Origin of the sequence: Vibrio breoganii (genome assembly GCF_024346795.1) — a bacterium.
In the GTDB taxonomy this organism is placed as follows: Bacteria; Pseudomonadota; Gammaproteobacteria; order Enterobacterales; family Vibrionaceae; genus Vibrio; species Vibrio breoganii.
The window spans coordinates 576714-634384 of record NZ_AP024865.1; the positions used below are offsets into that span (position 1 = coordinate 576714).

Annotated in this window: 53 protein-coding genes and 1 riboswitch (2 of these 54 cut by a window edge); of the genes, 18 read left to right on the forward strand and 35 right to left on the reverse strand. The window is 44.9% G+C overall.

Going from position 1 to position 57671, the window contains the following annotated elements:
• Positions 1 to 322: the 3' end of a histone deacetylase family protein gene (locus tag OCU35_RS15675; protein ID WP_102457188.1), read on the forward strand. The gene continues 596 nt to the left of window position 1, outside the view; only the last 322 of its 918 coding nucleotides appear in the window; its start codon lies off the left edge, out of view; the stop codon is at positions 320 to 322.
• A gap of 16 nt (positions 323 to 338) precedes the next feature.
• Here OCU35_RS15675 and OCU35_RS15680 read toward each other — a convergent pair whose 3' ends face one another.
• Both OCU35_RS15680 and OCU35_RS15685 read right to left on the reverse strand, forming a co-directional pair.
• Positions 339 to 1064, reverse strand: coding sequence for a phosphatase PAP2 family protein (locus OCU35_RS15680; protein WP_261826500.1), 726 nt, complete (start codon positions 1062 to 1064; stop codon positions 339 to 341).
• Between the two features lie 126 nt (positions 1065 to 1190).
• Complete coding sequence (locus OCU35_RS15685; RefSeq protein ID WP_261826501.1) at positions 1191 to 2006, reverse strand: thioesterase family protein; 816 nt, start codon at positions 2004 to 2006, stop codon at positions 1191 to 1193.
• Between the two features lie 245 nt (positions 2007 to 2251).
• Here OCU35_RS15685 and OCU35_RS15690 point away from each other — a divergent pair, with 245 nt between their 5' ends.
• Positions 2252 to 2809 carry a DUF1439 domain-containing protein gene (locus OCU35_RS15690; protein WP_017032282.1) on the forward strand — a complete coding sequence of 186 codons (558 nt, stop codon included), beginning with the start codon at positions 2252 to 2254 and terminating at the stop codon, positions 2807 to 2809.
• Between the two features lie 80 nt (positions 2810 to 2889).
• Here the strand turns inward: OCU35_RS15690 and OCU35_RS15695 are convergent, their stop codons facing one another.
• Positions 2890 to 4272, reverse strand: coding sequence for an MATE family efflux transporter (locus tag OCU35_RS15695; protein WP_017032281.1), 1383 nt, complete (start codon positions 4270 to 4272; stop codon positions 2890 to 2892).
• 53 nt (positions 4273 to 4325) lie between these two features.
• Here OCU35_RS15695 and OCU35_RS15700 point away from each other — a divergent pair, with 53 nt between their 5' ends.
• The 3 genes from OCU35_RS15700 to OCU35_RS15710 are packed head-to-tail and all read left to right on the forward strand — an operon-like array spanning position 4326 to position 7136.
• Complete coding sequence (locus OCU35_RS15700; RefSeq protein WP_065599430.1) at positions 4326 to 5237, forward strand: AraC family transcriptional regulator; 912 nt, start codon at positions 4326 to 4328, stop codon at positions 5235 to 5237.
• A 3-nt stretch (positions 5238 to 5240) separates the two neighbouring features.
• Positions 5241 to 5825: an acyl carrier protein phosphodiesterase gene (locus OCU35_RS15705; RefSeq protein WP_261826502.1), complete on the forward strand. Its 585-nt coding sequence runs from the start codon at positions 5241 to 5243 to the stop codon at positions 5823 to 5825.
• 39 nt (positions 5826 to 5864) lie between these two features.
• Entirely contained in the window at positions 5865 to 7136 is a 1272-nt protein-coding gene (locus OCU35_RS15710; protein ID WP_261826503.1) for a DEAD/DEAH box helicase, read from the forward strand.
• 1058 nt (positions 7137 to 8194) lie between these two features.
• On the opposite strand, the gene ltaE is transcribed toward OCU35_RS15710, so the two are convergent.
• Complete coding sequence (ltaE, locus tag OCU35_RS15715; RefSeq protein ID WP_261826504.1) at positions 8195 to 9202, reverse strand: low-specificity L-threonine aldolase; 1008 nt, start codon at positions 9200 to 9202, stop codon at positions 8195 to 8197.
• Positions 9203 to 9214: 12 nt separating this feature from the next.
• On the reverse strand, positions 9215 to 9733 hold the full coding sequence (locus OCU35_RS15720) for an NUDIX hydrolase (protein ID WP_261826505.1): 519 nt from the start codon (positions 9731 to 9733) through the stop codon (positions 9215 to 9217).
• 259 nt (positions 9734 to 9992) lie between these two features.
• On the opposite strand from OCU35_RS15720, the gene OCU35_RS15725 reads away from it, so the two are divergent.
• Together OCU35_RS15725 and viaA are read left to right on the forward strand one after the other, a co-directional pair.
• Positions 9993 to 11663, forward strand: coding sequence for an ATPase RavA domain-containing protein (locus OCU35_RS15725; RefSeq protein WP_390209014.1), 1671 nt, complete (start codon positions 9993 to 9995; stop codon positions 11661 to 11663).
• 9 nt (positions 11664 to 11672) lie between these two features.
• Positions 11673 to 13118, forward strand: coding sequence for an ATPase RavA stimulator ViaA (gene viaA / locus OCU35_RS15730; RefSeq protein ID WP_017032274.1), 1446 nt, complete (start codon positions 11673 to 11675; stop codon positions 13116 to 13118).
• 421 nt (positions 13119 to 13539) lie between these two features.
• Here the strand turns inward: viaA and OCU35_RS15735 are convergent, their stop codons facing one another.
• The 4 genes from OCU35_RS15735 to OCU35_RS15750 all read right to left on the reverse strand — a co-directional run bounded on the left by OCU35_RS15735 (position 13540) and on the right by OCU35_RS15750 (position 19205).
• Positions 13540 to 15198, reverse strand: a complete 1659-nt coding sequence (locus OCU35_RS15735) for an ABC-ATPase domain-containing protein (protein WP_261826507.1) — start codon at positions 15196 to 15198, stop codon at positions 13540 to 13542.
• 82 nt (positions 15199 to 15280) lie between these two features.
• Positions 15281 to 17185, reverse strand: coding sequence for a sensor domain-containing diguanylate cyclase (locus OCU35_RS15740; protein ID WP_261826508.1), 1905 nt, complete (start codon positions 17183 to 17185; stop codon positions 15281 to 15283).
• A 171-nt stretch (positions 17186 to 17356) separates the two neighbouring features.
• The gene (gene fabV / locus OCU35_RS15745; protein ID WP_261826509.1) at positions 17357 to 18550 is read right to left on the reverse strand and encodes an enoyl-ACP reductase FabV; all 1194 of its coding nucleotides are present in this window, start codon (positions 18548 to 18550) and stop codon (positions 17357 to 17359) included.
• A 58-nt stretch (positions 18551 to 18608) separates the two neighbouring features.
• Positions 18609 to 19205, reverse strand: a complete 597-nt coding sequence (locus tag OCU35_RS15750) for an arylesterase (protein ID WP_261826510.1) — start codon at positions 19203 to 19205, stop codon at positions 18609 to 18611.
• Here OCU35_RS15750 and OCU35_RS15755 point away from each other — a divergent pair.
• Positions 19204 to 19917 carry an ABC transporter ATP-binding protein gene (locus OCU35_RS15755; RefSeq protein ID WP_261826511.1) on the forward strand — a complete coding sequence of 238 codons (714 nt, stop codon included), beginning with the start codon at positions 19204 to 19206 and terminating at the stop codon, positions 19915 to 19917. The genes OCU35_RS15750 and OCU35_RS15755 overlap by 2 nt on opposite strands.
• Positions 19918 to 19925: 8 nt before the next feature.
• Positions 19926 to 22382 (forward strand): ABC transporter permease, encoded by a 2457-nt coding sequence (locus OCU35_RS15760; RefSeq protein WP_261826512.1) that lies wholly within the window; start codon positions 19926 to 19928, stop codon positions 22380 to 22382.
• Positions 22383 to 22744: 362 nt separating this feature from the next.
• Here OCU35_RS15760 and OCU35_RS15765 read toward each other — a convergent pair whose 3' ends face one another.
• From OCU35_RS15765 to OCU35_RS15775, 3 genes are read right to left on the reverse strand one after another with little or no spacing between them, the layout of a single operon-like run.
• The gene (locus tag OCU35_RS15765) at positions 22745 to 23692 is read right to left on the reverse strand and encodes a 5-oxoprolinase subunit C family protein (RefSeq protein ID WP_261826513.1); all 948 of its coding nucleotides are present in this window, start codon (positions 23690 to 23692) and stop codon (positions 22745 to 22747) included.
• A complete protein-coding gene (gene pxpB / locus OCU35_RS15770; RefSeq protein WP_261826514.1) occupies positions 23689 to 24393 on the reverse strand; it encodes a 5-oxoprolinase subunit PxpB in 705 nt (234 codons plus the stop codon). The genes OCU35_RS15765 and pxpB overlap by 4 nt, the downstream gene beginning before the upstream one ends.
• A complete protein-coding gene (locus OCU35_RS15775) occupies positions 24390 to 25121 on the reverse strand; it encodes a 5-oxoprolinase subunit PxpA (protein ID WP_261826515.1) in 732 nt (243 codons plus the stop codon). The genes pxpB and OCU35_RS15775 overlap by 4 nt, the downstream gene beginning before the upstream one ends.
• A gap of 228 nt (positions 25122 to 25349) precedes the next feature.
• On the opposite strand from OCU35_RS15775, the gene galE reads away from it, so the two are divergent.
• Positions 25350 to 26363 carry a UDP-glucose 4-epimerase GalE gene (gene galE, locus OCU35_RS15780; protein ID WP_102322381.1) on the forward strand — a complete coding sequence of 338 codons (1014 nt, stop codon included), beginning with the start codon at positions 25350 to 25352 and terminating at the stop codon, positions 26361 to 26363.
• A 434-nt stretch (positions 26364 to 26797) separates the two neighbouring features.
• Positions 26798 to 27685 carry a LysR family transcriptional regulator gene (locus OCU35_RS15785; RefSeq protein WP_102427520.1) on the forward strand — a complete coding sequence of 296 codons (888 nt, stop codon included), beginning with the start codon at positions 26798 to 26800 and terminating at the stop codon, positions 27683 to 27685.
• A 49-nt stretch (positions 27686 to 27734) separates the two neighbouring features.
• Here the strand turns inward: OCU35_RS15785 and OCU35_RS15790 are convergent, their stop codons facing one another.
• Entirely contained in the window at positions 27735 to 30101 is a 2367-nt protein-coding gene (locus OCU35_RS15790) for a bifunctional acetate--CoA ligase family protein/GNAT family N-acetyltransferase (protein ID WP_261826516.1), read from the reverse strand.
• Positions 30102 to 30303: 202 nt separating this feature from the next.
• Here OCU35_RS15790 and OCU35_RS15795 point away from each other — a divergent pair, with 202 nt between their 5' ends.
• Together OCU35_RS15795 and OCU35_RS15800 are read left to right on the forward strand one after the other, a co-directional pair.
• Positions 30304 to 30840 carry an SPOR domain-containing protein gene (locus OCU35_RS15795; RefSeq protein WP_102329746.1) on the forward strand — a complete coding sequence of 179 codons (537 nt, stop codon included), beginning with the start codon at positions 30304 to 30306 and terminating at the stop codon, positions 30838 to 30840.
• Positions 30841 to 30870: 30 nt separating this feature from the next.
• Entirely contained in the window at positions 30871 to 31863 is a 993-nt protein-coding gene (locus OCU35_RS15800) for a D-alanine--D-alanine ligase (RefSeq protein ID WP_102367066.1), read from the forward strand.
• An 18-nt stretch (positions 31864 to 31881) separates the two neighbouring features.
• Here OCU35_RS15800 and OCU35_RS15805 read toward each other — a convergent pair whose 3' ends face one another.
• Positions 31882 to 32847 carry a site-specific integrase gene (locus OCU35_RS15805; RefSeq protein WP_102329744.1) on the reverse strand — a complete coding sequence of 322 codons (966 nt, stop codon included), beginning with the start codon at positions 32845 to 32847 and terminating at the stop codon, positions 31882 to 31884.
• 166 nt (positions 32848 to 33013) lie between these two features.
• On the opposite strand from OCU35_RS15805, the gene yciH reads away from it, so the two are divergent.
• Positions 33014 to 33325, forward strand: a complete 312-nt coding sequence (gene yciH, locus OCU35_RS15810) for a stress response translation initiation inhibitor YciH (protein WP_017029934.1) — start codon at positions 33014 to 33016, stop codon at positions 33323 to 33325.
• Between the two features lie 98 nt (positions 33326 to 33423).
• On the opposite strand, the gene OCU35_RS15815 is transcribed toward yciH, so the two are convergent.
• The 3 genes from OCU35_RS15815 to OCU35_RS15825 form a co-directional block, all read right to left on the reverse strand.
• Positions 33424 to 34797 (reverse strand): NCS2 family permease, encoded by a 1374-nt coding sequence (locus OCU35_RS15815; RefSeq protein ID WP_261826517.1) that lies wholly within the window; start codon positions 34795 to 34797, stop codon positions 33424 to 33426.
• Positions 34798 to 34897: 100 nt separating this feature from the next.
• A riboswitch (purine riboswitch) is annotated at positions 34898 to 34997 on the reverse strand.
• A gap of 176 nt (positions 34998 to 35173) precedes the next feature.
• Positions 35174 to 35746 (reverse strand): NAD(P)H-dependent oxidoreductase, encoded by a 573-nt coding sequence (locus OCU35_RS15820; protein ID WP_261826518.1) that lies wholly within the window; start codon positions 35744 to 35746, stop codon positions 35174 to 35176.
• 137 nt (positions 35747 to 35883) lie between these two features.
• On the reverse strand, positions 35884 to 36777 hold the full coding sequence (locus OCU35_RS15825) for a LysR substrate-binding domain-containing protein (protein ID WP_261826519.1): 894 nt from the start codon (positions 36775 to 36777) through the stop codon (positions 35884 to 35886).
• Positions 36778 to 36950: 173 nt separating this feature from the next.
• Between OCU35_RS15825 and OCU35_RS15830 the strand changes: the two genes are divergently transcribed.
• Positions 36951 to 37646: a pirin family protein gene (locus OCU35_RS15830; RefSeq protein WP_261826520.1), complete on the forward strand. Its 696-nt coding sequence runs from the start codon at positions 36951 to 36953 to the stop codon at positions 37644 to 37646.
• A gap of 299 nt (positions 37647 to 37945) precedes the next feature.
• Positions 37946 to 38536 carry an alpha/beta family hydrolase gene (locus tag OCU35_RS15835; RefSeq protein WP_261826521.1) on the forward strand — a complete coding sequence of 197 codons (591 nt, stop codon included), beginning with the start codon at positions 37946 to 37948 and terminating at the stop codon, positions 38534 to 38536.
• Between the two features lie 484 nt (positions 38537 to 39020).
• Here OCU35_RS15835 and OCU35_RS15840 read toward each other — a convergent pair whose 3' ends face one another.
• The 9 genes from OCU35_RS15840 to OCU35_RS15880 all read right to left on the reverse strand — a co-directional run bounded on the left by OCU35_RS15840 (position 39021) and on the right by OCU35_RS15880 (position 47874).
• A complete protein-coding gene (locus OCU35_RS15840; RefSeq protein ID WP_102376524.1) occupies positions 39021 to 39431 on the reverse strand; it encodes a bleomycin resistance protein in 411 nt (136 codons plus the stop codon).
• A 564-nt stretch (positions 39432 to 39995) separates the two neighbouring features.
• Positions 39996 to 40151 (reverse strand): YoaH family protein, encoded by a 156-nt coding sequence (locus OCU35_RS15845; RefSeq protein WP_017029941.1) that lies wholly within the window; start codon positions 40149 to 40151, stop codon positions 39996 to 39998.
• Between the two features lie 22 nt (positions 40152 to 40173).
• Entirely contained in the window at positions 40174 to 41055 is an 882-nt protein-coding gene (locus OCU35_RS15850) for a DUF2861 family protein (RefSeq protein WP_017032251.1), read from the reverse strand.
• Positions 41055 to 41717, reverse strand: a complete 663-nt coding sequence (vxrB, locus tag OCU35_RS15855; protein ID WP_017032250.1) for a response regulator transcription factor VxrB — start codon at positions 41715 to 41717, stop codon at positions 41055 to 41057. The genes OCU35_RS15850 and vxrB overlap by 1 nt, the downstream gene beginning before the upstream one ends.
• The gene (gene vxrA, locus OCU35_RS15860) at positions 41692 to 43146 is read right to left on the reverse strand and encodes a sensor histidine kinase VxrA (RefSeq protein WP_170963464.1); all 1455 of its coding nucleotides are present in this window, start codon (positions 43144 to 43146) and stop codon (positions 41692 to 41694) included. The genes vxrB and vxrA overlap by 26 nt, the downstream gene beginning before the upstream one ends.
• A gap of 148 nt (positions 43147 to 43294) precedes the next feature.
• The gene (gene pntB, locus OCU35_RS15865) at positions 43295 to 44674 is read right to left on the reverse strand and encodes a Re/Si-specific NAD(P)(+) transhydrogenase subunit beta (RefSeq protein WP_065210713.1); all 1380 of its coding nucleotides are present in this window, start codon (positions 44672 to 44674) and stop codon (positions 43295 to 43297) included.
• Between the two features lie 10 nt (positions 44675 to 44684).
• Positions 44685 to 46223: a Re/Si-specific NAD(P)(+) transhydrogenase subunit alpha gene (gene pntA / locus OCU35_RS15870; RefSeq protein ID WP_102451950.1), complete on the reverse strand. Its 1539-nt coding sequence runs from the start codon at positions 46221 to 46223 to the stop codon at positions 44685 to 44687.
• Between the two features lie 180 nt (positions 46224 to 46403).
• Positions 46404 to 46685: an HlyU family transcriptional regulator gene (locus tag OCU35_RS15875; RefSeq protein ID WP_017243278.1), complete on the reverse strand. Its 282-nt coding sequence runs from the start codon at positions 46683 to 46685 to the stop codon at positions 46404 to 46406.
• Positions 46686 to 46896: 211 nt separating this feature from the next.
• Positions 46897 to 47874, reverse strand: coding sequence for a Solitary outer membrane autotransporter beta-barrel domain (locus OCU35_RS15880; RefSeq protein ID WP_017243279.1), 978 nt, complete (start codon positions 47872 to 47874; stop codon positions 46897 to 46899).
• 298 nt (positions 47875 to 48172) lie between these two features.
• Here OCU35_RS15880 and OCU35_RS15885 point away from each other — a divergent pair, with 298 nt between their 5' ends.
• Positions 48173 to 48607 carry a DUF3069 domain-containing protein gene (locus OCU35_RS15885; RefSeq protein ID WP_017029949.1) on the forward strand — a complete coding sequence of 145 codons (435 nt, stop codon included), beginning with the start codon at positions 48173 to 48175 and terminating at the stop codon, positions 48605 to 48607.
• Positions 48608 to 48698: 91 nt separating this feature from the next.
• Here the strand turns inward: OCU35_RS15885 and modC are convergent, their stop codons facing one another.
• The 7 genes from modC to nrdD form a co-directional block, all read right to left on the reverse strand.
• On the reverse strand, positions 48699 to 49784 hold the full coding sequence (gene modC / locus OCU35_RS15890; protein WP_261826522.1) for a molybdenum ABC transporter ATP-binding protein: 1086 nt from the start codon (positions 49782 to 49784) through the stop codon (positions 48699 to 48701).
• 8 nt (positions 49785 to 49792) lie between these two features.
• Positions 49793 to 50485, reverse strand: a complete 693-nt coding sequence (gene modB / locus OCU35_RS15895; RefSeq protein ID WP_026012797.1) for a molybdate ABC transporter permease subunit — start codon at positions 50483 to 50485, stop codon at positions 49793 to 49795.
• A 7-nt stretch (positions 50486 to 50492) separates the two neighbouring features.
• Entirely contained in the window at positions 50493 to 51242 is a 750-nt protein-coding gene (modA, locus tag OCU35_RS15900) for a molybdate ABC transporter substrate-binding protein (protein WP_065599804.1), read from the reverse strand.
• Positions 51243 to 51292: 50 nt separating this feature from the next.
• Positions 51293 to 51940, reverse strand: coding sequence for an ATP-dependent zinc protease family protein (locus OCU35_RS15905; RefSeq protein WP_017243283.1), 648 nt, complete (start codon positions 51938 to 51940; stop codon positions 51293 to 51295).
• Positions 51941 to 51973: 33 nt separating this feature from the next.
• On the reverse strand, positions 51974 to 53155 hold the full coding sequence (locus tag OCU35_RS15910; RefSeq protein WP_261826523.1) for an amino acid aminotransferase: 1182 nt from the start codon (positions 53153 to 53155) through the stop codon (positions 51974 to 51976).
• Between the two features lie 156 nt (positions 53156 to 53311).
• Positions 53312 to 53782: an anaerobic ribonucleoside-triphosphate reductase-activating protein gene (gene nrdG, locus OCU35_RS15915; RefSeq protein ID WP_017032243.1), complete on the reverse strand. Its 471-nt coding sequence runs from the start codon at positions 53780 to 53782 to the stop codon at positions 53312 to 53314.
• A gap of 35 nt (positions 53783 to 53817) precedes the next feature.
• A complete protein-coding gene (nrdD, locus tag OCU35_RS15920; protein WP_261826524.1) occupies positions 53818 to 55938 on the reverse strand; it encodes an anaerobic ribonucleoside-triphosphate reductase in 2121 nt (706 codons plus the stop codon).
• 276 nt (positions 55939 to 56214) lie between these two features.
• On the opposite strand from nrdD, the gene OCU35_RS15925 reads away from it, so the two are divergent.
• On the forward strand, positions 56215 to 57120 hold the full coding sequence (locus OCU35_RS15925; protein ID WP_261826525.1) for an endonuclease/exonuclease/phosphatase family protein: 906 nt from the start codon (positions 56215 to 56217) through the stop codon (positions 57118 to 57120).
• Between the two features lie 57 nt (positions 57121 to 57177).
• Here OCU35_RS15925 and OCU35_RS15930 read toward each other — a convergent pair whose 3' ends face one another.
• A complete protein-coding gene (locus OCU35_RS15930; protein WP_261826526.1) occupies positions 57178 to 57603 on the reverse strand; it encodes a YeeE/YedE family protein in 426 nt (141 codons plus the stop codon).
• A gap of 4 nt (positions 57604 to 57607) precedes the next feature.
• Positions 57608 to 57671, reverse strand: the final stretch of a protein-coding gene (locus OCU35_RS15935; RefSeq protein ID WP_261826527.1) for a YeeE/YedE family protein. The gene runs 359 nt beyond the window's last position; the window shows 64 of its 423 coding nt (coding positions 360-423); the start codon falls outside the window, past its right edge; its stop codon occupies positions 57608 to 57610.

Here is a 57671-nt window from a genome sequence, read left to right on the forward strand (position 1 = left end):
TATTGATGTTCCTTTGGCAAGGGGAACCACAGACAGGGAATTTCTCGCCTCATTTACGTCAGTGGTTGAAATGGCGGTGAACCTTTATCGGCCTGATCTCATTTTATATGACGCAGGTGTGGATATTCACGAGGGGGATGAGCTCGGTTTTCTTGAAGTCAGCACTGAGGCTATTTACCAAAGAGATCGATTTATGCTTGAGGTTGCAACCGAGCGCAATATTCCCATTGCTGCGGTAGTCGGTGGGGGCTACCGCAGTGATCATTGCGACCTTGTGCCTATCCATATGCAGCTTTTTAAGGCTGCATTGGATCTCATCTAGATAAAATGTGATGACTCTAGTTTGAGTGAGAAGGTGCCGCTTGATTAGGCGCAGGTATCAATGCGGCGATAACAGCAACGACTACGCTAGAGCCGATCAGGTCTTCTGGACGATGCATGCCAAGCCACAATCGGCTATAGGCGACCGCTAGACCCCAAGCGAAAACAATGCCTAGCATTAGGTACTGTTTTCGTTTTACGAATAAACCGCCAAAGAAGAACACACACAGAGCCACGAATACAGTGTGACCCGATGGAAACGAATAATCCGTTTCTCCCTGCCAGTGAATGGTTCGCCAGTGAGATACCTTTTCGGATGCGACTTCTATGATGCTATTTTGGGTAGCAAAATCGAGCGTGTAAAAGCGACTTGGAGAATCAACCAGGTCCAACTGCATCAATGCTTCGGTATACGGGCGAGGGCTTTGTGTGATCTCTTTCATTGCCGATTTTGCTGCAAAAGAGAGCACCAGTAGAACACCTAGTTGGATCAACAGTAGTAAGAGTTGCTTCTTGTTAGCGGTGCCGAGCGCAGTTATGGCAACAAAGAACGCCAAAGTAATAAGAAACCCTTGTGAGCCGGCAGAGTAGGTGAGATAGGTAAGGATAGCGCCAACGTAGTTTGATTCAGGGGTGAGTAAGTCGATGTTAGGGATTACGCTTGATAGCAGTCCAACCGCGAGCAAAAAACCGCCTAAAATGAGCAGCCCAGTTCTATTATTTTTCCAGTATTGCAATTGCATCGTCTAGCTTCGCTCCTTATCAATGGGTCGGTATTGTAGCGCGCTTAACCTAGACGTCATAAAACTGAAACTTATATTGCGCTTACTTGCTTGATACTTGAACAAAACTATGTGCAAACGTTAAATTTAACTCGCTAAATCAACACTTTGGCGACTAATTGCGACGAGTCGATTGTCTTCACTCCAGATATTCGCCTCAACGTGTGCATAACCTCCTGCCATCTTTCTTATGTCTGATTGGTAGGCAAACCACTGCGTTCCTAAATCTTCATGATTGGCTGCAGGAAATTCTAAATTCCACATCATGATAGTCCCGGATTTTTGGTCCTTCATTTCTGAGCACGAGTACGTCGGCCATGCGTCAATGAGGCAGATAAGATGAGCCCCAGTAGTTCGTATTGGCGAGGTTTTTAGCTTCATCCACCCATGATTATGAGAGACATCTTGTGTGGCATCGGGTTGAGGTGATTTTGCTATAGCGAAGTCAACTTGCTCCGTGTATGTAAGAAGGTTACTTGCAGTTAGTTCTGTCGCTTGACCATTAGGGAGTTGTTCCACACGCGGTAGCGCTGGTGTTTGCTGAGGGGGATTCGATAAAGAAGTATTTGCCATTGCTTCTTGACCAAAACAAGAGTGTTGAACCACGACTACCTCATCATTTTGCACTATACGCCCTGTCACTTTAGAGTGCCTGCTGTCTTCATTTAACAACTCTATTTCAAAGGTAAAGGGCTGGTCGATAAGCAGTGAGCTAATAAAATTGGTTTTAACTGAATAAAGGGGTCTACCCAGAGTGGCAAGGGGCGAGGTTACGTGAAACAACAGCGCGGCGGTTAGTCCGCCAAATACACTATCTCCCTGAGACCAATGCTGTGACACGACCATGCTCGTGTTGCCGGAAACGCACCGCTCGGCCATTTTTAAAAGCTTGTCTATGTGCATACATAACACCTATATGTTGCATGGTTGTAACGAACAATATACTGGTCTAATCAGGTGGATCAATACATACTCTTGTGGAGTGTGACTCAGGTTACGCAAATGTTAACGGTTTGTCCTATTTCCTAATCGTCAAAGGGTGAGGGTTTAGGACGTTGCAAAATTGAGAAGTGAAAGAAAACTTGACTCAAATGAGGTTTCACTCTTAGCTCTAGTTAGGTTTAATTACTCAATGAGAGCTCAAGTTCATGATCAAAAAATGGCTACAAGGATGTGTTGTTTGTTTAGGGCTGCTTGTGAGTGGTTGTGCTAGTTACAGCATTACCGAAAAAGAAATGACCAACTATTTGCAGGACAACGTGAGTTTCGAGCAGTCAGTGGGCGTTGAGAATCTGCTTTATGCCCAAGTGTCGGTGGATGATCTCGAGGTAAGAATCGGGCGTGCAGATGTAGATCGTGTGTCTGTATTTGCCAGTACACTGGCAAAAATTCAAATGTGGGGAAATCAAAACCAAACCCTAGACCTGGATTTAGAATTTAGCGCTGTCCCTGAGTATGACGCGCAGAGCGGTGAGGTATTTTTAAAGTCGATACGATTAGAGCAGTTTAACGAGAAGGGCGATCAGCGCTTAGCCCCAGAGATCAAGCAGCTGTTAAAACCTGCGGTGTCGATGATTGGCTATGGTTTATCACAGCAACCCGTTTACAAGCTTGATAGTAATGTCGTTCAAGAGGCTCTAATTAAATCTGCTGAGCCCAGTATGGCTATCAAGGACAACAAGTTGGTGATTGAACTGTTTAACTAGCGGTCTCTTGTTACTACGAGTCTATGCTAAATGGCTTAATACAACGCCCATCGTAAAGATGGGCGTTAGTATTTCTAAAGCTAGGCTGGTGACAGTGTCAGATTCTTAATCCATATGCGTTTCAAGAATCGGTGGAAACACAGGGCAAGCTTGACGATTTCTTCAGTGAGCATTAATGCGTAAACGTATTCAAAGCTCCATCCTGCGATGAATGCTCCCCATGCAAGGCATGGAATACCCACCATCCACATTGCAATAAAGTCCATCCTCAAACAGAACGAGTTCTCTCCGCCAGCTTTCAAGATACCGACAATGATCACCATGTTAAGCATGCGAATACCGAGCAATACGGTGAATACCATGATAGCTGGGGATGCCAGTTCATAAAGCTCTGGTTGGTTTAGGTTAAGGCCGACCAAAATAGACTCTCTGAACAAAAAGACCATTAACGCAAGCACGACTGAACAACCAAAAATCGTTTTGATAAACCAATTTGCCATGTTTCGAGCTTCATCGAATTCGTCATTGCCTAAAGACTGACCAATGAGAACCGCACACGCAATTGCTACTCCAAAGAACGCTGAATAACATAAGCCTTCAAAGGGGCCGAGCATACTGAATACAGCGAGCTCTGTAGTGCCCATATGCCCAAATATCACCTGATAGGATAGGGTACCCATACCCCAAATGATGGTGTTAGCGGTTGATGGAATCGCCAATTTACGAAATGACGTTGCTAACCTTTGTGGGTTTGGCAGTACCTCTGATTTTATTAACCAGTGGTTTATCTTGAACAGGGCATAAAGGATAGCGACGACTTGGAAGACCCGTGCAATCGAGGTCGCTAATGCCGCGCCTGCAACGCCCATAGGTTCTAAACCCATTCCGCCTTTAATTAGCCAAAAATTCAGGCCAATATTCAAGAAGACCGTAGCTCCGCCCAAATACAGAGGCAGCATTGCATTACCTGAACTGCGAAGGCTAGACTCAGCAACAATGATCCAGTGTGTTAGCACTAGAACAGGTATGCTGTACCACAAATAGGTTGAACCTAGGCTTATCACATCAGGATCACTGGTTTGCAGTAGCATGATGTAACCAGAGAAAACCGTAATAATAAAGGTGAGCGGAACCATCAGCCAGGTGCCATACTTCAGCGCCAGCATGTTGACCGTTTTGGCAGAGCTCGCGTCTCGGCGTCCCCAATATTGCGCAACAAGGATGCCGTTGGCAGTGGCGATACCGGCAGAGACCATAATTATGACAAAGTGCCATTTAGTGGCGATCCCTACAGCGGCGGGTGCTTCTTTACCTAAATCACTCACCATCAGAACGTCTGCAAGCTGCAACATAGCCACTAGAGCACTTTGCAAAGCGACAGGTACGGCGAGGCGTGCAACCTTAGAGAAAAAACCATTTGGCATGGAATTCACACTTGCAACATTTTGCTTTTGACTTGACATAATAACCTCCCCGAAAATCAGGGTAACTATAGCCACACTGAATGGATAAAGGCATGTTCAAAGAAAGCCAAAACCTGTGCAAATCTGTCATGCAACTATTTTCACCTAAAAGTGAGTGGTCAGACAAAGTCTATTTAAGCGATGAGTGTAAAGAACGGTTTCTAACCAACACAGATATTCCCGAACTCGGCGAAAGTGGTTACTTTATGGCTGGTTTAGCTGAGCTAGAGGCAGGCTATGAAATCGAGCGTGAAGGTATTGGCATTCATACCCTGCTAGTGACCTTAGAAGGCAGTGGCGTGCTAATCACGCCGGAGTTTGTCAAAGAACTCAAACCGTACAGTTTAACCGTGTTACCTGCAGGCTTACCTTATCGTTTTGAACTGCACCCAGATTTCACGCACTGGAAGATGGTTTGGATATTACTAGAGAAGCTCCCTAAATGGGATGACCTGATCTCTGGGGGGCAAGCAGTGATGCCGTTTGAATCTAGCGAGCAGGTATGGTCGCTAATGAACCTACTTCACTTGGAGATCAATGGCAGACCTGCATATCGACGCTTGCTAATTAGCGAGGTAAGCCGAATCTTGGCTCGGTTTGAAGCAAAGCCGTATAGCTCTGCGATTCGAGTGCAAACCACATTTAACGATATAGAAGCCCAGTTGCACCATGATTGGACGGTTAAGTCGATTGCGGAGAGGTGCTTTATTAGTCAGGAACAGCTCAATCGTGTGTGCAAATCCCTATATGGGATGTCCCCAAGAAGTAAGCTTATTCAGCTACGTATGGATAAAGCGACGGATCTTCTGCGCTATGAAGATTGGGCAATCGCCCTGATAGCTCAGCGACTGGGCTACAATGATCCCTATAATTTTACACATAGGTTTAGAAAATATTTTGGATGCTCACCACGAGAATATCGGAAACGCTTTAGAGAGTCAGACCCAAAGACTTCTGCGGGTTAATGAATGAATTTCTTAGGCCACCTGCATCTTGCTGATGCGAGTAATAGCAGTCTTCTAGGCAATCTCCTTGGAGATTTTGTACGTGGAAACCCAGAAGGGCGTTACCCTCAAGAGATAACGCGAGGCATTCGCATGCACCGATTTGTTGATAGCTTTACTGACAGTCACCCTTTAATTGCTGAGATAAAGCCATTATTTGGGGCAACGAGACGTTTTTCGCCCATAGCTTTGGATGTGTTCTGGGATCATTGTCTAGCCAATCATTGGGACAAGTTTCATCCCATCTCCCTAGAAAGCTTTTGCGATCAAGCCAAGCAAGCTACTCATCCTCAGTGTGTCGAAGCGTCTTTGCCTGAACAATACCAACGCGTCATAAGCTCAATGTGGGATAACCGCTGGATAGACTCCTACCGAGATCTGGATAACATCGGTTATGCATTGGCACGGATGTCAAACCGAAGCCCGCGCATGGGGCCGCTAGCCGATTGCTTTGAAACGTTAGAGAAACACTATAAAGAGTTAGATCAGGTGTTTATGGATTTCTATCCAGACGTAATAGAGGCTGTAACTGAGACTAAATTCGAGTAGACTCACGCCCTAAAATGACCAAACAGTACGGAATTACCTATGTCTTCATCACAATTTGCTGCACTTGGCCTTGATGCTATTCTCGTTGAGCAGCTGGATAAGCTGAACTTTGTCACTCCTACACCCGTTCAACTTGACGGAATTCCTCATGTTCTTGAGGGGAGAGACGTACTCGCAGCAGCGCAGACAGGCACAGGTAAAACCGCGGCATTTGGTCTACCTATTATTCAAAGTTTGATGGGGCAAGTGAGCGTTCATAACACTCAATCGCCCTGCAAGGTAAAGGCATTGGTTCTCGTGCCAACACGAGAGCTAGCTCAACAGGTGTTTGACGCTATTACGCAATACGCTGAGCCAACCGAAGTGAAGACGGTGGTTGTGTATGGCGGTACAAGTTTTAACGTACAGGCGAGTAACCTAAACAAGGGATGTGACATATTAATCGCCACGCCCGGCCGTTTACTGGATCATCTGTTTAATAAGACACTCACTCTACAACATACGAAATATCTAGTGCTTGATGAAGCTGATCGCATGCTAGACATGGGCTTTATGCCAGATATTAAGCGTATCTTGCAAAAACTTAGCCCTGATCGCCAAACGCTATTCTTCTCCGCGACGTTCAAAAAAGGCGTAAAAAATCTAGCCTATAAGATCCTTGATAACCCTGTTGAAGTGGAAGTCAGTCCAGCAAACTCAACTGCTGATGCGGTGGAACAAATTGTTTACCCTGTCGATAAGAAGCGTAAACGAGAGCTGCTTTCGTACCTGATAGGCTCAAGAAACTGGCAACAGGTGCTAGTTTTTACGCGCACTAAAGAAGGCGCAGAGTCTGTTGCAAAAGAGCTTAAATTGGACGGAATCCGAGCGGCGTCTTTGCATGGGGATAAAAGCCAAGGAGCAAGGCAGCGCGCACTCGATGACTTTAAAATAGGTAAGGTGAGGGCGCTGGTGGCAACAGACGTAGCGGCACGTGGCATTGACGTGAAAGAGCTTGAGCATGTGATTAACTTTGACATGCCGTATAAAGCCGAAGACTACATACATCGAATTGGCCGTAGTGGACGCGCTGGAAACAAAGGTCACGCCGTATCATTAATGAGCCACAACGAGCAGTACTTACTTGAAGCGATTGAAAGATTGCTTGATGCCAAGTTACCTCAAGAGTGGCTAGAAGGCTTTGAACCAAGCCCAGAGTCTGAGATCCTTGAAGAAACAGGCGGTCACCGCCGCAGTCGCAGCGCCGAAAAGCGCAAAATGAAAGCGAAAATGGGCGTACATAAGAACCGAGGTAAGAGCCGCGGAAGGTAAGTTGATTTGATAGGAGTTCGGTAGTTTCTAAGATACTGGATAGCCACGGTGTGGCTTCCAGTATGACTAGGTTTGCTGACCTATCGGCACCATCACGTCATACTGGCGAAGGCCAGTATCTTAGAGCGCACAAATCGAACTAATTAGGTAATTAGCTTTCAAAACGATGAGTTGGGTTGTACCTAAGATACTGGATAGCCACGGTGTGGCTTCCAGTATGACGAATGTCTGCGAATTATCGACTGATACGTCATACTGGCGAAGGCTAGTATCTTAGAGCGCACACATCAGGTTAATTTCGCAATTAGCTTTCAAAACGATGAGTTGGGCTGTACCTAAGATACTGGATAGCCACGGTGTGGCTTCCAGTATGACGAGGTTTACTGAGATATCGCCAACATCACGTCATACTGGCGAAGGCCAGTATCTTAGAGCGCACAAATCAGGCTAATTTCGCAATTAGCTTTTAAAACGATGGGCTGGGTTGTACCTAAGATACTGGATAGCCACGGTGTGGCTTCGAGTATGACGAGGTTTACTGAGCTATCGCCACCCTCACGTCATACTGGCGAAGGCCAGTATCTTAGAACGCACAAATCGAACTAATTAGGTAATTAGTTTTTAAAACGATGAGTTGGGTTGTACCTAAGATACTGGATAACCACGTTGTGGCTTCCAGTATGACGAGGTGCACTGAGCTATCGCCACCCTCACGTCATACTGGCGAAGGCCAGTATCTTAGAACGCACAAATCAGGCTAATTTCGTAATTAGTTTTTAAACGGTGAGTTGGGTTGTGCCTAAGATACTGGATAACCACGGTGTGGCTTCCAGTATGACGAGGTTTACTGAGCTATCGCCACCCTCACGTCATACTGGCGAAGGCCAGTATCTTAGGGCGCACAAATCAGATTAAGTTCGCGATTAGCTTTCAAACGATAGGTTAGGTTGTACCTAAGATACTGGATAGCCACGGTGTGGCTTCCAGTATGACGAATGTCTGCGAATTATCGACTGATACGTCATACTGGCGAAGGCCAGTATCTTAGAGCGCACAGACTAACTTAGCTTTTCAGCCAACTTCTCTAGCAACACATCAATATCATCCGTACTCACATCCTTATGCGTTACAAAACGAATAGGGTTGCTAGGGGTGATAGTGATGCCTTCTTTTTCTAGCTCCGCAGCGATCTTGTCGATATCAACACTTTGGCCGAGCTTAGCAAACACAACATTGGTTTGTACTAGCTCAGGTTTTACTGAGAAACCAGGCAGTTTAGCTAAACCGTGAACTAGTTTCTGCGCGTTGTCATGATCCACTTTTAGCTGCGCTACCTGCTCTGTTAGGGCGAGCTTACCAGCAGCGGCAAGTAAACCCACTTGGCGCATACCACCGCCGAGCATCTTACGAATGCGGCGTGCCTTATTAATCGTGACAGCGTCACCTAATAGTAGTGAGCCGATAGGCGCTGATAGGCCCTTTGATAAGCAAATGGTCATGGTATCAAAGTGCTGAGCAATTTCGTTAATATCAACATCTAACGCAACGGCTGCGTTGTAGACTCTCGCGCCATCTAAGTGAAGTTTAAGGCCGTGCTTATTGACGAACTCTCGTGCTTCCGCGAGATAAGATAAAGGCAGAACCTTACCATTGATGGTATTTTCTAGGCTCAGCAGTTTGGTGCGTGCAAAGTGGAAATCTTCTGGCTTAATGACCGCTTCTAGCTTCTTGAAGCAAAGCGTGCCGTCCGGTTCATTCATTACCGGTTGTGGCTGAATCGACCCTAGTACTGCCGCGCCACCCGCTTCATATTTGTAGTTGTGAGCTTGTTGACCACATAGATATTCATCACCCCGCTCACAGTGCGCCATAAGCCCTAACAGGTTCGCTTGTGTGCCAGATGAGGTGAATAGGGCAGCTTCAAAGCCATGGGTATCAGCGGCCCATGCTTCTAACTCGTTGACTGTAGGATCATCTCCGTAGACATCATCTCCAACTGGAGCGTTTGCTATTGCGTCTCGCATAGCCTGAGTCGGGCGTGTAACTGTATCGGATCGAAAATCCATAATTATTCCTTTTTAACTTAATGTTCCGCTAAGTAGCGCTTTAGATACCGCAGCTATCGTTTTAGCATCGCTGATCTTGTCTTGTTGTACCCACTGAAGCAATTCATCGATTGAGACTTCAAGTACTTCAATGACTTCGTCCGTATCGGCCTGGAGCCTTTGAGTGAGCGTTAATTCCTCTGCAAAGTAGAGGTATTGGATTTCGTTACAAAACCCTGCCATTGGAGTGAGTTTTCCAAGGCTTTGCCATTTTTTCGCGCTATAGCCGGTTTCTTCTTCCAGTTCGCGTTTTGCTGCCGCAAAAGGGTCTTCATTAGGCTCTAGTGTCCCCGCTGGGATTTCAAGCAGCCATTCCTTTAAAGAAGGGCGGTACTGATTGAGCAACAGCAGCTTACCCGATGGCGTTTTAGCCAAGACTACAACAGCACCTGGGTGATTAATCGACGTATGGTTGGTAACGACTCCATTTGGCAAAGTGAGTGTTTCTTCAACTAATGACAGATTTTTCCAGCTATGGAGTGTTTTTTGCATTCTTTGTTACTCTTTTTGCCTTTATTTTTAGGCCGTTTATGTACAAGATCACACTTTTCGCGTTGACCTTTATTCACATCTCAAAACTCAAATTAACGTATTGATTGGAATGGTTAAATACCATATTTGCAATCTTAGTTTGCAGTGTGAGTAAGATCTCGTTAAGTTGTTATAACAGCTAGAGTTAATTTGCGTTTGTAACATATAATTAACCTGACTATAAAAATAATTAACAGCCGCTGTTTTATGGAGCATTTTAATAATGGAAACGACTCGTGTTTCTCACGCGCAACGTGCATTGCGTTCTGAACGTATCAATAAACTTGTAAAGGTGCTTTCGGAAGGCGTTTATGAACGCGAACACACCATTAAACTCTGCCTACTAGCCGCATTATCTGGAGAAAGTGTTTTCCTTTTAGGACCCCCAGGTATTGCAAAAAGTCTTATCGCCAAGCGCCTAATTTCTGCGTTTGAAAGCAGCAGCTATTTTGAATACCTAATGACACGCTTTTCTACACCTGAAGAAGTCTTCGGTCCCCTTAGCATCCAAGAGTTGAAAGACCATGGTCGTTATGTTCGATTAACTAAGGGCTACTTGCCTACGGCGAACGTCGTATTCTTAGATGAAATCTGGAAAGCGGGTCCCGCTATATTGAATACGCTTCTTACTGTAGTCAACGAGAAAACTTTCAAGAATGGCAGTGAGATCGAGAAGGTGCCTATGCGCCTGCTTATTTCCGCTTCAAACGAACTACCAGACAAAGATAGTGGCCTAGAAGCTCTTTATGATCGTATGTTAGTTCGCATCTTCGTTAACCGAATCCAAGACAAACAAAATTTCCATAGCATGCTGACCGTGGGCACACCGCAAGAAGCGCAAGTACCAGAAGAGCTCACTATCTCTAATGAAGAGTATGCTCAATGGCTCAATGAGCTCGACAGTATGCCATTATCCGATGAAGTGTTTGATAAGTTGTATCAACTTAAAACAATGCTTGAAGCACGCCATAAAGATGCCGAAGAAACCCTGAGTGCCGATGAGTTGTATGTGTCAGACCGCCGCTGGAAGAAAGCGGTGAAATTGCTCAAGGCGAGTGCGTTCTTCAACGGTCGTCAAAAGATCAACGCCCTTGATCTTATTTTGATTCAAGACTGCTTATGGAATAGTCCCGAGTCTCGTTTGATAGTGCGCGACGTGATGCGAGAGTTTGCTCTTAAGCGTGCGTTTAATCAAAGTGAAATACTGCAGACGATTGAAGACAGCAGTCAGATCCTAGAAGATATTCAGGCAGAGATAGAATTCAGTCATACCATGAAAGTAGAATCAGAGCCTGGCACTGGTTTACTGCGCAAGGGCAAGGAAGACTTTAAGGCTAACTTTGATGACTGGCGTCCTCATAGTGTTGGCAATGCACGTAACCTAGTTAAACTTGTGCTGTTGCAAAGCAATCAGTCTGTTTCTGAGCATGATAAAGGGGATACCCGCTATGTGTTCGTGCCACAAACGGATCTTGTGAATGCTATTAGTCATGGTGGTGGCGATGTCTATGGTTACGTCAATCAAAACCCAAATCTCATGTCACTGAAGTTTGCACTTGATGCCGATAATAACCTTGTTATTAAAGACATAGCTAATCGTTCTGTTTTGTTGAGCTTAGTGACCAACGAAGGCCTTGATCCTGAGAAGCATCAGTTATGGCATGCACAAGCGAACGAGGCGGTGAATAACCTAATGAATGCTGAGCTACTTTTAACAAAGGTGCGTTCTGATTTCCACGGCGCATTGCCGCATAATTTCATTGAACCGGAACTTCCAACGGCAATGGAGTCGAGCCTACAGCAGCTCTCAGAAGCGCTTAGCTCTGCTCAAGCCACCTCAAAGAAAACAGCACAAAGAATCGGTTTTTTGGCCGGCTTCTTTGCGGAATAGGAGAGCGGGATGCTAGGTGCTGACGCATTAAATCTCGCAATGTCCGTTGCAGACTCTGGAATGGTAGAAACCGCGGTCAATGATCTTATCGGCCGCAGTCAGGTTCTTTTGTCTTCTGAAAAGCCAGGAGTGCAGACCTCGGTTAAAAACCACTTGAGAAAGTGGAAAGGGTCAGTCAAAAAACGCATCAGTAAGGTCTCTGAGTCTGAGCAAATCCAAGCTGAGCTTGCTCTTTATCAAAAGGTCATTCACTGGGATGAAGAGCAGTTTGATAAAGATATAAAATCTGTGGTGAGTGAGCTCAAAGGAAAGAGCCCATTTTGTGGTTCGGCGAAGAAACTCCTTGAGCGTCAAAAACACACACCTAATCCAATGTTTGCGCACTACTTTTGTGATCAGTGGTATCAATCCATATACAACACGATCAAACAGTTGCAATTGGATGAACTCGAGCAAGATAAGCAGAAGTTCTTAGAAGATCTATACAATCGCATGGAAAACATGAAGAACATGCGTCAAATTGGTGAGGCCGGAGACGAAGCACAACTAGGTCGTTTATGGGATATGGCTGCGGCTCGATTGAGCCGAACCGATGTCAGTACCATGGCCAAGTACGCGAGCTTTTTGCGTAAGCATAGTGGCTTAAAAGAGATTGCGAGTGAATTAGGTCGTATGGCCAGCCAGGTAGATGATCCTTCTTTAAGGAAAGCCCCTGTTGCTGAACTGCAGTATGTAGAAGAGCAATCTAATGAAGCCACCGATGATATCGTGGGAATTCACGAGAGCGACGATCTAAGTAAGATGTTGCCGAACGAAACCATGTTTTTGGCATACCCTGAACTTGAAACCATTTTTTATAAGCACTTAGTGGATAAGCGCTTGATGAGTTACCGTACCGAGGGGAAATCCCGCAAACTTCGTAAGATAAATGCGCAACTGCCTAACTCGAGCGAACTTGAGTTAGAAAAAGGGCCTTTTATTGTCTGTGTAGATGCCTCAGGTTCCATGAGCGGCTTCCCTGAACAGTGTGCGAAAGCCATCGCTTTTGCTCTTATGCAGATAGCCCTTGCCGAGCAACGAGACTGCTTCGTGATCATGTTTTCTACCGAGCAGATTACCTACGAGCTTACAAAAAAAGATGGCCTCAGAGAGGCAAGCGACTTCTTGTCCTATACCTTCCATGGTGGTACAGACTTTGAACCGGTACTGCAAAAGTGTATTGACCTTATGCACACGGACAAATTCTTGAATGCGGATATGGTGGTTCTATCAGATTTCATCGCACCGAGACAATCTGAGGATATGGTCAACAAGGTCGAAGAGCTTAAAGCAAGACACAATCGATTCCATGCGGTGAGCTTATCTAAATATGGCAACCCGGAACTGCTAGATATCTTCAGCCACAACTGGAGTTATCATCCAGGGTTGGTAGGACGATTCGTCAAAAAATTCTAATTTAGATTTAAACACTTAGCCTCGCTTATGCGGGGCTTTTTTATTTGGACTTGCTTTAACGATTAAGTTTTTTAGTGCCTTTTACGAATACAGTTTGTGGTGTGTAAAAATGATAGGTTTTAAAGGTGCTCTTATCACTTTACATGGGCTAGGCTTACTTTTCTTGGAGTAATATCGGCGACGTTCGATGCCAACATGATGCTGTTTGGGGGAGCAACCGGTTGTAGTGACTTACCTTTCTTTTGCGCCTAGCTACGCTAAGGTCGCGAATAATGTCAAAGTAGGAAATGTTGCCTATTTGCCAATTGGCTTCGCCTGCTTAGCAATGCTATTTGGTTTTGGGCTAGGGCACAAAGAGCGGCCTAAAGCATGATAAGAGCGCCATCAGCGGTAAACTAAATGGCGCTTTGGGATGATGAGGCTACTTCGCGGGTTTAAACTGAGCTTTGCGCAGACGGTTTAGAGTCGCTAGTAAGTCCAATATTCTCGGCTTCGCAATATCACCATTGTTTGGCATTAGTGCATGCCAATCATCGCTGTTGACAAGATTCTCGAATTCAACTTGCAGGTCTTGGCTCCAGCCAGGCACTTGCGCCACCTGAAACCATGTCCATCCTATTGCGTTTACTTCATTTGACGTTTGAAGCTGCTCTAGCGCAGTGATATCGATAAACTCTTTACCAAAACGCAGAGAGGTTGTGCCTTTAGCTCCTACACGGAACTTGCCTTCTGCGAGTAATGTTTGCAAACATGCTCGATTGAATGAGCGTGGTTTGCTTTCTTGCAATGGCTGCTCGCGCTCATGCGTTCGTTCTGTTGGATGTTGTTGTATTACCTGTTTGGCTTTCTCAGTGACATCGACAGGTTGATACTCGTGCATTTGAATGACGCAGTCAGCTTCATCAAGGTAGTCACCAGAGCCACCCATTACGATAATTGAGCTAATGCCCTCACTGTCACGAAGCTCAGCGATGCGGTCTACCAGCGGCGTAATAGGCTCGGCCTCTTTTGCTACCAAGGCTTGCATGCGCTCATCGCGAATCATAAAGTTGGTCGCAGAGGTATCTTCATCAATTAAAAGACTCTTAGCGCCAGATTCGATGGACTCTTGAAGCCAAGCGGCTTGCGAGGTTGAGCCAGAGGCATCTTGCGTAGAAAAATCGGTAGTGGATTTGCCCATTGGCAGATGATTGATGAAGTTGGCAATATTAAGGTTATGAACACAGCGGCCATCTTCAGCGCGGATCTTCATGCTTAGTGGGTCTGTGACACAATACTCACGTCCATCTCCAGGGATATGGTCATAAATGGATTTCTCTATAGCATTGAGCAGCGTAGATTTACCATGAAAACCACCGCCGACGATCAGCGTGATGCCTTTTTTGATGCCTAAACCTGTGATATCACCGTGGTTTGGCGTAGAAAGAGTGATTGCAAGCTCAGCAGGTGACTGCATTGCCAGTGCATCCTTCATCGGCATATCGCTCTCACCCGATAGGCGAGGCAGAATACTGTCATTGGCGATAAAGCTGACTAAATCATGTTTTTGTAACTGCTCACGAAGCGCAAACTGATCTTCTATAACTTCACAATGCTGAGTAAAGCGCTCTTGTGGTAGTTCTCTCCACAATGTGGCCTTACGCAGGTACTTTGGCAGGTAGAAGGTAATGATATTGAGTGCTTTCTTAGCCAATATGGAGCGACCATCAGCCGGAAGGTTGATGCGAAAACGCAGCTCAATGCCTTCGTCGGTAAACAATACCGCTGTGTTATCTAAAACAACTTGTCCTGTTGTCGCCACCGAAATTGCGTTGTCTTGTTTCGCGTATTCAGCAAGATTACGAGCGATGAAATCACGCGCGGCTAGTTGATAAGCAGGTGACTTCTCTTTAATGAAATCTAAGCCAGTCACAGACCACGGTCTTACTGCTCTAAAGCGCGATGCAGAGGCGTATGGGTCGCCTTGAACCTGGTCGATGTGCAAGGCAAAGTCCGTAAAGTCGTAGCTTCCCTTTATCTGTTGGTAGGCGCGATAGTTTTGTTTTTCGAGTTTTTTCAGTTTTGCGGTGAGCAGATCCATTTTGGAACCCTAGATTTCAAGCATTTAGCGATTATAACAATCCTACGCTGTAGATGTTCAGAAAAATGCATCGCTTGCGCATCTAATGAAGACTAATCTCACTTTGCCTGCATAAAGATTGCTCGAAGTCTTTGCGAGTCATAGGACCGTAGTACATTTTACCCTCAGCATAAGGGGTATCAAACTGCAGTAGCCATTGCTCTTGCTCTTTGGTTTCAACACCGGTGAGGACAGTATCAAGGCCCAGTTTAGTGGTGATTTGCATCAGTGAATGTAAAAAGTCTCTGTCTTCGGAGCTATGCTGCAGATTATCTGTGAACGACTTATCGATTTTTATGCGCTTAAAAGGACTGTGCTTTAGATAACTAAAGGAAGCATGGCCATGTCCAAAATCACACAGAGTGAGATGCACACCTAAGGCTGAAAGCTGTTCTAGTGTAGGTTGTAAGGAGCCTTCATTAGCAAACAGTTGCTTTTCTGAGACCTCAACCTCCAGGCAGTCGCCCGATAACTGTGCCAATTTAAGCCAGTTGGCTAGGAGATTGGGTAAATCGTGCGATGCTAACTGACATGCGTTCAGTTTCACTGCAATTCGAAAAGACGGTTTAATCGCTCGCCATTGCTGCGCAATATGTATCGATTTCTTGATGATGAAATGACACATGGCGTCTGCGATTTCGGGTTGGTCACACAGTTGATTGATAGACAGTTCAGACACATTGCCAAGGATAGGGTGATCCCAGCGAATGGAAGTGCTGGCACTACTCCATTGACGATTATCGAGTGCTATCTGGGGTTGGTAAAACAACTTGATAGCATCATCACGGATGGACTCCATAAAATAACTTTCCAAGCGATTTAAGCGAGTGCCTCTGTCTATTTGGTTATCATCATAAAACAGAATCCGTTTACCCGATTCTCTTGCATTTTGCATCGCTTGAAATGCTTGAACGGTTAGGGCAAGGTTTTGCTGCCCATGTTGTGGATGGCTCAATGACACCCCAACATAGATTTGCAAGCGAACCTTTCCTGATGGGACGTCGAAATCTTGTGACGTAATGTCCATGATTCTCTGAATAATGGTGTCGTAGTTTTTGCTACTGCTATTTGAGAGTAGGGTAAAAGCAATATCATTTGATCGAGGTCTAGCACACAGTTGTTTATGAGGACTTAGCTGGCTTAACTTATCTTTCAGTTGTTTGATGATTTGATCTAGGGTCTCAGCACCCATATCGATTTGTATGCGATGTCCGTTGCTGATACCTAAGTAGAAGACGGCTATTTCTTGATTATAGAGATCGGCATGATTAACGATACGATTGGTTTCTAACTCCCAGGCTTTTGCATTTAAAAGCCCACTGCCCACATCATGGTGTTGCTGATAATGGACTTCACGCTCCAGCTGTTTTCTTTTTGTGGCTTCTTTATCGAGTTGGTAGCTAAGATTTGCAAGTTCTACGGTGCGGTTTTGGATTCTCGATTGTAGATCTCGGTTAATGAGTTGGAGCTTTTGGTTTTGGTAGATAACAGTGAGCTGGGCTTCCACTGAGTCTTTGAATACAGACAGTAACTCTCGAACGGAAATCTTAAAGTCGTTGGGTTTACTGTCTAAGATGGATAGGGTTCCAAAGGGTGTGCCATTTGGCCAATGCAGCGGAATGCCTAAGTATGACACCATGTTGTCGTCTAATGGTTCGGTGATGTTTTTCCATGTAGGGTCTTTATGTCTGTCGTTTACCACCAAAATGGAGTCTGTCTTCAGTGTAGTTTCGCAAAAGTGATGTCCGCCTAGGGCAAATGAATCGCCCATTTTGAAAGGGTTATCGGTATGGTGATTACTACAGAAGATGTCTAAGTGACTTTGATTGAGTCGATTGAGCATGGCAACGGGAACGTGAGCATATTGGGCAAGGATCTCAAGCATGTCTTGCCAAGATCCATAGATCTTGTCGGGCACCTCTAGCTTTTGCGTGTTGACTCTGGCCATGACGTAATCCGTTACCTTTACAATGAATACCAAGCGAGTGCATTAAAACTCCATCTCTTTAAGACGCGCTTTCTCTTGTATAAGGATAGTCTGAATTACTCAGTTCGTTTGAAACAAAAACGGCTATCAAGTTAGATAGCCGTAAGTGGTTGAACTGTGGTCAAAGTGCGGTTACGGAGTCAGAGATTTTAGTGCTTCAAGGGCGTATTCTTGATCATAATCCACCCCGTCTATATTAAAACCATTGAGTTGCATAAACTCAGTTTTAACCCCTTGGTAGTCTCCCAATTGCTTAAAGTTAGCCTCAGTAAGCTTTGGTAGTATCTCGGCGACTTGTTGCTGAACGGAATCTTTTAACTCCCAATCATCCACTCGAATCAGTCGTTCGCTATCGACGATAGGCGTAGGGTAGAGCTTAGAGTTAAATAAGCGCTGCATCTGCTCAATACAGGTTTCGTGAAGCCCTTGTTCTTTCATCGACGTGTAGAGCGCTAGTACGTAGGGAGAAAACGTCGGAATGAAGACACTTGCCTTGGTGACCAGCGCCTTGCACACGCTGGCGTAAGCGCCACCATTAAAGGCTGCAAGCTTAAGATTCAATGCGTGACTCGTTTGATGAAGATCGACCTTAGCTCTGCCTAGTGTGCCTTGATGATAGATAGCATGAGTGCATTCAGGCCCAATATAAGAGAAGGCGATAGTCTGGCACTGCGGTGCGATAGCATCATGGTTGATAAGGAAATCGACCCAACTCTCCCAATCTTCGCCGCCCATGACCTTCTGGGTGTCTATTATCTCTTGCTCAGTGGCCGGTGACAGTTCAGATTCAATCCATGAATCATGTTCAAAGTTTATGCTGGCGCCTTTGAGCGGCTCGCCAATAGGTTTGATGGCTGAGTGCCACATTTCATCGGAATTGGGCTTTGGTCGAACGCCTGTTGCCAAGCTATACACAATCAGATCCACCTTACCATCAAACTCTTGTCGTATAGTGTCGATAACCTGCTGCCTAACTTTATCAGAGAAAGCATCGCCGATAATGTTCACCGCCTTAGAGCCTGCCTTCTCAGCCTGCTGTTTGAAGTAGATATTGTTGTACCAGCCAGCACTGCCAACGCCTTTTTCTGAAGGACCTCGCTCAAAGGATACCGCGATGGTATCTGCCTTTGCTCCGCCAAAGGTAAGAGCAATACGCGAGGCCAGCCCAAAGCCTGATGAGCCGCCCAGAATTAGCACTCTTTTAGGACCGCGAGTGATCGCTTTTGAGCTCGAAACATACTCTATCTGATTCTTGATAGCTTGCTCGCAACCTGCGGGGTGCGCAGAGCGAGCAACGACGCCTTTGATGATGGGTTCAATCTTCATCTAATCAATTCTCTTTGTGTTAGGTGTTGAGTGTCAGGTGTTCTAAGAAAGTCTCGAATTACAGTAGTGGCGACAGCTGCAGTGCGACAAATTCCGCGATCCATGGCTGAGCATTCGCCTTAGGGTGCAGACCATCTTGCATCATCAAGTCAGGGTCAGTGATGATCTCAGCCAGAAAAAATGGAATTAAATCAACGCCCTTGTCTTCAGTTACGCTAGGATAGACTTGTTCAAAGGATTGCGTATAGCGCTTGCCATAATTAGGTGGGACTTGGATTTGCATCACAATGACTTTAGCACCACTTTCTTCACTGAGATCAATCAGTTTGGTTAGGTTATCTTTGATCAGTTTAGGGGGGAAACCTCGTAAACCATCATTAGCACCGAGTTCAATTAGCACGTAATCCGGGCGATGCTTGTCTAATAGGGCAGGCAGCCTTGTTAAACCATTACCTGTGGTATCTCCAGATATGCTACCGTTAATGATTCTCATTTGATGACCGCGATCTGAAAGTTCATCAGGCAATAGAGTAGGCCATGCCTTTTCGATAGGCATTTGATAGCCTGCACTGAGGCTATCGCCAAGCACTAGTAAACTCGCGGCGTTGGCGTTTATGGATAAAAATAGAAAAACAAAGGAAAGCACACGTATCATGACCACATCCGTAATTAAGGCTCAATCGGTAACTAAAACAGTCTCTACCAAACAAGAGCATTTAACAATCCTGCAGAATGTAAATTTGGATATTCATTCTGGAGAAAGTGTGGCAATTGTAGGAGCGTCCGGCGCAGGTAAATCTACGCTAATGACGCTTCTGGCAGGGCTAGATGTCCCTAGCGAGGGTGAAGTCGAGCTGTTGGGTCATGCGTTATCTGAGCTTGATGATGAACAGCGTGCCGATTTGCGCAGTCAGTATATCGGATTTGTATTCCAGAGCTTTCTTTTGATCCCAAGTCTCAGCGCCTTAGAAAACGTAACTCTGCCTTGCCTGTTAAGAGGCGAAGCCGAAGATGAGCAGCGAGCCAAAGAGCTCCTTGCCTCTGTGGGCCTAGAAAACCGTTTAGACCACCTTCCATCGCAACTCTCAGGTGGAGAGCAGCAACGAGTGGCTTTGGCGAGAGCCTTCATGTTGCGTCCTCAGATCCTGTTTGCGGATGAACCTACTGGCAATCTCGACCAACACACGGCGCAGAATATTATTGAGCAGTTATTCGCATTAAACAAGCAGCATGGGACGACCTTGATCATGGTCACCCACGACAATACGCTAGCCTCGCGCTGTGACAGAGTCTTTAGCATGCAATCGGGACATCTAGAAGGTGGCACCGTGCACAGTGAAGATACAGATTCTGCGCAACTGGCATAGGGGGCACTATGGAACAATCACAGGTTGCTACAATTCCCCAAGCCAATACAAAGCTAAACAGACGTCTGCTTGCTTGGAGTTTTAAAGAGATTCGTCATGGTCAGTTATGGCCTATATCGGTGGCGCTGACCCTTATTATTGCGTGTGTGTTCGCATTATCAGCCTTAGCTGAGAGGATGGAGCAGGTCATCGTTAAGCAGGGTAGAGATGCCCTAACAGCAGATTTAGTCTATCGTTCTGCAAACCCTGTTCCCGAAGCGCTAAATACGCAGTCATTGTCACCGGACATTGATGTCGCTTCTATGGTCAGCTTTGCGACTATGGCATTTGGCGAAGAAGAGATGTTGCTGGTTTCCGTTAAGGCCGTTGATGACGCTTACCCATTGCGTGGCGATCTAGTCTTGGCATCTAACGAACGTAGTGCATCCCATCTCAATAAGGGAGAGCTATGGCTCGAAGAGCGGGCAATGCTGGCGTTAGACGTTAAGCAGGGTGACACTGTCACTATTGGTGATGCTGACTTTACGTTAAACGGCATGATAGAGCAGCAACCAGGGCTCAGTTTTAATCCATTCCAACAAATGCCCACAGCGCTTATACACTCTAGTGATATAGAAAGTACCGGAGCACTGCAACTGGGCTCAAGAGTGCGCTATCAGCAATTTTTTACCGGGCCAGACGCACAGTTACAAGCCTTGAAAGATAAGGTAGAACTCTCTCCTAGTGATCGCTGGCGAGACCAAAACAGCCGCAGTCGTACCAACGATATGTTCACGCGTACCACTCAGTATCTCTCTTTGACTGTGGCGATTGTGGTGATCATGGCAGCGACCACCTTAGTATTGACCTGTCAGCATTATGTGGCAGGGCGCCGTCAAACCATTGCAATGTTAAAGAGCATAGGGGCAAGCAAGAAGTGGATAGGCCGCTGGCTTATGATTCAGGTGCTTCTTTTGTTTGTCACTGGCGTGGTGTTTGGCGTGGCTATTGGGTATGTGCTCGAGGTATTGCTGCGTGTACCGCTAGCGGATTTGCTCCCTGATCCACTTCCAAGTTACGGCGTCACTCCAATGTTGGTCGCCATCTCCAGCTGTTTCTTAATTGGTGTACCTGCTTTGGGCATCCCAATGATAAATCTGTTGAACACCTCGGCAACCAACGTGTTGCAACCTGTTGAGCAGCGTAACGGAAAAAGCTGGTGGCTAGTATTGGTGCCTATCATTCCAATGCTTGTGGTGTATGCGTCTAACACCTTAGTTTGGATAGTGCTAGCCGGCATGGCCGTGCTGTTTGTGGTGCTAGCGGGTGTGGCCATGATGATTTCAAAGCTTATTGGAAAGCTGAAATTAAGCCCAGCGATGGCACTTGCGGTAAGTCGCCTTAACCGTTCATCATTGGCCAGTGGTCTGCAATTTGGCGCTTTGGCACTGTCTTTGATGCTACTCGCGATTGTATGGTTGGTTCGCACTGATCTTTTGCAAGATTGGCGAAGTACACTTCCAGAGAATGCGCCGAATGCATTTGCCATAAACATTGCTCCTTATGAGGTAGATGGATACCTGCGTCAATTAGATGCCGAAAATATCGAGCGCTCCCAAGCCTTTCCTATTATTCGTGGTCGTTTAGCCAAGATTAATGATGTGGACGCTAAGCAGGTCTCCGAAGACAATCAAGACACGGATGCGGTGCGTCGAGAGCTTAATCTCACTTGGGCTAACCAACTCCCCGATTACAATGAGCTGTTAGAAGGTACATGGGGAAGCGAAAACGGCGTCTCAGTGGAATCGGAGGTAGCTGAGGCTCTTAATCTCAAAATTGGTGATGAACTTGGGTTTGTGATCAGTGGTCAAGAGGTCAAGGCTGTGGTCAATAGTATTCGTAAGGTGGAATGGCGTGAAATGAAGCCCAATTTCTATTTTATTTTTGCGCCCCAATACGCGCCGCAAATGCCGGGTGCGTTTATGGTGTCTTACCGAATAGAGCCAGAGCATGACGCTATGATACAAGCCCTATCATCTCAGCATCCAACGGTGAGCTTGCTCGATATCAGAAAGATGGGAGACAAGATCCAGTCGCTGCTTTCTCAGATTATCTGGTCTATTACCGTTTTGGCAGCCCTGGGTGTCGTGGCAGGGTTACTGTTGATATTCACGCTATTGCGTCTGAGCATTTCACAAAGACAGTTAGAAATACGTTTGTATCGTACGCTGGGTGCCAGCAAAAAGCGCATTTCAACCACGTTATGGTGCGAATATGGATTAATGGCGCTTATCGCAGGCTTAGTGGCGAGTTTGGGCGCTGAAGCGAGCGTTAGTGGGTTACTTTATTGGGGCTTTGATCTTTCTGTGCGTATGCACCCACAGCTATGGTTTGCACTTCCTGTGCTGACATTTGTGATTTTAGCCTTGGTGGTCAACAGTTTGATTAAGCAGTTATTGCTACCAGTAAAAAATGGTTCACTGTAGGCCGCAGGGCACAGCTTTATGAGCTGTGCCTGAACCGTTGTAAAACAACATTAAGCCCTCAACCCTTTACCTAGTTGGGCTATGAGAAATTGTTTTGTAAAAAAGTTAACAAAATTAGGTAATATTTATCCACTAATGTTATTGCAAATCACTAGCATTCTAAGCGTATCAAGCATTTGCACCAAAATGGTTATCCACACGAATTGTGGATAACTAGTTGGATAACTCTTCTCAATAAATCCCCTAACTACGGCTTAACCTTTAGCAATTCAAGGCTTCACAAACTTCGTTATTCACAATGTCCTTAGATCGGTTTTTTCGCGGAAATAGGTCAAGCATTTTTTTAAATATTTTGTGCTTTTTTATGGTGCTACTTTTTGGAAAAATTTTAACCAGCTTTTGTATTCTGAAAGACAAGTGCTTACATCTGATTGAATGAACTGAACTCTTGTTCCCGGTTTAGCTTGCGCGAGTTTAGCAAGGTCAAGCCTAGCGACAGTGCCTAGCTTATGGTATCCACCGATTGTTTGTCGTTCGCACAGCATAATAATAGGCTGGCCACTTGGTGGTACCTGCACAGCTCCAAGAGCTATGGGTTCAGATATAAGGTGTTGATGGGGTGCGGTCAAAGGGCTTCCTGTTAGTTGATAACCCATTTTATTGCTTTGACTGCCAACACTATAGGTTGATTCAAACAGAGTTTGTGTTGCATTTTGATCAAAAAGGGCGTGTTGAGAACCGGGCAAAAGTCGAAGCGGCATGATCGATGTTGGTGCAAAGTCTGGGATGAACTTCGGTGCAACAGAGATTGGCTTACAGTGTTCTAGTAAAGGGGCAAGGCAATACACTTCGTCACCTGTTTTTAGCCCTTGCCCGTCACTGTGTAATCCACCTAAACGGTCTTTGGGTACAGTAGAAGTGCTTCCATGATGTAAAGGCGCTTTGATACCGGTAGGAAGGGCGATGTAGTTCCTCAAGCCGGTACGTGGCATCCTAACGCTAAGGCGCTGACCTCGCTTAGCCCATACTCGGCTCCAGTTTGGCACCATAACGTCATCTAAGTAGACGTTGTCAAGGGCTCCGGTGACGGAAAACCAAGAGTCTTGTTCAAATTCTGCTTCTAGACCGCCAAGGCTGGTTTCGATAACTGAACTCGCAAATGGGTTGTCCAGTAGCTTGTTCGCCCAATGAAAAGAGTACTCATCAGCGACTCCACCTTGGGTAATTCCTAGATGAGCGTAACCAAAGCGTCCATTGTCTTGAATGCTTGTTAGCGCATTGGTTTTAAGCAGGGTGAGTACCTTATTCACAAAATGCCTCCAAGCTCAATAAACTGGCGTTTAGAGATAGCGATGAAGCGAACCTTGGCACCAGGTGACAATACAGTCATTGGCTCATGTTGTGGGTTGTAGAGCTCTATGGGGGTTCTGCCAATGATATTCCAGCCACCAGGGCTTTCTTCTGGATACACAGCCGTTTGCGGGCCTGCAATAGCGACACTGCCTTTTGGGACTTTTGGCCTTGGCGCATCAAGGCGGGGCAGTTGCAGTAATTCTGGTACTTGCGCCATAAACGCAAACCCGGGGGCAAACCCTAAGGCGTGAACTTGATATTCAGTCGAGGTGTGGATTTCTTGTAACTGCTGTAGCGACAATTCCTTCTCTTTAGAATAACGAGACGCATCTAGCGCGACTTCTTCGCCATAATAAACCGGAATTTCAATGGTGCGTGTTGAGTCAGGCGCATGATTACTACTTGGATCCAGTAATAGTGACATCAGTTGCTCTTGGATGAGCTTGTCATCAAACGTCAGTGCAGAAAACTCGAGCAACAAAGTAGTATAAGAAGGTACACAGTTAACGGGCTTAGGCGTTAGTTTATAACGAACAATAGAAGCAAAATGGGCGATATAAGAGGGCAGAGACTCATCTATCTCATCTGAGAATCGAAGCAGGATGGCGCATTCACCTACCTGTTCAATGTGTGGCTTACGGCTATGGATAAGGGTCACTTTGCTTGCTCACCAATTAAATCACGCAGATGTTGAGCAAAGATTAGGGCGTTGCTACCGTCACCGTGAACACACAAGGTATCGGCAACGACTTGAATCGGCGCATTATCAATACTGCTGAATGTACTTCCTTTAATCAAAGCCTGTGCTTGCTGTTTTACTCCATCAAGGTCATTCAAGACAGCACCTTGCAGACCGCGCGGAGCAAGTTGTTTGTCTTGGGTGTAGCGTCTATCCACAAAGCCTTCGTGAATGAGAGCCACATTCGCCCGTTGTGCGATGTGTAAATAGTCTGCGTTGTCGGTTGCGAGCACCATTAACGGCAACTGCAATTGCTTAGCGGCCTCAATAACGGCTGTGAATAGCGCGATGTCTTTCATCATGTCGTTATAGAGGGCGCCATGGGGCTTTATATAGTCGACATTGACTTGATGCAATCGGCATATCCCTTGCAGAGCGCCTACTTGATAGAGGATAAGATGAGTAATTTGATCGCTAGTGTGGGGTATAGAGCGTCTGCCAAAGCCTTGTAAATCTGCATATCCGGGATGGGCACCAATAGACACGCCATGCTCTTTAGCAAGTGCAATAGTAGCCGACATCGTATCGGGATCTGAGGCATGAAAGCCGCAGGCAATATTGGCCATATCGATATAGGGCATGATCTGGGCATCGTTACCCATTGTCCATGCGCCTAAGCTTTCACCCATATCACAATTTAGTTTCATCCCTTCCTCTCTTGCATACGGATATCAATCCACTGACAGCAACTCTATGATGTTGTTGCGATTTATCACCTTTCACATGTGTATTGTAAAGAATAACAATAAACAAGAGTATTTGACCAATTAAGGATTTGAACGCCGCACTTTCAAGCAGTAAAAGCACAATGGCAAATTCAAAACTTAACAAAAATGAGGTACTCTTATTTATAAATCAATCAGTTGGTAAAACTCATGAATGTACTTGTAACTGGTGGTATGGGCTATATTGGCAGCCATACCTGTATACAGCTTCTAGAAGCAGGGATGACACCTGTAATTTTTGACAACTTATATAACAGCAAGGCGAGCGTAAATCAGCGCATTAGCCTAGTTTCTGGCCAAAATGTTGAGTTCGTTGAAGGCGACATTCGAGATAAAGCGTTACTCGTTAAAACAATGCAACAATACAATATCGATGCGGTTATTCACTTTGCAGGCTTGAAAGCTGTCGGTGAGTCGGTGGCTAAACCCCTCGAGTATTATGACAACAACGTCAACGGCACTCTTGTGCTGGTGGATGCGATGCGGGAGGCGGGTGTTAAGAGATTAGTGTTCTCTTCTTCTGCAACGGTTTATGGGGATCCTGCATCAGTACCTATTACCGAAGACTTCCCAACAAGCGCGACTAACCCTTATGGGCGTAGCAAGCTAATGGTAGAAGAGTGTCTTACTGATTTTCAGGCGGCGAACCCTGATTGGAGCATCACCTTACTACGCTACTTCAACCCTGTAGGCTCACACCCAACCGGGCATTTAGGCGAAGATCCTCAAGGGATCCCGAACAACCTTATGCCATTCGTCTCTCAGGTTGCTGTGGGCCGTCGTGAATATCTGTCTGTTTTTGGTGATGACTACCCAACGCCGGATGGCACGGGCGTTCGTGACTACATTCATGTGATGGATCTCTCTGATGGGCACATTGCAGCGCTGCAGAAGGTAGGGCATGAATCAGGTTTGCACATCTTTAATCTAGGCACAGGTAATGGTTCGAGTGTTTTGGATATGGTAAAAGCCTTTGAACAAGCAAGCGGTACGACTATTGCGTACAAGATTGCACCTCGTAGACCCGGTGATATTGCCGAGTGCTGGGCGGATCCTGCCAAGGCTGAAGCGGTTCTAGGTTGGAAAGCAACGCGTACTTTGCAAGAAATGAGCGAAGATACGTGGCGCTGGCAATCGGAAAATCCGAAGGGTTACCCCGAATAATTCCGAATAACTAGATTTTTTTTTCGCCACAGGGTGTTACAATTGTTTTTAGAATTTAACGAATCTTAATAACTCTTTGATATCAGGTGGTGAAATATTATGGAACTAGCGCTAATCGTGACATTTATCGCAGCTTCAGTAGTAATGGTTACTAAAGAAATAAAAGCTAACAAGTAAGCTCGGTTTATTTTGCAATAATCCAACTTTTTGTTTTTCTTTTATTGATTGCAAAATTCCAAAGCCAACTCCATGTGAGTTGGCTTTTTCGTTTCTGTATCCCTCACATTCTGCGTAAAATCAATGGTTTATAGCGCCTATCATTTTCTAACCCATCTTTACTTTCTTTGCCTTGCTTCAATATATTTGATGAAATTCAGTGACTTTATGCTTGATAGTGATTAAATAACACGAAATAAGCCTTGATAAGGAAGTCAATGATCACGCCAATCACTCTTGAAGCCATGCACATCCTCGATGCTATCGATCGTCGTGGCAGTTTTTCAGCAGCAGCAGAGGAATTAAATCGAGCGCCATCGTCTCTTAGCTACCAGATACAAAAGCTTGAACAAGAGCTGGATCTGTTTATCTTCGATCGCTCAGGACACAGGGCAGAACTCACCCCTGCAGGCAAAATATTGTTGGAGCAGGGCAGAGTCATTCTCGCAGCCACAGCGGATATGATTAATGATGCCACCAGTCTTGCCAATGGTTGGGAGCTAGACCTGACCATTGCTTTTGATGGTGTGATTCCCGTGGGGCATTTTTTCCCTTTAGTAGAAAAACTGGCGAAACAAAGCAAAACACGCCTGAAACTCCAAGAAGAGATACTTGCAGGGGGGTGGGAGGCATTAGCCTACGATCGCGCTGATATTCTTGTAGCTCCCATGACGGACATCTCTATTCCCGAGGCAAAAATCGAAACAATAGGCAGCATAGGGCTAACCTGGGTGGCTGCGCCTGAACATTTTGTGCATAAGCGCGCTGGTGAATTTGATCAAGAAGCGCAATCGAACTATCGCGTCATCGCTATCGCTGACTCAGCAAGAACTAAACCTACACGCAGTATCAATGTGTTTGAAAAGCAGCAGCGCCTCACGGTAACTAACTTCGCCTCCAAGATAGAAGCTTTAGAGAGTGGTTTGGGCATAGGCACAATCCCTACGCATATTGCCAAAGCAAAAATAGAGGCAGGGCTTCTTAAGCAGATCAGTGGCAGTGAAGAGTCTGAGTTGCCGGTAATCATGGCGTGGAAGCGAAATCAGATGGGCAAGGCCAAAAGCTGGATGATTCGCAACCTGCCAAAGCAATGGAGCCTTAAGTGATGGCAACCTCATTTAAGGCGTCGCTTAAGGCTCAGCGGGTGGTTTGCCTTTAAAGGGGTAGCGCCATCTCTACAACGCCTTCTTCAAAGTCTACATGGGCAGAAAACCCTAGTTTTTGTGCAAGAGTGACCATGCCCTTATTTGATGGCATGGTCATTCCTTCGATGCGAGCAATGCCCTTATCTCGACAATAATCGATGATGGCCTGCATCAGTATCCGGCCCAGTCCTTGTCCTTTCATGTCTGAACGGATCAGCACAGCAAACTCTGCGCTGTTACTTCTAATATCGGTTATGGCGCGCACTACGCCGATTATTTGCGACTCTTTTTCAAGAACTAATGCCATCTCTCTGTCGTAATCAATCTGTGTCAGGTTGGCGAGGGCTTGATGATCAAACTCACCAACATCACTAAAGAATCGCTTATATAAATCCTCTTTGCTGACGTTGTTGATGAACTGGGCGTGCAGGGGTTCATCTTCTGGTCTTATTGGGCGAAGCAGAGCCTCACTAGCGTCTTTTAGGCTAACTATTGATTCAAGCTCTATAGGATAAGGTCGAATGGCTAAAACGCGGTTGAGGGTCTCTCCAAGCTCAATGGATTGCGGCTCAAGTTTAAGGTGCTCAGAATCATCAAACGCTCCACTCAGGTGTATCGATTGGATCTCGGTGAGATCCACTATAAGCTGAGAAAATCTTACTAGCGTCTGTGTTAAAGACTCAAACTGCCCAGTGCTGACCGGAGGTAACTTCCCTCGTCTCAATGCCTTTTTAATAAGTGTCTCTGCTAATTTCTGGTTGAGTGGCGGAAATCCTGCGACAAACTGATTGTCACAGACCTCACCCTTATGGCCTAGCAGTATGACGGGACCAAAGGTGGCATCACATTGTAGGTGCAAAGTAACATCTGTGTTTAGGCCCTGATTGGTTTCAATTTGATAGCAGTTCAGCAGCTGCGTGGTCTTATCTGTGGTAAGCGTATCGGTAGGGCTTTGAGACAAAATTTGCTTAGCCTTTAATACCGCTTCAGCCTCATGCTCGATAGAGAGCGGAGTTTCCATTAACTGAACTTGGCTTGCTCGGTAACGCACAAGATGCATAAACGCCATCACACTGCTTTCTGGAGTGCGATAGGTCGGTACGCCATGCTTTGAAAATAGGCTTCTTGCTTCTTTAGCTGAGGTTTCACCTAACCAGTTGGTGAGGAGGTTCACACGTCTTCGATGTGGGTGCTTTTGATAGATGTCGAGTAACTTAGTTGCGGTAGCGAGTGGATCAGCAATTGCTGAAGGGCTGAACATGATGAGTATTGCATCCATGTCCTTGCTGTCTAACAGCTGACTAAATGCGCGTAGCAATTTTGTGCTTTGCATATCGCCCGAGAGATCTAAGGGGTTGATGGTGCACTCGCTTGAAATCTTACCAAGTGCCGTTAATGTTTCCTCTGAGAACTCAGCCAGTTTCCCTCCTAAGTGATTGAGCACGTCGCTGGCAATGACGGCAGGGCCTGAACCATTGCTAATCATCGCTAGCCGTTTCCCCTTAAGTGGAATGGAGTGGGTAAGCGTTTCCGCAGCGGCAAACAACTCATGGGTGGAGTGCACGCGCAACAAACCACAGCGGTCAAAGGCTGAGTCATACACAATGTTGAGGGACTTGCTTCCACCATGGTGCAACATAGAAAGCTCTTTTCCTACTTGCGAGCGGGCTCCCTTAAGGACTAACACTCTCTTATTACGAGCGGCCGCACGAGCGGCTGACATAAAACGCCTAGCATCTTGAATATGCTCCACATACAAAAGAATCGCTTCTGTCTTACTGTGCATGGATAGGTAATCTATGACTTCAGAGACATTTACATCCGCCATACTGCCAATAGATACAAATGCCGAGAAGCCTATTTGCTTGTCATTGGCCCAATCGAGAACCGTGGTTGCGATTGCACCAGACTGCGAGATGAAGGCGATTTTACCCGGCTGTACGCTTACTGGGGAAAGAGAGGCATTTAGGTTAGTCCAAGGCATACAGATACCGAGACTATTAGGCCCAATCATTCGAATATTGTGCTGTTTAGAGAGGTGCTTGATCTCGTTGGCGTGAGCTTCATCAAACAGCGAATTGGCTATCAAAATAGCGGCGCGAATTCCTTTGCTATCAAGATCGTCAAACAAGGTGGTGAGTTCTTGATGGTCGATGCAGATTATGGCCAATTCTGGGATCAACGGCAGTGATTCAAGGCTTGGGTAGCACAGCACACCGGAGACTGAGGTGTGGTTCGGATTCACCGGTAAAACGGTGCCATTGAAGCCTGAGTGGAGGAGGTTATCAACTATGACCTTTCCAGGAGACATCGGTCGATTTGACGCACCGATCACGGCAATTGCATTTGGGTTAAACAGCGAATCCATCGGGCTCATACTTGTCATTCCTCTGTATGGTATCTGTTTAATTTTAAAGCTGTTTCAGGAACTAGTGTGACATTTTTAGCCACTTCAGTGGTTAAAGGCTGAAAACTGAGCCGTTGATCACGTCAAATTGCATTTAGACACCCGCTTACCCTTGATTATGCAACCGATGATGGGCATGATTTTCAGAACTAAGTGCGTAAGAGAATTAAAAATGAAAAAAACCGCAATTGTGTCATTGGCTTTATTATTGGCTGCATGTAGTTCAAGCGACTACGAATCTGACGTTCAATCAGAAAGCTATCAAGAGAACTATCAGACCAATCAAACTGAGGTTGACGCGAGCAAAGCTGAGATTGTAGAAGAAGATGTTGCTATTGTTGAAGAAGATGCAGCTGAAATTAAACAGCAAGATGCTGCAGAAGTGGCTGAAGTATCAGAAGCGCCTGCAGAGACACCGGCAGTAGCACCAACGGAAGGCTTCTCAATTCAGCTTGCGACTATCTCAGATGAAGAAAAAGCCAAAGCCTTTGCTAAAGCGCTGAATACAGAGTCTGCTTTGTGGCTACAAGCTAAAGAGATCAACGATAAGCCAGTTTACTCTGTGTTGATGGGTGATTTCGGTGATTACGATGAAGCTAAAGCCGCGGTTGCCGCACTTCCTGAAGGATTGCAGAAGCTTAAGCCATTCGTTAAAAACTTTACTGACAAAGAATTAGCAGCAACAGACAGCTTCCAGCTGTTAAAATAACTATTACTAAGATTGATTGGGTTTATCTAGATGTCGAACATTAATATTCTTTTGCTTTGTGGCGGCGGTTCCTCAGAGCATGAGGTGTCTTTGATTTCAGCTGACTATGTACAACAGCAACTGGAAACTACTACAGGTTTTAACGTTATTCGCGTTGAGATCACTAGCGAAAACTGGCGCAATCAACAAGCCCAAGATTGCTATCTAGACATACATTCGGCTGAGCTAGTGGAAGGAAACGATCGCTGTAAGATTGACTACATTGTGCCTTGTATTCATGGCTACCCTGGAGAAACGGGCGACATACAGTCACTGTTTGAACTATCAGGGATCCCATACTTTGGTTGCGGGCCAGAAGCGAGCAGCAACAGCTTTAATAAAATCACTTCTAAGCTTTGGTACGACGCGATAGGAGTTAAGAACACACCTTATCTGTTCCTAACTGAGAACAATCAAAGCAGTGTACAGAAGACAGAAGATGCCTTTAACGACTGGGGTGGTCTATTTGTTAAGGCGGCTCGTCAAGGTTCATCGGTTGGCTGTTACAAGGTCACGGATGTTCAAGGCGTTGAGCGTGCGGTTAGCGATGCATTTAACTATTCAGAGCAAGTTTTGGTGGAAAAAGCCGTAAAGCCAAGAGAGCTTGAGGTTGCCGCCTACGAATACCAAGGAGAGTTGTTCATCACGCCACCGGGAGAGGTGATTGCACCTTCAGATACCTTCTATTCTTATGAAGAGAAGTACAGCTCAGACAGTCACTCAATTACTGAGATTGTTGCAAAGGGTTTAACCCAAGAGCAGCTTGAACAGATAGCGGAATACTCTCGTAAAGTCTTCGTTCAGATGGGCCTTAAAGACCTGTCTCGAATCGACTTCTTCCTAACTGAAGAGGGAGAGATATACCTCAATGAGGTGAATACCTTCCCTGGAATGACACCCATCTCTATGTTCCCTAAAATGCTGAGCAATAACGGTCATGTGTTTTCTGACTACCTAGCTCAAGCGGTGAAAACGGCTCTTTAGAGAGCATGAGTTCGAAAATCAATCCCAAGGTTTTATGACCTTGAATTTTAGCCTTTCACTGTCTGCCAATACCTGTTTACCCAAGTATTGCGCAGGCATTGCTGGGCTTATCCAACGCCCAAAATCCGTAATATCCTTAACCCCATAGCCTTGTTTAGCCAATTCTTTGGCAGCGCCCACGCGGGCCGATTGACCGGATAACTTAAGAGACAACCCCAGTTGTGTTTCTGTGGCTCGAAATACTCGATAGATCGACGATGCATCCAGCGCGTCATCGCCTATATTGCCATGACGGTCGATACGTCTGAAAACGGGACCTAGGTGGTCTGGAATCATTAGTAACCAGCGCTTAACGATTTCACTACTGGCCGACGAGAGTTGATAAGTGTTGTCGTTGATGGCGATATTAATGGGACTGTCGTCCAGTAATTCATACTGTACTTGATGAAACAGTAGGGCTCGTAGCTCACTTCGTTTCATGGCACATTCAAACATAACAGAGAGAATGGCTGTATCTCTTAATTGCTTGAGGCTACTTTCAGAGTCGAGCTGCTGATGGATCTCTTTTAGGTGTTGAGAATTGAAAGCCTCCGCTTGCTTAGCGTCGCCTCTTTTGTCTAAGCGAAGTTGAGCCAGCAACATCTTTACTTGTCGGTGGTTACAAGGGTCGGGGAACTCGTGAAAACGGTGCACAAGACCTAGAGTTATGGCCATTCGTTTTAAGGTGGCGTATTTTCGGGTTTCACTTTGTTTTTCAAGAAATAGGCGCACCGCGGTAGTGGAGGCGGGAAGCGCTGCTACCTTGCGTTGTCCACAAAATTCAACAAAGTGATTCCAGTCGTTAAACATAGACAGCAGAGAGTTACGGCTGTACTGCTGCTGAGTGAGGGTGTCTAAGTCATCTAGCAATATACGCTTATTGAATAAGGCACAGCTTTGCTGCTTCAACTGTGGATCAGTAATTGGAATACATTTTTTTCTCATTATGATGCACTATAACTAAGTGAGCTGTAGTGTTTATAATAGCGGTTAAGATGCTGATTGGAAACACTATTTAACGAGAATTCTTCTAAGGATAAATATAACGGTATTTAACCTTCTGACAGATCAGTGGTAAAATTGCTGCATAACTTCACAGATAAGGCACGTTATGTCTCTTGTATATTCAACGGAAGTCGGGCGTATCAAGCCTGAAGAAGAAAAAGTAGAACGTCCAAAGGGCGATGGTGTTGTGCGTATTCAACGTCAAACCAAGGGCAGAAAAGGCAAGGGCGTTTGTCTTGTCACTGGCCTAGATATGGACGACGTGGGTCTCAAGCTAATGGCTGCAGAACTTAAAAAAGTGTGTGGCTGTGGCGGTTCGGTAAAAGACGGTGTTATCGAGATCCAAGGTGACAGTCGAGACAAAATCAAAGCGCACCTAGAGAAGAAAGGTCATACCGTTAAGCTGGCTGGTGGCTGAATTCATTAGTTAGAATCAAAAAGGGCGATACTATTTACTAGTATCGCCCTTTTTATTTATATATCAGATGGTTACGTAAGTGATGGCGTCACTTAAAGTTACATTAATACTAAGTAAGTAACGAAGATTGCTGATAAACCGTAGATGATTGGGTGTACTTCTTTACCCTTACCAGCAACAACCATAGAGAAAGAGTAGCTGATAAAGCCCATCGCCATGCCGTTCGCAGGGGAGAAGCTAAGAATGGTAAACATGATGGTAAAGAAGGCGGCAATGCGCGACTCTTTCTTTTCCCATTGAATGCTACCTAGTCTTCCAACCATATAGATACCCACAACCACCATTGCTGGCGCAACGATTGCGGTTGAGAAAATCGAAAATAGAGGGAACAAGAATAGAGACACAAGGAAAAAACCAGACACCACCACTGCAGCGAGGCCCGTTCGTGCACCTTGAGAAGACGCAATACCTGACTCAGAGAAAGCGGTAATCGAGGTTGTACCCAATACAGTTCCAATAACCGTACCGCCAGCATCGGCAACGAGTGCAGACTTCGCGTTTGGTACCTTGCCGTCTTTATCAATGATGCCAGCATCGCGACCTACACCAACGATGGTGCTTAACCCATCAAAGAAGTCGACAATAAAGAAGATGATGACGATAAATAACAGGTCAAATAGCTTTTCGGGTGTAAAGGCTGAAAAGTTAAAGATTGCACCAAAGCTTGGGGCTAAGCTTGGTGGCATAGATACCAGTGAATCAGGGATTGGTGCGTTAGCCGTACCCATAAAGGTATCGGCCGCAATAGTAAGTACAATAGAGGTAACAAATGAGATAAAGGTTGCTAGCTTAATGTCTCGTATCATACAACCAAGCGCCACGAAGATACTGATGTAAGCTATCAGGACCTGAGGCTCTTTAATATCGCCCATGCTTACAAGAATGAACGGGTTTGCAACGATAATGCCTGCATTTTTAAGACCAAGAAAGGCAATAAATAGGCCGAGAGATACGGTAATTGCCAGCTTGAGATCTTCAGGAATAGACTCAATCATGGTCTTTCTTATCTTAGTTAAAGAAAAGATAAGGTAGATGATTCCTGATAGGAAGATACCAAATAAGGCCTCATGCCATAGAAGAGCCACAGAGCCGCTAAACAATACGCCCTTGAAGAAGCCATTCATGCTCATGCCAGGAGCCAACATAACAGGGTAGTTACCAAACACGCCCATAATCAAGGTAGCAATGGCCGCCGCAATGGCAGTTGCGGTAAACACTGCGCCGCGATCCATACCTGGGATGTCACCCAAAATGGCAGGGTTAACCGCTAGGATGTAGCTCATCGCCAAGAAGGTTATGAAACCTGCGTACAATTCTGTACCAATGCTAGATTTACGTTCGCTGATCTTGAACTGACGGTCGATAACCGAAGTGCTACTCGGGCTTGGCTGTATAAGGGTTTCTTGACTCACAATGTGACCTTAATTAACTAAAACAATTAGGTAGTTGATCCATTTAATAAAAATGGAACAAGACATCGAAGCCCATGTGAGTGGTGGGTGCGCATAACAACAATGAGCACCGGAAAACTGTAGTCCCAGAGTTAGGTTCCGGGGTAGAAACGATTGGTCCAAATCACCAAACATATACAGCTTCGATATATTAAATTTGGCGCGTATAGTAAACGTTTGCGTGAGTAATTCAACCTATATTTTGGACAGTTTATGCTCTTATTGATCTGACTGTTCTATAATAGGATTTTTTCGTGTTTCTAAAGCAGTAAATAGAGCGAAGTAGCGGCGGCGGGAAATTAAAGGACTTCACGATCGGAAAGCCCTAACTGTGGGATTATACGGTTAAAGCCTTAAGAGCGGCGCTACGACTCTCATCTGCCATATCGTCACCCATGTTCAAACCCTCGGCGTATACGAACCTTACGTTTGTGATACCAAAGAATTCTAGAATGGAAGTTAAGTAAGGGGCGATAGTGTCCGAGGTCTGGTCTTTGTGAATGCCTCCGCGAGTGGTAAAGACTACAACTTCTCGATCTCCAATCAGACCTTTTGGCCCTTGTTCAGTGTATTGAAAGGTCACTCCAGCGCGCGCCATAATATCAAAGTAGTTTTTAAGCTGAGTAGGGACGCTAAAGTTGTACATAGGTGCACCGATGATCACGCTTTCAGCGGACTTAAGCTCAGCAATCAGCTCATCGGATAGCAGCTGTATCGGTTTTAACTCCTCGGTCAAGGTATCAACCGGTGAGTTGATAGCGGTCATTACATTTAGGTCAAGTAGAGGCACAGGATTGGCAGCAAGATCGCGAATGATGACCTCTTTTCCTTCAATCACTTTATTGATGAGTTGATTTGATTGAGAGTTGTCGCCAAGAAGGCTTGATTTTAATACTAGGATTTTAGACATGATTCACTTCCTTCATACAGTCATTTGTGAGTAGCTTGTTGAGCTTGTAATTCAGTCTAAGATAACGTCCTATGCTAAAAAATCGGAATATTTTAACAATGCACTTCAAATTATTTGAACTAACGCAATCGGGACTTTTAAAGGTCCCAATCAAGATTACATAGATGTTCTATGAACCATTCAAACGCTTTTCCTGTTTGGTCTTTATGCCAAGCTAGATAGATCTCATGGCTGGGTCTTGGGATAGCACATTCCTTTTCGACTAACTGACCCGACTCTAGAAAGGGCTTAGCAAGATGGGTAGGAATAAAGCCCACACCCAGTCCTTCAATCTGGGCCGCAATTTTGGACTCCATCGAGTTAACCCTTATCAATTGTCGGCTTTTAAACAACCCACTATCGCGAACGGGCAGTACTTGAGAGGTATCCGATACCACGATGGAAGTATAGTCTTGCAGTTGCTCATTACTAATTGTGTTGGGGGAATTGGCCAGAGGGTGTTTAGGGCTCAACGCAAACACAAAAGAGATCTCTCCCATTTTATGAGTAGAAAATAGTCCTTTAGGAAGTTCGCCATTGGCTCCTATAACAATATCGGCACGGCGGCTATGCAGTGCATCCCAACCGCCACCAAGTACCTCTACTCCAAGGTTAACATCCACCTTTTGTTGAAGATTGTTGAACTTTGAAATCAATGGAAAAATCTTCTGCTCAGGAACTATGGTATCGCGTGCTAGACGAATTTGACTCTCCCAACCTGACTCCAACTCTTGCACCGAATCATAAAGCCGGTTGGTTGCCAATAAAATCTCTCGACCATGCTCCAATACTAGTCTACCTGCTGCCGTTAGCTGGGCTCGTTGCTTAGAGCGGTCAAACAGGGGGGTACCGACTTCATCTTCTAGTTTTTTTATTGTGTAAGTTAGGGCGGAAGGCACTTTATACAAAGATTCTGCAGCAGCTGCAAAACTGCCTTTTCTCTCTATTGCATCCAAGGCCCTAAGTGCATCAATGGAGATATTATTGTACATAATCACCTTCATTCAAAATAATTGAATTAAAACATCAGAACTTTCCGATTTTCTAATAAACCTAGCACACCTAGACTTAGATTAAACCAGACAAGAATGTTATTGGTCTTAAATATAGTAAGTTGAAAATATTTGAGGTTAGTTTTGAGAATAGCCTTAAACGAGGAGAGATTATGATTACTTTACGTCGTTCGAATGAAAGAGGCAGCGCAGATCATGGCTGGCTGCACAGTAAACACACATTTTCGTTTGCTAACTATTACGACCCACAACATATGGGCTTTTCTGCGCTTCGGGTTATCAATGACGACCTTGTCCATCCGGAAGCGGGTTTTGATACTCATGGCCACAAGGATATGGAGATCATTAGTTTTGTTTTAGAAGGAACTATTGCTCATAAAGACAGTGAGGGAAATGTCCAAGAGTTGCCGGCTGGTGAGTTTCAATTAATGTCAGCAGGTAAGGGCATTTATCACAGCGAATACAATCCTTCGAGTACTGAGCCTTTGAAGTTCTTGCAGATTTGGATCGAACCTAATGAGATTGGCGGCAAGCCAGGTTATCAACAGAAAGACTTTGGCAAAAAACCTGGAATTACGACAATTGCATCACCTGATGGAAAAGACGATTCATTAGCGATTAAGCAAGATATGAGTCTTCATCAATTGGTATTAGAAGCTAATAGCGAATTAGAGTTAGATATCGAGCAAGGCCGGAGCCTGTATTTGCACCAAGTACAAGGCTCAATGGAAACGAATGACCTAATTGTGTCTGAGGGTGATGGAATTAAGGTGCGCGATGAATCTAACATTAAAATAGCCAATCATAGTGATGATAGAATCGTGGCATTGATATTTGATCTGCCTTAAATGAGCTCAGGTAACTAAAACTAGGGGTACTGTGTTTAAATAACAGTACCCTTTTGAGATTAGGCCCTAACGCTCTTTGATAGTTGTAACGTGACCGCATCAACAGCAGTTGGATAGAAATGTAGTGGCTGACAAAACTAGCCTCTCAACTTAAGGGTTTGTCGAACACACATGACAATGCAAAGCGATTGGATTTATCAAAGTACTGTGGGAGGATGAGCTCTAAGAGCGCAGTTATTTGATGTAAGGATCATGACAGTTAATAACTGGTATGGCTAAAAACAATAGTAAGGGAAAGTATGACTTGGGCTAATTTTATCTTCGCACATGGCGCTGGCGCCGGTATGGAGAGTGAATTTATGCAGACGATGACCGAAAAGTTAACGCAGCGTGGTGTGTCGGTACATTTATTTGATTTTCCTTATATGCAAAAGGCGAAGGAGCTTGGTAAGCGCCACCCGCCAGATAAAATGGACAAGTTAGAGCAAGCCTTCTTAACAAAGGTAAGCCTCATAGATAGCTCTATGCCATTGTTTATTGGTGGAAAGTCCATGGGGGGACGGGTTGCTTCAATGATAGTGGAGCAAACTAAGGCGCAAGGCTGTATGTGCCTCGGCTATCCATTTCATCCCCCTGGAAAACCAGAAAAGTTGCGCACGGAGCACTTACTCGAACTGAAAAAACCGTTGCTAGTTGTGCAAGGTGAAAAGGACACCTTTGGCAAGAGATATGAAGTGGAGGGCTATCCATTATCTGACAGCATCAAGGTAGTATATCTTCTGGATGGAGATCATAGTTTTAAACCACCAAAAAGATCGGACGCTACACTTGAAGGCAATATCGATAATGCAGTTGACGCCATGGTGGAATTTATGAAACGTCATATGTAAATCATCTCAGAGGTGATTTATTTTAGGGCAAGTAATTCGTGCTAGGATTCGCTCATTTTCTAGAACCAGCGAACCATTACTCACTGAGCCGAGTCTAACTAGCGGACTTGGCTTTAATGGTATTTGACCATTAGGCTAATAGAAGTGGACCAATATAAAGCGAGGGGATTGAACTATATGAGATTTTTCCTGATCGGATTTGTATTTAGACATAGGCGTGATGAAGTTCATGTGAGACCAATCTTAACAACAGACATGGAAGAGAGAAGTTGTATTAGGTGGCTGGGTATTTATGAACTCCATTTAACATAACATTGATTATGCGCACTTTAATGTAATCCGTTAACATAGTGCTGTACTGGCTCATTATTACTAGCTGACACCCGTTCTTGCGTGTTGTTATGCAAAAAAACAGCGACAGATTGACCTTATGCATCTCGTAGGTAAAATCTGGCGAGTTTCCGTGATGCAATACCTTAAGAATTTAATCTACCACGTCTTCGCAAAACCTAAACAGATAACCGTCAGGTGTCTGGACGATAAATTGCTTCTGCACTGCGTTATGGTCACCACAGAGATATGACTTCGTTTCTAGATCTAGGTATATAGCATCTTTTGCAACCTTAGATACGTGCCAATATAGCGAATCTATATCCTTCACATCCCACTGAAAATTCACTCCTCGGCCAAATGGAAATTCTGCGGCTGCTACTAGCCATTTGCGACTTTTCCCATCAATGCCTTCCAGCATCAAGTCGACGCCATCTTTGGTTAGATACAAAAACTGTTCGTCCAATCGCTGGTACTTAACGGAGAAATTTAACACCTCAACGAAGAACTTCTTGTTAACCTCTATGTTTTGACAGTAAAGCTCAGGTACAACTCTTAGCGACATCAAATACTCCAGTCATGACTTTCTGCTATCTCACCATCATTACACCATTTTCCCTCTGATTAAAGCACAACAACTTTTGTGGAAGCTTAGCAATTAAAGAGTTTTGTTACAGTGTAATTTTAAAGAATTCAATAGACAGAACAGGCGCAGACTCTGAAGGACTCGTAGTTCATGCGTTTTAAGGCTCGCTGTTGCTGAACGCCACATCATAGCCAATCGATGTTAATGAATATTGGCTATCAAAGCCGAACTGTCCAATTCATAACCTGTATTAATAGTAGCCAAAGCCATAGTAAGTACAAACTCATGTAACGTTTAAAATGTGCACAGAAGAAAATGCTGGGTATATTCTCATTTTTGTAAGTGACTTACATATAGCACACCATTTAGCGCAGAGTGACTATCTAAGTGACTGTTATATATAAAGTTATAGCAGTAAACGCAAACTATTAGCCCATAAAGAATACTGTTTAATTTGAAGTTTTGGGGTGAGTATTTGTAGATAATATTAAGAAAGATATTTAGTTATAGTGCGCTAAAGGTGCATAGGAAAAACCAAGAGCATTACTGCTCTTGGTCCTTTTTAAACTCAGCTCGAATGTCTTCAGCTACTTGCTTAATTGCTTGTGCTGTACTCATTCCACTTGCCATTAACTCTTGAATACGTTCAACAGCTTTCTGCTGTTCTTCATGACTTAGTGGTGGTAAATCATCTAACATAAATACTCCGAATTGCTCTACCCTACTCTTCTGTGTAGTCGATAGTCTTACTGATGGTTCGTTTATCTTTAAACAGTATCGGCCCTTGCCATTGTGACTGCGTCATAGATACGCTCACAACATATCGCTCAGGCTCTACAGCGTTGCGAGGCAGTTTAACAGGATAGTTAGACTCATACGACTTATTCCATACTGATGAATACTGGCCGTCTTTATAATCATACACAGTCACCTCTTGCACTGGCAACGGACAGTAGCGATTGAGTAAACGCTTCTTGTCTACCACCCAACTGTCTTGCGAGTCCCAACGTACGACATGCACAGGGTCGGCTTCTGTAATAACAATCCAATGTGACCATTTATTCTGCGCTTTATCTTCGATAGACAACTGATACAAACCAGACTTAAGTTGTTTATTTAAACTGTAAGTCGCTTCTGTTTGCTGCAAGGTACGCTTTTCGTCAGTAATAGTTTCAAACGCATCTTGGTCTACAACCTCTTTAGAGATACTGGTATCAGGCCACAAGGTTAACCTCACCTGAGATAGTGACTCTTCAGAGATGATTTGCAGTCTTAGTTTATGAGACAAACGTCCTGGACGCTGCACCGATACCTTTTCAATGGTGATAGAGTCTAGCCAAGTAGGCAAACCTTCAGAGATCAGGCTTTTACCACAATCCTTTTCGGTCGCCTGCTTAAGAAGCGACTCTAGGTGTGGTTCAAGGTTATCCGTAGATTCCTGTTGCCATACCTGCACCATGAGATCGAACATGCCACTCAAATCATCTTCGAGTAGCTTCTTGTGCATTCGAGTGACGGCGTTGTTTTCTTCAAACCATTGCGCATTCGTAGTTACAGGAACTACCGCAGGTAAAAGTAACAACGCAGTTAACAGCGGTTTCATTAGCTTTTCATCTTGTAACCAACGCCACGCAATGTCTCGATATCGATACCTGGCAATTTTTGACGAAGCTGAAGTACATGAGTATCAACGGTACGCGTCGTCGGGAAGTGGTTGTAGCCCCATACATGGTCCAGTAATTCGTCACGAGTAAACACGCGGCCTAGGTTACTCGCCAAGAACATAAGCAGATCAAACTCTGTACGCGTCAGTGAAATGCTCACGCCATTGTAATCAACTTCGCGTGTCGCCTTATCGATAATTAGGTTGTCAGTGATGACTTTAGAATCATCGGATCCCGCTTCACTGCCTGGGCTTCGTAGATTAGCGCGAATACGCGCAAACAGTTCAGCTTCAGCAAAGGGCTTAGTGAGATAGTCATCAGCACCAGCATCCAGACCTGACACTTTATCCTTAACCGTTACTAATGCCGTTAAAAGGATAACCGGCACAGATTTAATTTCTTTCCACTCTGCGAGCTTAGAAATTGAATCACCATCAGGCAGTTGTCTATCAAGAATAACGAGGTCCGCTTTTTCCCACAGAGCTGCTGTGTCTGCGATAGTTTCAGAGTGTAAACAGGTGTAGCCTGCTTGTTCAAGGCTCACTAGTAAGCCATCTGCCAAGTTTTTATCATCTTCAACGAGTAGTAGTGTCTGTTCCACAAGGGATCTCCATTACAAATTTAGTTGGGGGACCAACAAGTTTCATGCTTCCCCCCATTCGTCCCACCATTGATTCAACAATAGTCAGTCCAAGTCCAAGACCCGCTTCACTTACAAACGGCTTTCTCAATTGCTTCCAATCTTTGGCACTCAGATTGCCTTCATCTTGCACTTCAATGATGAGCGTGTTGTCGTTTCGATGTACGCAAAGTTCAACCTTGCCCACACCATACTTAATTGCATTATTAACCAAATTATCAATACAGGTTCCAAGCCAATAGATGTTGACCCGCACCTCAATATCTTTTTCAATATTCAGAGAGACATCCCCTGAATAGTTTTCAACTTTATAATCGAGCCACTCTTGCATTGATGGCAGGTGTTCAGTCGCTAAAGGCCGGTTATCTGATTGCAGATAATCTTTGCTGGCCTCAGCAAGTTGTCGAAGACGTCGCGAATCTTCACATAAACGCCTAAATTCATCGTAAACCGTTTCCGGTAAGTGCTCGAATTCTCTCCTGAATCCCTCAACTGTCATAGACAAACTTGCGATAGGAGTACGTAATTCATGGGTGAGTATCTGAAGAATGAGCATACGACTGCGCATCTCTTCTCGCTTACTGTTCCAGCGATAAACAGACCAACCAATAATTAAGGCCAAGTTCAAAAGGACTAAGGCATAAAGAAGATTCTTTATTAGGTGACTGTTGTCGTGTTGCTGCCAGCAAATATTGCCACGTTCAAAGAAACACTCATTCACTTGCGATACAGGGTTGAAACTTAACTCAGCCTCTTTGGCATTATGCTCTAGTGTTTCCACGTCAAACACAAAGTAACTGTCGCCCTTTCTAAGCCAAAATTCGTTACCTTGTAACATCATAGGTGCGCCTGATAGCAAGGCAGAGATCGAGTCACTGTGCATCAGTTGCAACCTGCCTAGCAGACTGTCAGGCTCTGCCAATTGTCTCTCATTGATGTGCATGTACTGCTGCAGTTCATCAAAACGGTCTGGATGGGCTTTCACGTACCGAGCCGCATAGGTGCCGCCACCCGGATGAATATGATTTGAACGAGCAAACCATTTTAGAGGTAGTTTGGTGCCTCGACACATTGCCCTTGTAAACACTAAGGGTTCGGTAACCGTTGGGCTAAGTGGTAGCTTGCCTTTACAGGTTTGCTCTAGTCGATACAGCAACTGAATATCTTTTAAAGGATATTTACTGGTCTGTGGCAACATGGAATTTGGATTGATCAACGCCGTCGGAAAATCGGCTTGAATCACTTGCATGTCATACGAATCTTTAGCATCTTCAAACACAAATAAGCTCACCAAAGTATCTAACCTTTGGGGTAGTGTTTTCGCCGCAAGCATTGGGCTAACGGTCACTAAGCTTATGAATAGAAGTAAAGTTCTCAAAGAGTACAACATGTTTTAACTTGAATGTGCTAACTATACGCGTAAACAGTCCGGCATTCCAAACCGTACGCCATTATTGACAATGAAATGACACTCTCCTGTAGGAAAGTACACAAATAAAAAAGGGAGCCGAAGCTCCCTTTTACGCTAACTAACAGCCTTAAAGATGCTCAATGATCTTCAAGCAAGAGTCTTTAGCATCACCAAATAGCATTGATGAGTTCTCTTTAAAGAAAAGCGGGTTTTGAACGCCAGCGTAACCGGTATTCATTGATCGCTTAAATACAACGACGTTTTGTGCGTTCCATACCTCAAGTACTGGCATGCCAGCAATTGGGCTTGTTGGATCTTCAAGTGCAGCCGGGTTAACCGTATCGTTCGCACCGATAACAAGAACAGTATCAGTCTCAGTGAAATCATCGTTGATTTCGTCCATTTCCAATACGATGTCATAAGGTACTTTCGCTTCTGCTAGTAGTACGTTCATGTGACCAGGTAGACGGCCCGCTACTGGGTGAATACCAAAGCGCACTTCAATACCTTGAGCACGAAGTTTATCTGTAATCTCATGCACTGGGTACTGAGCTTGAGCTACTGCCATGCCGTATCCTGGAGTGATGATCACTGACTTAGAGTTCTTCAGCATTTCAGCCACTTCTTCAGCGGTTGATTCGCGATGCTCACCCTGCTCTTCATCACCCGTAGATACTGCGACTTCTTGACCAAAGCCACCTGCGATAACACTGATAAACGAGCGGTTCATTGCCTTACACATAATGTAAGACAGGATTGCACCTGACGAACCTACTAGTGCACCGGTCACGATCAGAAGATCGTTCGCTAGCATGAAACCTGCCGCAGCTGCTGCCCAACCAGAGTATGAGTTAAGCATTGAAACCACTACTGGCATATCCGCACCGCCGATTGAAGCCACCAAATGGTAACCAAACGCGAACGCTATCAGAGTCATTAGGAACAATGGGAATAGAGCGCCATCGCCACCTAGGTACCATTTCAACAATAGTGCTGAAACCACGATAGCCGCAAGGTTTAGCTTGTGCTTGTGCGGAAGGTTCAATGGAGACGAAGAAATGATGCCACGCAATTTACCAAAGGCTACTATAGAACCGGTAAAGGTTACTGCACCAATGAATACGCCAAGGTAAACTTCAACAAGGTGAATCACGTGCTCAGCATGAGTTGCTGCTTCTGGTGCATCTAATAGGCTGTTGTAACCTACTAGTACTGCTGCCATACCTACAAAACTGTGTAGGATTGCAACCAACTCTGGCATTTCGGTCATTTCAACTTTCTTGGCATAATGAATACCAATACCGCCACCAACAACCATAGCCAATAGAATCCAAGCAATACCGCTTGAATGTGGGCCAAAGATAGTCGCAAGCAAGGCGATAGCCATACCTGCAATACCGTAATAGTTACCTGAACGAGCCGTTTCTTGTTTAGAAAGACCCGCCAAGCTCATAATAAAGAACACAGCAGCAATAATATATGCGGCTTGAACTAATCCTGCAGACATAGTTTACTCCTTAGTCTTTACGGAACATTTCTAGCATGCGCTTCGTGACCGTAAAGCCACCGAAGATGTTGATGCTAGCAATTAACACGGCAATAAATGCAAGGAAGGTGACAACACCGTTACCTTGTCCTATTTGTAGCAATGCACCCACAATGATGATGCCCGAAATGGCATTAGTCACCGACATAAGTGGGGTATGCAAAGCGTGCGTTACGTTCCAAACTACGTAGTAACCTACGATACAAGCCAGTACGAATACAGTGAAGTGAGCGAGGAATGCAGCAGGTGCTACTGAAGCAACCCATGCAAATGCACCAAGACCAATGGCAAGACCTGCAAGCTTTTTGATTGGAGAGACTGGCTCATCTTTCTTAGGCTCAGGTTTTACTGGAGCGGCTTTAGGTGCAGCCTGTGGCTGTGCAGACACCTGAATTGGTGGCGCAGGCCAAGTCACTTCACCTTCTTTCACTACCGTTACACCACGAAGCACTACATCTTCAAAGTCGATATCGATGTTGCCATCTTTCTCTTTGCAAAGCAGTTTCAGCAGGTTGACAATGTTAGTACCGTAAAGTTGAGAAGACTGGGTCGGTAGGCGACCTACCATATCGGTATAACCAATGACTTTAACGCCATTTGCCGTCGTAATGACCTTGTCTGCTTCGGTGTAAGCACAGTTACCGCCGTTAGCAGCTGCAAGGTCAACAATCACACTACCCGACTTCATGCTATCTACCATTTCTTTAGTAATTAGCTTAGGTGCTGGACGACCTGGGATAAGTGCTGTTGTGATGATGATATCAACGTCTTTCGCTTGCTCAGCGTAAAGCTCTTCCGCTTTCTTGTTGAAGTCGTCTGACATTTCTTTTGCATAGCCGTCACCAGCGCCAGTATCTTCTTGGAAATCCACTTCTAAGAACTCAGCACCCATAGATTCAACTTGCTCTTTTACTTCAGGACGAACGTCAAATGAACGAACGATAGCGCCAAGGCTTCCTGCAGCACCGATGGCAGCAAGACCTGCAACACCTGCACCCGCAACCAAAACTTTAGCTGGCGGAACTTTACCCGCAGCGGTAATTTGACCTGTGAAGAAACGACCAAATTCGTGGGCAGCTTCAACCACAGCACGGTAACCTGCGATGTTCGCCATTGAGCTCAATGCATCCAACGCTTGAGCACGAGAAATACGAGGTACCGCATCCATCGCCATCACGTTGATGTTCTTGCTCGAAAGTTTTTCCATCAATTCAGGGTTTTGCGCTGGCCATACAAAGCTAACCAGGCTCGCACCATCCTTGAGAAGCGCAATCTCTTCATCAGAAGGTGCGTTTACTTTCAGAATTAAGTCCGCGTCCCAAACAGTAGCGTGATCAACAATTGTTGCTCCCGCACTTTCAAACGCTTGATTGTCGAAGCTGGCTAACGCCCCGGCTTCCCCTTCTATTGAGACGTCAAATCCCAGTTTTATAAGCTGCTCTACCGTTTTAGGCGTTGCAGCTACGCGTGTTTCACCCGCGAGGCTTTCTCTAGGCACACCAATTTGCATAGCTATTCCCTACTATTGGCACAAAAATAAAAAACAAAATTAAAAAGTCTTCCTTGGCCCACCAATAAAAGCTAACCGCTTTTACCTGCGCCACCAATTCAGAAAAAATATCATTAATATCTGTAAGAAAACAACACATCATTGTCTTACAGAGCACTCATCAGACTAGCTAGCCTGAGCTTAGTGGTTGAAGATGGTTTCACCCATTTGATCGATCAACATTTGTGCTTTTTTGATCATCAATTCATTGGCATCACCTTCATTGCCAAGTAAGTCAGATCGAATAAAGCGGTGAGTCTTAATTGAGTCGCCCTCACCCAGTGTTATGCGTCCAGCAATGCGATACTGGCCACCCTCTGCAATGGGTTCAGCGTAAATTAAATACCCTTTGTACTCTATTGGTTCTACAGCAACCTGTTTAGGTGCTTCAGACGAACCAAAGAGACGACTAAACCATCCCATAAAATCTCCAAAAATCTTAGACTTACTGATACTAAATCTATGTTAAACAAGGTTTAAAGGCGAGGATTAATATCAAGAACTTGAAGCTGATACGGGTAGTTTTTTGTATTAAAACTACATATCGACTTAAAAGAGTGATGGGGACATAATAACGCAACACGCAAGCAACAAAACATTTACTTGGTTATAGCTAATAGCCAAAATTAAATCATTAGTCTTCGTTAATCAGTAGGACCAAGGTTCCACCTTTTAAGCTACTTCCGTAGTTGATGTTGATGCCAAGGCCAACATTATCTAGATAGTCTTTCAAGAACGGAGGAGAAACGAGCCATCCTAAGCTCCATTCATAATAGTGAGCAGTGCCCATAGGTTCGCGCAGATCCTTACCGACATCGATACGACGAATACTGCTATAGAGGGTTTGTCCATATCCCCCCCAATGCGCAATATCATAAAACCCCTTTACGCCGTTGATCCAATACCACCCTTCGGGGTTACCCACGTCACCTTCATTAGCCTCACCCCAGCCAAAGCCATAGAAGTACTTCATTTCCGTGAAGGCTTCCCAATGCCCCCAGTTATGTTCGCGGTCATAATGTAACTCTACGCTAGGTTTGAAGGTTAGAGCCCATGCATCTGTATTAAACGCATAACCATCGAGCGTTTCTCTATATGCTGTGGTTAATGAATTTCGGTAGGTGTAGTCATTGCGAAAGTACATCAGGTTGGTGCCGAGTCCCGTATTCAGGCTCCAACTTTCGGACAATGGATAGTGAACCCAATATTTAGCGGCTAAAGTATATGTCTCGTCCCTTGCAGTATCTTCTGGCTCAGTGGGATCATCCCCAATAGAAAGGTCGCGCTTAGTCTTTAGATAGGAACCGACTACGGTAACGTTTTGCTTCAAACTTTTATCATCCAGAGATAAGTCGTTCAATTTAAACGTGTATGGAATGGTGTAAATAGAAATTTGCTTGCGCAGCTCTAGCGACTCTTCAGACCCTATATTTTCGTTATTGGTAACGAAATCATTCGGGTCAAAGTCTTGAAAACCAAACGAGATAGCATCACTGTCACTGAGCAAAACTGCGGTTGCAAAGTTTTGCTCTAACACTTTTTGCAAGGTTTCGTCGGCTTGAGCATAAGCACTAGCAAGCAATACTAGCGGTATGAGGGCGTACTGTTTCAAATCAACTCCATTTGAACAACTTTTTCCGTTTACCTATCTGAGATTGAGAATTAAACGTTATTGTTAACCATTACAGTCAGTTACTTCTCAAGGTTAGTATATTACGCCTCGAGTTCAATCAAGATAAAGGTATTAAATATCATTTTGCACAAATACCCACCCTATAGTACAAATAACCACCACCCTATAAGGTCGATGCCTTATTTATTGAGCACCCATCACCCAATACGCGTTTATAGTTTGACTTTTTTAGGTAACTTTTTACGATAAGGTGACCATCAATACAAGGTATGCCCTTATGTCAGAAATAATTGAAGATCAAACCATCGATCTAAGTGAAGTATCAGCGGAATTGCGTCAGGTCATCGAGTTTGATGAAGTACCTGAGCAGATGTTCCAAATGGTTGTTTCTATACATGAGGCCGGTGAAGCAGAAGTACGCAAAGCGTGGGACGAACTGCCAGCCAGTGCACAGAATGTAGTAGACAACTTCGAGCAATTTCACGCTCTTACCTCAGTAAGCCAAGCCTTTGCAGGTGTTGGACTACTAGAAGAGTTCCCAACGCTTAACATTCCTGAAAACATGACGGAAGAACAAACTAACGCTTACAAAGCACAATTGTTAGACCAAGTTCTTTTCAACTGTATCAAGGACATGGTCAAGCAAATGAAGAAAGCTCGTCGTGACCCTATCCTTAAGCGCGATTTCAATAGTGTCTTTCTAAAAGACTAAGATCCTATCGCCTAAAGTGAACTCGAGTTGTTAGATCAGCTCGAGTTTTTTATTGCTGAAAGAAAAAGCGGGTACATTCTCTTTTTAAGAGTTAGTGTGTAGCCAGGTTTTGCTGTGTAAAACTCACCCCTTTAATCTGGGCAAAAACTTGACTGCCTTTCTGAAGGTTCAATTCTGCCGTAGCCCACTGAGTCAGTATCGATTTTAACGCTAGCTCTTCATTCAAGGCTAAAGTTAATAGGCAAGAGTGATCGTTTAGTTCTTCCATATCAGTTACTTGCACGGGGATGATATTCCGAATTGAACTGCCAACCACAGGTGACAGTGTCACTGAGACATCTCTAGCATCAATCCTAATGCGCATACATTCGCCCTTCTTGTCCTCAAACGCTTGGTCAGGAACCCAGAGTGCATGCCCCGCTACCTTCATTTTTCGCATAGCATAATTGGGATGTCGATCAGAAACCTTGGCGGTCAGTAGCGCACTGTGCTGCTCACTCTCTTGCCATAACGCGAGCGAGTCTCCATTCCACACTTGTTCTACCGTACCGAAATCAGCAACCTTCCCCGACTCTAGAACCAGCAGGTTGTCAGCCAAGTGCATTACCTCTTCAAGGCTATGCGTCACGTAGACGATGGGAATGTCTATTTTGTGTGGCAGTTGACTGAGATAATGCATGACCTCCCTTTTTCTAGGTAAATCAAGACTAGCCAGAGGCTCATCCATCAACAGCAACTCAGGCTCACTCAACAGCGCCCTAGCAATGGCAACTCGCTGCCTTTCACCACCACTGAGCTTGTTTGGTTTAGAATCTAACAGGTGCTCAATACCAAGTAACGACGTTAGCTCCTTAAATCGTCCACTTTGTAACTTGTTTGGCGAACCAAAAAGAAGGTTCTCTAAAATAGAGAGATGAGAGAACAAACGGGCATCTTGAAAGACGACCGCTATTTTTCGTTTCCATACAGGCACATTGATACTGTGCTTGGTATCAAGTAGACAGGTTTCTTTAAATGTCACCTCACCTTGATCAGGGGACAATAACCCACACAATACGTTTAGAAGCGTGGATTTACCGCTACCGGAGCGGCCAAACACCGCAGTAACACCGGTCGAGGGGATAGTTCCTCTTATATCAAAGGATTGGTTATCGAATTGGTGCGTAAATGAGAACATTAGTGTCATTAAACAAGCCCCAATTTCTGTTGAGACCGGCGCGACATCCATTCACTGATAAATAGCGAAACCAGTGCTATTACAATGGCTAAAATACACAACCTCATCGCTTCAAACTCTGCGCCGGGCGTTTCTAGAAAGCTAAACATAGCAAGGGGGATGGTTTGAGTTTCACCAGGGATATTAGAGACAAAGGTAATGGTGGCACCAAACTCACCTAAGCTGCGCGCAAAGGCCAACACAAATCCAGAAATAACCCCAGGCATAATCAATGGAAGCGTTACCCGCTGGAACACTCTCCATGGGTTAGCACCCAGTGTCATTGCGGCGTCTTCAAGCTTGCTGTCCACAGATAAAATACTAAGGCGAATGGCCCTCACCATTAAAGGCAACGCAACCACTGCCGATGCTAAGGCCGCACCTCTCCAACTGAACGAGAAGTCGAGTCCGAGATACTGCTCTAGCCATTTGCCAAGCGGGCCTTGTTTTCCAAACAAGATCAGCAATACATATCCGATGACCACAGGAGGCAGAACTAACGGCAAGTGAATAAGTCCGTCGAGCAGACTTTTGCCATAGAACTCTTTTTTAGCCAAAAGCCAAGCCAGTGCAATTCCGATAGGTAAAATACAAATACTCGCAACAAAGGCTACTTTTAGGCTCAGTGCTAGGGCTGTAATTTCTAACTCGGTGAGCATCACACCTTCCCTATTGGGTTAATGGGGTAAATCCTAACTCTAGCAAATATTGACTCATCTCTTTGCTATAAAGGGCTTTGTATACCTGATTTGCGCTGCTTTTATCTGAAAGTAGCAACGCTGGGTACTTAATAGGCTCGTAAAGATCCATTGGGATAGCCGAAACTAGATGAGCCTGTTTAGACTGTTTTGCATCGGTAACATACACAATACCCATTGGCACCTGCTGCCTTTCCACCATAGCAAGCACAGCACGAGTATTTTTCATTGGAGCCGTGTGTTTTGACAGTGACTGCCACACGCCTAGATTCTGTAAGGCTTGTTTCGCATAGATACCAACAGGAACGGTGTTTGATTCACCAATGGCTAAACGCTGACCGTCTAACATTTTGTTCCAGTTAGAGAGATCATCTAGTCTATCGAACCTTACGTCTTTATTTCCTGACACTACAACAAGCTGATTTCCCGCAATGTTAATCGAGGGTTTAACGCCTTTACCCTGTTGTTCTAGATAATCCATCCACTGTGTGTTCGCGGATATAAAGATATCGGCAGGCGCACCTTGGGAAATCTGCCTTGCTAGAGAAGACGATGAGCCATAGACCCCTTTTACTTCTATTCCCTGCCCTTGAGCTTTTTCAATTAACCTTTCAACAACCTGCGTCATAGATGATGCAGCATAGACGTAGACGGTTTGGTTTGAATTGGCGAATGAGAATGAAGAGAAGAGTAATAAAAGCGGAATTAGAATACGCGGCATAAGGTTCTTAATAAGTAGGTGCCCAATAAAGGGCACCTAGTTGTTCGTTATTATTTAGTGATTTTTGGTTGTACGTATTTACGACTGACATCAACAATCGCCACATCTCGTACGAAACTACGTCCAAGCAACACTGGGAAGTCTAAGTGCGAGCGATCGACTAGAGTAAACTCTGTCTTCTCTTTCAGTTCAGAAAGCTGGATCCAAATCGCTACCACAGGACGTTTATCCGATTCTTCTGAGCTTGACTGCTTCACTTTTGCAAAGCGCTCGATTGGCAAGCTGATCTCTTTGCCAACTTTCCCGGCGTAGGCTGGTTTGAACTTCACCCACTTCTTGCCATCACGCTCAAACTGCTTAACTTCGATAGCGGATAGAGAAGACGTTGTAGCGCCTGAGTCAACGCGTGCTTTCACTGTCGCTTTGAATTCAGGGAAGAACAACCATTCTTGTTCACCAAGAATAAGTTTGCCATCTTCTGTTTTCGTCGGAGCAGGCGCTGGTTCAGCTTCCTTCTCTTCTTCAACAGCCACTGGCTCTTCTTTTTCTACCACTTCTTCAACTGCTTCTTCAGTTTCTTGCTCCATGACCGGCTTTTCAAACTTTATTTCTTCCTCACCACTTTTTTGTGGTGTGCTTGAACATGCGACCAAAGAGCCTGCAAACAAAGCAATACTTAAAATTTTCCAATGTTTCATCCAATCCACCCTGTTAATCTAAGTTATTTATTATTATCGAACCGCTGCTATAGCTGACGCTACGTAAGTTAAATCTTGTTCCCTTAGGCCTGCAATGTTGATACGGCCATCGTTAACACCGTACACAGCAAACTCTTCACGAAGCCTGGTCATCTGCTGTGCTGAGAAACCGAGTACGCTAAACATACCTTTGTGTTGTTTAATAAACTCAAAGTCCTCAGAATTTGTATTCTGAGCCAACTCTAAACACAGTTGGTCTCTTAAGCTAACCAGTCTTAAGCGCATCTGCTCTAACTCAGTCATCCAAGAAGACTTTAACTCATTGTCTAACAACACAGTTTTAACTATAGACGCGCCATGCGCAGGAGGCATAGTATAAGTTGATCTTGCCATCTGTAATAGCTTACCACGCGCATTCATTGCATGGTTTTGCTGATCTGCTACCACGATCGCACTACCCGTACGCTCTCGGTACAAACCAAAGTTTTTAGAGCAAGAACTGGTCACCAACAACTCAGGTAGGTTTGCCGCCATGTGTTGCACGCCGAACGCATCTTGCGCTAATCCATCACCAAAACCTTGGTAAGCAATATCAATGAACGGCAAGAAACCATTTTTTTGAGCAAGTAACGTTACTTGCTTCCATGCTTCTTGAGTAAGGTCCGCACCCGTTGGGTTATGGCAACAGCCATGCAGTAGTACTACGTCTCTTGCGCCTGCTTTGCTTAAATCTTCTAGCATTGCACTCACATCAACTTGCTTGCTGCTTGGTTCAAAGTAGCGGTAATGCTTAACCTTAAGGCCGGCGGCTTCCATCACTGGTTGATGATTTACATAGCTTGGATTGCTCAGCCACACCGTAGCCCCTGGATTTGAGAAGGCAATGAGTTCGGCCAACATTCGCAGTCCACCACTGGCACCGGGCGTTTGCACGGATATGGCGCGCTCCGCGATAGCTGAGTCAGGTAAAACAAGATTTAGCGCTGCAGCATTAAATTCTTCATCACCCGCCATACCCACGTATGCCTTGGTTTCTTGGCTGTTTAGAACGACTTGCTCAGCTTTTTGTATAGACTGCATGATCGGTGTTACACCGTCACTATTTCGATAAACGCCGATACCAAGATCGATCTTTTTATCGCGCTGGTCTTGTCTGTAAGCTAAAGATAAAGACAGGATTGGATCCTGTTGAGGTGCTGGTAGATTGGAGAACATGAAAGTCACAACCCTTTGAAATTCATTTGGATAGTGTCACGTTATCACTTGCCGAAAAAAATCGAAACAGTTATTAGGGTCTGTTGACCTTTTGCGATTAAATTTTACACAGACAGGTGGTGGGACGTAAATGAAACGCCCTAAAACTGGGATATATTACTTTAGGTCGAAGCGATGAATCACTTGATTAGAACTGCCACGCCACTCTAGACGCACATCCGCAAAGTCTTTCTCATACTTTCCATCGATTAACACATCGACAAAATCCACAACCTGTTGTTGCTCGGAAGAGAGATCGGCTAACAAGTAACCCGTCCAAAGCCAAATGTCCTTTCCTGGGCATTCTTCTTTCACGCGTTTAACCAAATTCAGCACTGACTCTACGTTTCCCGGAAACAAGGGATCGCCTCCAGAAAGAGACAATCCACGGCGTTTAATGCGAGTGTCATTGAGATCAGCAATGATCTGGTCTTCCATCTCTTTAGTGTAGAGATGGCCAGAGCTAGGAGACCAAGTCGATTGGTTGTAGCAACCACGGCACTGATGAATGCAACCAGAAACAAACAAGGTACAACGCGTCCCCGGTCCGTTCACTACATCTACTGGATAATAGTTATGGTAATTCATCAATGCCCTACTCTTGGTTCAACCAATCTTGTAAATTATAGGTGTTTAACGCGTCGCTTAACTTCTTCTTGCTTACCGAAGTTAAACGGACGTGCATCTGGGCTTCCTAAGTAGCCACACACACGGCGTGTCACTGATACCTTAGAGGAATCATGGTTGCCACAAGATGGACAGGTAAAGCCCTTACTCGTACATTCAAACTCGCCCGTATAGCTACACTCATAACACTCATCGATAGGTGTATTAGTGCCGTAATAGGGAACTCGGCTGTATGAATAATCCCAGACATTTTCTAGCGCTTCAATATTGCGCTGCATGTTCGGGAATTCACCGTAACAGATGAAGCCACCCGTTGAGATAAGCGGATACGGCATCTCAAAGTCAATCTTATCGTACGGGTTTACTTTCTTTTCAACATCTAGGTGGAAGCTGTTGGTGTAGTAACCCTTATCTGTAACGCCTTTGATGACACCAAATTCTTTAGTGTCTACGCGGCAGAAACGGCTGCATAGGTTTTCACTTGGTGTACCGTACAAGCTAAATCCATAGCCCGTTTCTTCAGTCCAGCGCTCAACGTTTTCTTTTAGGTAAGCAACGATGTCTAGTGCTTTCTCACGCAAACGAGACTCATCAAATACGTGCTCTTCATTACCAAACAGCGCATTAATGGTTTCGTGAATACCGATGTAACCTAGTGAAATTGATGCACGGCCATTTTTAAAGATTTCAGCCACTGAATCATCAGGGTTTAGGCGAACACCACACGCGCCTTCCATATACAAAATAGGAGCAACGCGAGCTTTAACGTTTTCAAGTCGAGTGATACGAGTCTCTAGGGCGCGACGCGCTGTCACTAGTTTTTCGTCTAGTAACTCATAGAAACGTTCTTCACTGCCACCAGCTTGCAGTGCAATACGTGGCAAGTTAAGGCTAACAACACCAAGGTTGTTGCGTCCTTCATGGATCATCTCGCCGTTTTCTTCATAGACGTTGAGGAAGCTACGACAACCCATAGGCGTTTTGAATGAACCCGTTACTTCTACTACCTTGTCGTAGTTTAAGATATCTGGGTACATACGCTTAGACGCACATTCAAGAGCCAACTGTTTAATATCGTAGTTAGGATCCGTTGGCTTATGGTTCAAGCCATCTTGGATTGCAAACACCAACTTAGGGAAGACCGCTGTCTTCTTGTTCTTACCAAGGCCAGCAATACGGTTCTTTAAAATAGACGTTTGAATCAGCTTTGAAGCCCATGTAGAGCCAAGACCAAAACCAAAAGTAACAAAAGGAGTTTGACCGTTTGCTGTGTGCAGAGTATTGACCTCATACTCTAGAGATTGAAAAGCGTCGTAACACTCTTTCTCTGTACGAGAGCGTGCAAATTCTTCAGGGTTATGAATATCCCATTCTTTAGCTACTTCAAGGTGCTTTTCGTAGCTGCAAGTCACATACGGTTCTAGGACTTCATCAATACGGTTAATGGTTGTACCGCCGTAGATGTGGCTAGCAACCTGAGCAATGATTTGCGCAGTAACCGCGGTCGCTGTCGAGATTGATTTCGGAGTATCAATCTCTGCATTACCCATTTTAAAGCCATGTGTTAGCATGCCCTTAAGGTCGATTAGCATGCAGTTAAACATTGGGAAAAACGGTGCGTAATCAAGGTCGTGGTAATGAATATCGCCGTCTTCGTGTGCTTTAACAATGTCACGAGGCAAAATGTGCGTCTTTGCGTAGTGTTTAGCTACAATACCTGCAAGGAGATCACGCTGAGTTGGGATCACTTTACCGTCTTTGTTGGCGTTTTCGTTAAGAAGGTCAGCATTAGATTGCTCGATTAGACCCTGAATTTCTTGGTTCAGGACACTCTTCTTCTCACGAGCCATATCACGGTCATGACGGTATTCGATGTACGAGCGTGCCAGTCCTTTATAAGGACCTTGCATCAGTTCGTTCTCGACTAGGGTTTGGATTTGCTGGATATCCACTTCTTGGCTATCTACCAGTTGTTGCTCAACAGATAAAGCGACGCCCTCGGCATAGTTCGCTAAGTCTTCATCTGTGTGAGGTGCAGCACTTTTTATTGCTGCAACAATACGATCCTTGGTAAATGGGGCGAGAGATCCGTCTCTTTTTAGAACAACTGGTTTCACATATTCTCCTTACCCACAGCATATACACAGATACACTATATAGGGTATTCATATTTGTTTTACACACTACATATTGTGGGCGTATTAAACGAGAACCGCCACCCAATGTTTTTGATCTAGATCAATATAAAGGTTGAGTAAGCGATTTTGAGACCGATCTTTTTTGAATAAATGATCTCGTCCTCATAACAAAAAAAATCGTATAAATTTTTCAGAAGAACTTGCAATTTTTGAAGCGCTTTTGGAATGGGCAATGAAAAGGAACAAAGGATTTAGATGCTAGAAAAACTAAAAAAATCACTTGCATTTACTTGGGTAATATTGCTGATTTCAGCTCTACCAAGCGGTGCATATGCAACCACTATAAACCTCACCACTTGGAACATAGCCTGGCTATCTACGCAGAGTTATCCACAATATTCTGAAAGTAATAGGAGCATGAATGACTTCTCAAGCTTGTCTGGTTACTTTCATAAGACCCATGCAGACATCCTTGCTTTTCAAGAAGTCGATAGTGCTGATGCCATCAACAAGGTCGTTGGTACTGATTATCACATAATGCTGTCTGATCGTGCGCTGACTACAAATTCCCAACGCCAGTTCAACGATATCAACCAGTACACGGGATTTGCTATACGCAAGATGTTCAAGGTTCATAACCACCCCGATATTGATTTGAACCCCAGCAAAAATGGTAAGCTTCGCTTTGCCAGCTATATAGAGATAGAAAGAAACAACAGTAAGCCAAATATCCATTTGCTTTCTGTTCATCTTAAAGCGGGCTGTCAGGGCGCCAAACGTAACAACCGATCCTGCAAACTCTTGGAGAAACAAGGAACAATGCTCAATCAGTGGATTAAGGATAGGCAGAGCAACAGAGATTCTTTTGTCATCCTGGGCGATTTTAACCATAACCTTGCCTACAGAGGCGACTGGTTATGGGAGCAACTTACACAAGGCACAACGAATGCAGTTCTCGCATCAGCTGACTCTAAGGCGAAGTGTGAAGTGCGCTCTAACAGAAACCCGAAACAAACTCATAGGTTCCGAAATCTTATTGATCATGTCATCGTGAGTTCCGACTTAGCGTTCTCTGAGCCTGCTCAAGACACTTTTTCAAAAAACGATGTAATTAACTATCAGCTCAGTGATCACTGTCCTGTGTCGCTCTCGATCAAGTAGTACACAAAAACGCCCTCATATTTGAGGGCGTTGATTAATCATCGACTCTAGCATTGCTCAAGACTTAGCTGTGACACTCGTTACGCGTCCGCCAATATAAAAACCTGCCAGCATTGCCACTAGGAACATCCATGCTTGTATGTTGCCTGTTCCTAATGACGAAACGACAGGTCCAGGGCAAATACCCACTAAACCCCAACCGATACCAAATAACCCAGCTCCCACTAGCAAACGACTATCGATAAGGCTGCTTTTGGAAACTGAAAATGTCTCTGCTACTAGTGGTTTTGGCTGCTTCTTAATAACCAAAAAGTACACAGGCAAGAACACGCCTAAGCCGCCACCCATCACAAACGCCAGACTTGGGTCCCAGTTGCCCGCAATATCCAAGAATCCAATAACCTTCACCGGGTCGACCATTCCTGAGATAGCCATACCCAGACCAAATAACACACCCGCAATAATTGAGATAAATTTAAACATACCCTTACCCCACTAGATGCAAGCGAACAAACACAGTAATACCAGACACCAGCATAAACACGCAGGTC

What these genes read in the sequence shown, in the direction of transcription:
- OCU35_RS15790 (WP_261826516.1), bottom strand. Translation starts at nt 30,101, where the DNA reads ATGAGCCCGATGGATTCGCTGTTTAACCCAAATGCAATTGCCGTGATC.
- pntB (WP_065210713.1), bottom strand. Translation starts at nt 44,674, where the DNA reads ATGTCTGCAGGATTAGTTCAAGCCGCATATATTATTGCTGCTGTGTTC.
- OCU35_RS15875 (WP_017243278.1), bottom strand. Translation starts at nt 46,685, where the DNA reads ATGGGATGGTTTAGTCGTCTCTTTGGTTCGTCTGAAGCACCTAAACAG.
- OCU35_RS15695 (WP_017032281.1), bottom strand. Translation starts at nt 4,272, where the DNA reads ATGTCAAGTCAAAAGCAAAATGTTGCAAGTGTGAATTCCATGCCAAAT.
- OCU35_RS15910 (WP_261826523.1), bottom strand. Translation starts at nt 53,155, where the DNA reads ATGTTCTCCAATCTACCAGCACCTCAACAGGATCCAATCCTGTCTTTA.
- OCU35_RS15845 (WP_017029941.1), bottom strand. Translation starts at nt 40,151, where the DNA reads ATGTTAGATGATTTACCACCACTAAGTCATGAAGAACAGCAGAAAGCT.
- pntA (WP_102451950.1), bottom strand. Translation starts at nt 46,223, where the DNA reads ATGCAAATTGGTGTGCCTAGAGAAAGCCTCGCGGGTGAAACACGCGTA.
- OCU35_RS15735 (WP_261826507.1), bottom strand. Translation starts at nt 15,198, where the DNA reads ATGGATCTGCTCACCGCAAAACTGAAAAAACTCGAAAAACAAAACTAT.
- OCU35_RS15835 (WP_261826521.1), top strand. Translation starts at nt 37,946, where the DNA reads ATGACTTGGGCTAATTTTATCTTCGCACATGGCGCTGGCGCCGGTATG.
- OCU35_RS15740 (WP_261826508.1), bottom strand. Translation starts at nt 17,185, where the DNA reads ATGGCCAGAGTCAACACGCAAAAGCTAGAGGTGCCCGACAAGATCTAT.
- OCU35_RS15885 (WP_017029949.1), top strand. Translation starts at nt 48,173, where the DNA reads ATGTCAGAAATAATTGAAGATCAAACCATCGATCTAAGTGAAGTATCA.
- OCU35_RS15925 (WP_261826525.1), top strand. Translation starts at nt 56,215, where the DNA reads ATGCTAGAAAAACTAAAAAAATCACTTGCATTTACTTGGGTAATATTG.
- OCU35_RS15930 (WP_261826526.1), bottom strand. Translation starts at nt 57,603, where the DNA reads ATGTTTAAATTTATCTCAATTATTGCGGGTGTGTTATTTGGTCTGGGT.
- nrdG (WP_017032243.1), bottom strand. Translation starts at nt 53,782, where the DNA reads ATGAATTACCATAACTATTATCCAGTAGATGTAGTGAACGGACCGGGG.
- OCU35_RS15690 (WP_017032282.1), top strand. Translation starts at nt 2,252, where the DNA reads ATGATCAAAAAATGGCTACAAGGATGTGTTGTTTGTTTAGGGCTGCTT.
- vxrA (WP_170963464.1), bottom strand. Translation starts at nt 43,146, where the DNA reads ATGTTGTACTCTTTGAGAACTTTACTTCTATTCATAAGCTTAGTGACC.
- OCU35_RS15700 (WP_065599430.1), top strand. Translation starts at nt 4,326, where the DNA reads ATGTTCAAAGAAAGCCAAAACCTGTGCAAATCTGTCATGCAACTATTT.
- OCU35_RS15830 (WP_261826520.1), top strand. Translation starts at nt 36,951, where the DNA reads ATGATTACTTTACGTCGTTCGAATGAAAGAGGCAGCGCAGATCATGGC.
- OCU35_RS15820 (WP_261826518.1), bottom strand. Translation starts at nt 35,746, where the DNA reads ATGTCTAAAATCCTAGTATTAAAATCAAGCCTTCTTGGCGACAACTCT.
- OCU35_RS15775 (WP_261826515.1), bottom strand. Translation starts at nt 25,121, where the DNA reads ATGAAACTAAATTGTGATATGGGTGAAAGCTTAGGCGCATGGACAATG.
- OCU35_RS15840 (WP_102376524.1), bottom strand. Translation starts at nt 39,431, where the DNA reads ATGTCGCTAAGAGTTGTACCTGAGCTTTACTGTCAAAACATAGAGGTT.
- OCU35_RS15755 (WP_261826511.1), top strand. Translation starts at nt 19,204, where the DNA reads ATGACCACATCCGTAATTAAGGCTCAATCGGTAACTAAAACAGTCTCT.
- galE (WP_102322381.1), top strand. Translation starts at nt 25,350, where the DNA reads ATGAATGTACTTGTAACTGGTGGTATGGGCTATATTGGCAGCCATACC.
- ltaE (WP_261826504.1), bottom strand. Translation starts at nt 9,202, where the DNA reads ATGGATTTTCGATCCGATACAGTTACACGCCCGACTCAGGCTATGCGA.
- OCU35_RS15795 (WP_102329746.1), top strand. Translation starts at nt 30,304, where the DNA reads ATGAAAAAAACCGCAATTGTGTCATTGGCTTTATTATTGGCTGCATGT.
- OCU35_RS15680 (WP_261826500.1), bottom strand. Translation starts at nt 1,064, where the DNA reads ATGCAATTGCAATACTGGAAAAATAATAGAACTGGGCTGCTCATTTTA.
- OCU35_RS15760 (WP_261826512.1), top strand. Translation starts at nt 19,926, where the DNA reads ATGGAACAATCACAGGTTGCTACAATTCCCCAAGCCAATACAAAGCTA.
- OCU35_RS15720 (WP_261826505.1), bottom strand. Translation starts at nt 9,733, where the DNA reads ATGCAAAAAACACTCCATAGCTGGAAAAATCTGTCATTAGTTGAAGAA.
- fabV (WP_261826509.1), bottom strand. Translation starts at nt 18,550, where the DNA reads ATGAAGATTGAACCCATCATCAAAGGCGTCGTTGCTCGCTCTGCGCAC.
- OCU35_RS15705 (WP_261826502.1), top strand. Translation starts at nt 5,241, where the DNA reads ATGAATTTCTTAGGCCACCTGCATCTTGCTGATGCGAGTAATAGCAGT.
- OCU35_RS15825 (WP_261826519.1), bottom strand. Translation starts at nt 36,777, where the DNA reads ATGTACAATAATATCTCCATTGATGCACTTAGGGCCTTGGATGCAATA.
- yciH (WP_017029934.1), top strand. Translation starts at nt 33,014, where the DNA reads ATGTCTCTTGTATATTCAACGGAAGTCGGGCGTATCAAGCCTGAAGAA.
- modC (WP_261826522.1), bottom strand. Translation starts at nt 49,784, where the DNA reads ATGTTCTCATTTACGCACCAATTCGATAACCAATCCTTTGATATAAGA.
- OCU35_RS15750 (WP_261826510.1), bottom strand. Translation starts at nt 19,205, where the DNA reads ATGATACGTGTGCTTTCCTTTGTTTTTCTATTTTTATCCATAAACGCC.
- OCU35_RS15785 (WP_102427520.1), top strand. Translation starts at nt 26,798, where the DNA reads ATGATCACGCCAATCACTCTTGAAGCCATGCACATCCTCGATGCTATC.
- viaA (WP_017032274.1), top strand. Translation starts at nt 11,673, where the DNA reads ATGCTAGGTGCTGACGCATTAAATCTCGCAATGTCCGTTGCAGACTCT.
- OCU35_RS15800 (WP_102367066.1), top strand. Translation starts at nt 30,871, where the DNA reads ATGTCGAACATTAATATTCTTTTGCTTTGTGGCGGCGGTTCCTCAGAG.
- OCU35_RS15685 (WP_261826501.1), bottom strand. Translation starts at nt 2,006, where the DNA reads ATGCACATAGACAAGCTTTTAAAAATGGCCGAGCGGTGCGTTTCCGGC.
- OCU35_RS15905 (WP_017243283.1), bottom strand. Translation starts at nt 51,940, where the DNA reads ATGAAACATTGGAAAATTTTAAGTATTGCTTTGTTTGCAGGCTCTTTG.
- OCU35_RS15710 (WP_261826503.1), top strand. Translation starts at nt 5,865, where the DNA reads ATGTCTTCATCACAATTTGCTGCACTTGGCCTTGATGCTATTCTCGTT.
- OCU35_RS15850 (WP_017032251.1), bottom strand. Translation starts at nt 41,055, where the DNA reads ATGAAACCGCTGTTAACTGCGTTGTTACTTTTACCTGCGGTAGTTCCT.
- modA (WP_065599804.1), bottom strand. Translation starts at nt 51,242, where the DNA reads ATGCCGCGTATTCTAATTCCGCTTTTATTACTCTTCTCTTCATTCTCA.
- OCU35_RS15805 (WP_102329744.1), bottom strand. Translation starts at nt 32,847, where the DNA reads ATGAGAAAAAAATGTATTCCAATTACTGATCCACAGTTGAAGCAGCAA.